General features: G+C 43.4%; 35 protein-coding genes and 1 pseudogene (1 of these 36 cut by a window edge). 16 read left to right on the forward strand and 20 right to left on the reverse strand.

All coding sequences use genetic code 11. The annotated features are described in order from the left end of the window. The 6 genes from RMY27_RS11595 to RMY27_RS11620 form a co-directional block, all read right to left on the reverse strand. Positions 1-390: the 5' portion of a PhoH family protein gene (locus RMY27_RS11595; protein ID WP_322663290.1), read on the reverse strand. It extends 564 nt beyond the left edge of the window; the window shows 390 of its 954 coding nt (coding positions 1-390); it begins with the start codon at positions 388-390; the stop codon falls past the left edge of the window. Positions 391-742: 352 nt separating this feature from the next. Next, entirely contained in the window at positions 743-1,174 is a 432-nt protein-coding gene (locus RMY27_RS11600; RefSeq protein WP_322663291.1) for a KH domain-containing protein, read from the reverse strand. Continuing rightward, on the reverse strand, positions 1,137-1,397 hold the full coding sequence (rpsP, locus tag RMY27_RS11605) for a 30S ribosomal protein S16 (protein WP_292783039.1): 261 nt from the start codon (positions 1,395-1,397) through the stop codon (positions 1,137-1,139). Before rpsP ends, RMY27_RS11600 begins: the two co-directional genes overlap by 38 nt. A gap of 223 nt (positions 1,398-1,620) precedes the next feature. Beyond that, a complete protein-coding gene (gene ffh, locus RMY27_RS11610; RefSeq protein ID WP_322663292.1) occupies positions 1,621-3,084 on the reverse strand; it encodes a signal recognition particle protein in 1,464 nt (487 codons plus the stop codon). Between the two features lie 410 nt (positions 3,085-3,494). Then, positions 3,495-4,169 carry a response regulator transcription factor gene (locus tag RMY27_RS11615; protein ID WP_322663293.1) on the reverse strand — a complete coding sequence of 225 codons (675 nt, stop codon included), beginning with the start codon at positions 4,167-4,169 and terminating at the stop codon, positions 3,495-3,497. Position 4,170: 1 nt separating this feature from the next. Continuing rightward, on the reverse strand, positions 4,171-5,274 hold the full coding sequence (locus RMY27_RS11620) for a HAMP domain-containing sensor histidine kinase (protein WP_322663294.1): 1,104 nt from the start codon (positions 5,272-5,274) through the stop codon (positions 4,171-4,173). A 379-nt stretch (positions 5,275-5,653) separates the two neighbouring features. Between RMY27_RS11620 and RMY27_RS11625 the strand changes: the two genes are divergently transcribed. From RMY27_RS11625 to RMY27_RS11650, 6 genes are all read left to right on the forward strand, one after another. Then, positions 5,654-5,935: a hypothetical protein gene (locus RMY27_RS11625; RefSeq protein ID WP_322663295.1), complete on the forward strand. Its 282-nt coding sequence runs from the start codon at positions 5,654-5,656 to the stop codon at positions 5,933-5,935. 27 nt (positions 5,936-5,962) lie between these two features. Next, positions 5,963-7,648 (forward strand): potassium-transporting ATPase subunit KdpA, encoded by a 1,686-nt coding sequence (gene kdpA, locus RMY27_RS11630; protein ID WP_322663296.1) that lies wholly within the window; start codon positions 5,963-5,965, stop codon positions 7,646-7,648. Positions 7,649-7,700: 52 nt separating this feature from the next. Continuing rightward, positions 7,701-9,770 (forward strand): potassium-transporting ATPase subunit KdpB, encoded by a 2,070-nt coding sequence (gene kdpB / locus RMY27_RS11635; RefSeq protein ID WP_322663297.1) that lies wholly within the window; start codon positions 7,701-7,703, stop codon positions 9,768-9,770. Between the two features lie 35 nt (positions 9,771-9,805). After that, positions 9,806-10,027, forward strand: coding sequence for a potassium-transporting ATPase subunit F (locus RMY27_RS11640; protein ID WP_322663298.1), 222 nt, complete (start codon positions 9,806-9,808; stop codon positions 10,025-10,027). Beyond that, the gene (gene kdpC / locus RMY27_RS11645) at positions 10,027-10,608 is read left to right on the forward strand and encodes a K(+)-transporting ATPase subunit C (RefSeq protein ID WP_322663299.1); all 582 of its coding nucleotides are present in this window, start codon (positions 10,027-10,029) and stop codon (positions 10,606-10,608) included. The genes RMY27_RS11640 and kdpC overlap by 1 nt, the downstream gene beginning before the upstream one ends. A gap of 140 nt (positions 10,609-10,748) precedes the next feature. Then, the gene (locus RMY27_RS11650; protein WP_322663300.1) at positions 10,749-11,870 is read left to right on the forward strand and encodes a universal stress protein; all 1,122 of its coding nucleotides are present in this window, start codon (positions 10,749-10,751) and stop codon (positions 11,868-11,870) included. A 232-nt stretch (positions 11,871-12,102) separates the two neighbouring features. Here RMY27_RS11650 and RMY27_RS11655 read toward each other — a convergent pair whose 3' ends face one another. The 8 genes from RMY27_RS11655 to RMY27_RS11690 form a co-directional block, all read right to left on the reverse strand. Continuing rightward, positions 12,103-15,306, reverse strand: a complete 3,204-nt coding sequence (locus tag RMY27_RS11655) for a GAF domain-containing protein (protein WP_322663301.1) — start codon at positions 15,304-15,306, stop codon at positions 12,103-12,105. Positions 15,307-16,310: 1,004 nt separating this feature from the next. Further along, on the reverse strand, positions 16,311-16,547 hold the full coding sequence (gene rpmB, locus RMY27_RS11660; protein WP_322663302.1) for a 50S ribosomal protein L28: 237 nt from the start codon (positions 16,545-16,547) through the stop codon (positions 16,311-16,313). 252 nt (positions 16,548-16,799) lie between these two features. Next, a complete protein-coding gene (htpG, locus tag RMY27_RS11665; protein WP_322663303.1) occupies positions 16,800-18,785 on the reverse strand; it encodes a molecular chaperone HtpG in 1,986 nt (661 codons plus the stop codon). Positions 18,786-19,007: 222 nt separating this feature from the next. Next, positions 19,008-19,649 carry a class I SAM-dependent methyltransferase gene (locus RMY27_RS11670; protein ID WP_322663304.1) on the reverse strand — a complete coding sequence of 214 codons (642 nt, stop codon included), beginning with the start codon at positions 19,647-19,649 and terminating at the stop codon, positions 19,008-19,010. Positions 19,650-20,410: 761 nt separating this feature from the next. Continuing rightward, positions 20,411-23,938, reverse strand: coding sequence for a methionine synthase (metH, locus tag RMY27_RS11675; protein WP_322663305.1), 3,528 nt, complete (start codon positions 23,936-23,938; stop codon positions 20,411-20,413). A gap of 694 nt (positions 23,939-24,632) precedes the next feature. Beyond that, the gene (locus RMY27_RS11680) at positions 24,633-25,070 is read right to left on the reverse strand and encodes a DUF6918 family protein (protein ID WP_322663306.1); all 438 of its coding nucleotides are present in this window, start codon (positions 25,068-25,070) and stop codon (positions 24,633-24,635) included. Between the two features lie 355 nt (positions 25,071-25,425). Continuing rightward, complete coding sequence (locus tag RMY27_RS11685; protein ID WP_322663308.1) at positions 25,426-28,737, reverse strand: efflux RND transporter permease subunit; 3,312 nt, start codon at positions 28,735-28,737, stop codon at positions 25,426-25,428. Between the two features lie 739 nt (positions 28,738-29,476). Then, complete coding sequence (locus tag RMY27_RS11690; protein ID WP_416212334.1) at positions 29,477-31,144, reverse strand: mechanosensitive ion channel family protein; 1,668 nt, start codon at positions 31,142-31,144, stop codon at positions 29,477-29,479. A gap of 387 nt (positions 31,145-31,531) precedes the next feature. Here RMY27_RS11690 and ahcY point away from each other — a divergent pair, with 387 nt between their 5' ends. Together ahcY and RMY27_RS11700 are read left to right on the forward strand one after the other, a co-directional pair. After that, entirely contained in the window at positions 31,532-32,809 is a 1,278-nt protein-coding gene (ahcY, locus tag RMY27_RS11695; protein WP_322663310.1) for an adenosylhomocysteinase, read from the forward strand. Positions 32,810-33,308: 499 nt separating this feature from the next. Then, entirely contained in the window at positions 33,309-35,021 is a 1,713-nt protein-coding gene (locus RMY27_RS11700) for an ankyrin repeat domain-containing protein (RefSeq protein ID WP_322663311.1), read from the forward strand. Positions 35,022-35,365: 344 nt separating this feature from the next. Here RMY27_RS11700 and RMY27_RS11705 read toward each other — a convergent pair whose 3' ends face one another. Together RMY27_RS11705 and RMY27_RS11710 are read right to left on the reverse strand one after the other, a co-directional pair. After that, positions 35,366-36,172, reverse strand: a complete 807-nt coding sequence (locus tag RMY27_RS11705) for a pentapeptide repeat-containing protein (protein WP_322663312.1) — start codon at positions 36,170-36,172, stop codon at positions 35,366-35,368. 10 nt (positions 36,173-36,182) lie between these two features. Beyond that, a complete protein-coding gene (locus RMY27_RS11710) occupies positions 36,183-36,824 on the reverse strand; it encodes a hypothetical protein (RefSeq protein ID WP_104908762.1) in 642 nt (213 codons plus the stop codon). 401 nt (positions 36,825-37,225) lie between these two features. Between RMY27_RS11710 and RMY27_RS11715 the strand changes: the two genes are divergently transcribed. The 4 genes and pseudogenes from RMY27_RS11715 to RMY27_RS11725 all read left to right on the forward strand — a co-directional run bounded on the left by RMY27_RS11715 (position 37,226) and on the right by RMY27_RS11725 (position 39,366). After that, on the forward strand, positions 37,226-37,435 hold the full coding sequence (locus tag RMY27_RS11715; RefSeq protein WP_322663315.1) for a hypothetical protein: 210 nt from the start codon (positions 37,226-37,228) through the stop codon (positions 37,433-37,435). Further along, positions 37,422-37,568, forward strand: a complete 147-nt coding sequence (locus tag RMY27_RS35495; RefSeq protein WP_416212335.1) for a hypothetical protein — start codon at positions 37,422-37,424, stop codon at positions 37,566-37,568. The genes RMY27_RS11715 and RMY27_RS35495 overlap by 14 nt, the downstream gene beginning before the upstream one ends. After that, positions 37,562-38,062 (forward strand): annotated as a pseudogene (locus RMY27_RS11720) (nitrogenase component 1); the annotation flags it as partial. The gene RMY27_RS35495 and the pseudogene RMY27_RS11720, both read left to right, overlap by 7 nt. Before the next feature lie 50 nt (positions 38,063-38,112). Continuing rightward, positions 38,113-39,366 (forward strand): glycoside hydrolase family 10 protein, encoded by a 1,254-nt coding sequence (locus RMY27_RS11725; protein ID WP_322663401.1) that lies wholly within the window; start codon positions 38,113-38,115, stop codon positions 39,364-39,366. A 63-nt stretch (positions 39,367-39,429) separates the two neighbouring features. Here the strand turns inward: RMY27_RS11725 and RMY27_RS11730 are convergent, their stop codons facing one another. Then, positions 39,430-40,911 carry a site-2 protease family protein gene (locus RMY27_RS11730; RefSeq protein ID WP_322663317.1) on the reverse strand — a complete coding sequence of 494 codons (1,482 nt, stop codon included), beginning with the start codon at positions 40,909-40,911 and terminating at the stop codon, positions 39,430-39,432. Positions 40,912-41,447: 536 nt separating this feature from the next. Here RMY27_RS11730 and RMY27_RS11735 point away from each other — a divergent pair. Continuing rightward, positions 41,448-41,684, forward strand: coding sequence for a hypothetical protein (locus tag RMY27_RS11735; RefSeq protein WP_322663319.1), 237 nt, complete (start codon positions 41,448-41,450; stop codon positions 41,682-41,684). Positions 41,685-42,148: 464 nt separating this feature from the next. Here the strand turns inward: RMY27_RS11735 and RMY27_RS11740 are convergent, their stop codons facing one another. Then, a complete protein-coding gene (locus RMY27_RS11740) occupies positions 42,149-44,866 on the reverse strand; it encodes a DUF3536 domain-containing protein (protein WP_322663321.1) in 2,718 nt (905 codons plus the stop codon). Between the two features lie 531 nt (positions 44,867-45,397). On the opposite strand from RMY27_RS11740, the gene cax reads away from it, so the two are divergent. Beyond that, complete coding sequence (cax, locus tag RMY27_RS11745) at positions 45,398-46,489, forward strand: calcium/proton exchanger (RefSeq protein WP_322663323.1); 1,092 nt, start codon at positions 45,398-45,400, stop codon at positions 46,487-46,489. Between the two features lie 726 nt (positions 46,490-47,215). Here the strand turns inward: cax and RMY27_RS11750 are convergent. Then, positions 47,216-48,181, reverse strand: coding sequence for an acyltransferase (locus tag RMY27_RS11750; RefSeq protein WP_322663325.1), 966 nt, complete (start codon positions 48,179-48,181; stop codon positions 47,216-47,218). A 59-nt stretch (positions 48,182-48,240) separates the two neighbouring features. Between RMY27_RS11750 and RMY27_RS11755 the strand changes: the two genes are divergently transcribed. Further along, on the forward strand, positions 48,241-48,396 hold the full coding sequence (locus tag RMY27_RS11755) for a hypothetical protein (protein ID WP_322663327.1): 156 nt from the start codon (positions 48,241-48,243) through the stop codon (positions 48,394-48,396). Between the two features lie 252 nt (positions 48,397-48,648). On the opposite strand, the gene RMY27_RS11760 is transcribed toward RMY27_RS11755, so the two are convergent. Next, a complete protein-coding gene (locus RMY27_RS11760) occupies positions 48,649-48,819 on the reverse strand; it encodes a hypothetical protein (protein WP_322663407.1) in 171 nt (56 codons plus the stop codon). Between RMY27_RS11760 and RMY27_RS11765 the strand changes: the two genes are divergently transcribed. Further along, the coding region (locus tag RMY27_RS11765) for a DUF4347 domain-containing protein (RefSeq protein ID WP_322663403.1) at positions 48,740-51,490 on the forward strand (2,751 nt) is incomplete at its 3' end. The two genes, RMY27_RS11760 and RMY27_RS11765, sit on opposite strands and share 80 nt — an antisense overlap.

A 51,490-nucleotide genomic window follows, 5' to 3' on the forward strand; every position in this document is an offset into this window, starting at 1 on the left:
GGTGAGATCGCGTTTACGGAGTGCGTCAATATATTGGCGCTGGCGGAAGGTTTTGGCACGGACTTCTTCACCCCGACGACTTTTGGCAAGGACATCTCGCTGTAAATCTTGCAGTTCCCCTTGGCGATCGCTATCTATAGCTTGACGGGCTGTTAAAATATCGGCACTGGAAATAGTATTGCCTTTAATCCAGAGGTCTTCAAGCGATCGCACTAATCGAGAAGCCAGATCAATTTGCTTTTCGGTACCAGAAATTACTAATTCCTGTCCACGTAGAACTAAAGCAGCTCCTGTTTGCCGAGATAGCATTTTGAGATTTTCTTCTCCATCTCCGGCTAGAGCGATCGCACTGGTAATATTCGGCAGCTGAATTGTTAAGGCACCTGCCATAGTATTTCTTAATTGGTGAGGATCTGTATTTGACAAAGGTTAATTTTTTCTCGCTAACGGCGAAATTATGCTTTTATTACCTACATTTTGAAAAATATTTGCAACAAATTAATCATCCGTAGGGGCGTACAGCTTGCCCTCATCCCCTAACCCCTTCTCGCTATTGGGAGAAGGGGAACTGGAAAATTTACTCCCCTCTCCCAAGATGGGAGAGGGGCTGGGGGTGAGGGTATAGCCCCTACTGGTGAAGAGTCCAAAAAAAGATTTAAAAATCTTTTTGCTACTTTCCATCGTTATAAAAATTCTGAGCGGAGGTAACAACAACCGCTCAGATTTGCTCTCTAGTTTCAACCTAACGGAGGCGCGGTTTAACAATGGGTTTAGGCCCATCATTTCGCGGTTCTCTCTTAGTCGGCGGTGGCGATCGATCTTCTGTGTCTTCATCAAAAGACATACCCTCGCGGCCCGGCGTGGTGCTGCCGTAGATATCCAGGTATGTTGATTGCCCAGCTGCGGCTGCGGCTGCGGCAATTACTGTCCGAATCGCCTGAATATTGCGTCCCCCTCGACCAAACACTTTTCCTTTATCTGTGCTTTCAAAGGCGATGCGAACCCAAACCCGGTTGAGGGCCTGAGAAATTTCGCAATCGACACTTAATGTCTCTGGAGATTCCAAAAACGGCTGCACCAAAAACCGAACCAGCTCAACATAGTTGGGGCTAGCTGTTGGGAGTTTTGTTCCGAAATTATGATGCGGCTGTTGCACTGACCTGCTCAAAAACATTAGCTTTTACTAGAATGCGACGAACGGTGTCAGTAGGTTGAGCGCCTTGTTGTAGTCGCTTGACGATGGCGGGAACGTCTAGTCGCACTTCATCAGTTCTGGGATTATAAAATCCCAATTCTTCTAAGGGACGACCATCGCGGCGAGCGAGGTTGTTAATGGCGACAATGCGGTAACTTGCTTCCCGCTTTTTACCGAATCGTTTCAAGCGCAGTTTGATCATGGTTGAAGAATCATTCTCCTGTTGTTAGATATTAGTTAGCAACTAATTGGTGAGGAAGTAACTTAAAATCTGGCTGCTGCCGAGAAATTGAAGGTTAGTTTCCTCTGCTGATAAATTCTGAGGTCGAAATGCTAATTTTAGCACTGCCTAGCATTTGCTGCTATTTGTCATTAGTCATTTGTCCTTTGTCATTGGTTAATGACCAATGACCAATGACTCTTGACTAAAGATTGCCAAAGCCTTTTTTCTTTTTATCTTTGGGTTTTTTCTTTTTTGTGGCTGGGACACCATCATAACCTCGCCATCCAGGGGCTGCGGGACGATTGCCTGCACCTGCGAAGGCGTTGCCCATGCCACCACCGCCGAACATTCCTGGCATTCCAGGGAAGCCGCCTTGACCCATTTGCTGCATGAGCGATCGCATTTTTTGGAAATCACCCACCAGTTTAGTCACATCTGACTCTCTATAGCCGGAGCCAGCAGCAATCCGCCGCCGCCGACTGGGAGAACTAGCTAATAAATCGGGGTCATGGCGTTCTTGGCGAGTCATGGAGTTAATCATCGCCTCACAGCGCTTTAGCTGGGTTTCTCCGTGCTTGAGTTGATCGTCTGAGAGCTTGTTCATCCCTGGAATCATCTTGATCAAGCCTCCCAGAGAACCCATATTCTTCAGCATCCGCAACTGCTTGAGAAAGTCAGTAAAGTCAAACTTCGCTGACAAAATTTTCTCCTGCATTTTCTCAGCATCAGCTAAGTCAAACTCTTCTTGGGCTTTTTCTACCAGGGTCAGCACATCGCCCATACCGAGAATCCGCGATGCCATGCGATCGGGATAAAACGGTTGCAGTGCCTCGACTTTCTCGCCTACGCCCACAAACTTAATCGGCGCTCCCGAAATCTTTCGCACCGAAAGCGCTGCACCACCACGGCTATCACCATCTAATTTGGTGAGAATTGCCCCAGTAATTCCGATCTGTTCGTGGAAGGTGCGGGTAAGATTTGCAGCCTCTTGACCAGTCATCGCGTCCACCACCAACAGAGTTTCATGGGGTTGGACTGTTGCTTTGATGCGGGCTAATTCCGCCATCATGTCTTCGTCAATTTGCAGACGACCAGCAGTATCAATAATTACTGTGTTGACACCTTCTGCCCTAGCGCGTTCTACACCTTGCCTTGCGATTTCTACGGGATCGGCGTCGCTTCCTAGTTCAAATACTGGTACTTCAATTTGCTTACCCAACGTTAGCAACTGGTCGATTGCTGCTGGGCGATATACGTCTGTCGCCACCAACAAACAGCTACGCTCTAATTTTCTCAGATGTAAGGCTAACTTAGCGGTAGCTGTGGTTTTACCAGTACCTTGCAACCCAGCCATCAGAATAATAGTAGGCTGTTCCTGGGCTTCTGCGATGGGAACATTCTCTTCTCCCATCACCTGTACCAGTTCATCGTGAACAATTTTGATGAACTGTTGGTCAGGCCGCACGCCGGCAATCACCTCGGCTCCCTGTGCTTTGGCTTCGACTTCGCTAATAAAATCTTTGACTACCTGGAGATTGACATCTGCCTCCAACAAGGCGCGGCGCACTTCGCGCAATGCATCTTGAATGTTGGATTGAGAAATTTTGTCCTGTCCCCGCAGTTTTTTCCAGGCGGATTCTAAACGGTCAGATAATGCATCAAACATAATGTAATTACAGGTAGTTCGCCAATGGGAAATTCTAAACCGCCGATGAATGCGTCGGCGTAGCCCGCCGCAGGCATCGCGAATTTCCGCTAAATTTTAAATGTGCTATCTACCAGCTTAATATTTTTCACCCCGACTGTAGCAACCAGATATCTCAATACGCTTAGGTTAAGCAAATTTATCTGTTAAGGCAGAGGGAGCCTGACTTTTCACGTTATGTGGAAAAGTCCACGAAAAACCTAACCCCCTAACCCCCTTCCCGACGCGGGAAGGGGGAAATTCAAAGTCTCTCTCCTTTTAGGAGAGAGATTTAGAGAGAGGTTTTCCAGATGCCGTGAAAAGTCAGAGAGGGAGCAGGGGGAGAGAAAAAAGCTTAACTGAACTGTATTGCCAGATACCTACATTTATTTCTACACAAGTCCCTTAATTAAACTTTTTTGTAGAGCAACAACAACAGCTTGAGCGCGATCGCGCACTTCTAATTTCTGCAAAATCGCATGAACATGAACCCTCACAGTCCCAGGTGTGATGTAAAGTGCCAGAGCAATTTCTTGATTAGTTTTTCCGGCTGCCAACAGTAACAAAATTTCTTGTTCGCGTTGGGTTAGGGGGTTGGAAAGTTTTGAGATATTTTCTGAGTTAGGTTCGCCAAGATCAGATGCAAAAGTAGAACGAATTTCTTTGGTTGCAGTTTCATCCCACCAAGATGCCCCAGCAGCGACAGAACGAAGTGCCAGCACTAATTTTTCTGCTGCCACTCCTTTGAGACAGTAGCCTTGAGCGCCTGCTTCAATTAATTGGGCAATTAGAGACTTTTGCGAGTGGGAAGTCAAAACTAAAACTGGTAACTGAGGATTTTGCTGCTTAATTTGACGACAGGCCTCTATTCCCCCAATTCCTGGCAATCCCACATCTAGTAGCACTACATCGAAAGATTTTTGGTTAATTAACTCAATAGCTGTTTCTCCATCTTCGGCCTCAGCGATAATCTCTAAGCCAGTTTCTTGTTGCAATCGCACGTGCAAACCTAAACGAAAAAGTTCATCATCTTCTACTAGGAGAATTTTGATTGGGGTAGATGGCATCTCACACAGTAAGAGAAGATTGAGATGGGTAAACGGGGAGCTTGAAAGCGAACATCGCACCAATAGGTACTCTGTTCTCTGCCCAAATTATACCGCCGTGGGCTGCAATAATTTGCCGAGATAGGTAAAGCCCTAATCCAGAACCTTTAGCTTGGCGTTGGCTATGTCCCTGGTAAAATCGTTCAAATAAATGGGAGAATTGTTCAGGTACAATACCTGCACCGGTATCTAAAATTTTCACTACTTGATAGGAAGCTTGCGGTTCTAATACCACTTCCACACGCTCACCGCGCCGAGAATGGTTGATAGCATTAACTAAAAGATTAGTCAAAACTCGTTGAAGTTGCAAAGCATCACCTTTAACCCATAGTGATCGCCGCCAATCAGAGTCACCATAGTTAAGTGAAAGATAAACGCGACGGCTAGCTGCTAACTCCGAGAGAGTACTAGCAGCTTCTTCTGCCAAAATAGCCAAATCTACAGGTGCTAAGTTGAGTTTTAAGCCTTCTGTATCATTGCGATAGATATCCAACAAAGTTTCTAGCAGTTGTAGGGAAGTTTGATGACTACGCGTCATTGTAGATAAAACTTTTTTCTGTGCCGATGAGACAGCACCAAATTTTTCTTGTTCAAAAGCTTTGAGAGTTTCAATTGCTCCCAGCAACGGAGTTTTGAGATCGTGGGTGAGAGTAGAAGCAAAATCTTCACGCACTCTAGACAGTTCCTCTTGAGCTTCTAGTTTGGCACGAGTCAGGGCGATCGCTTCTTCCGAACGACGTAGGCGATCGCTCAAAACACCTGTGACAATCAATGCGATCGCTGCGATCGCTCTACTGGCGATCATAGAAACCTTCATGACTTCACCACCTGGCATTACAAGATTCAGCATGGTTAGGCATACTGCAACGAAGGTAGCTTGAAAAGTGCCACGTCTCCCTAACCAGGAGTTTGCTAACAAAATGGGCCCTGTGTAGAGATAGCTAAACACATATTCAGTTGGTGTAGAGTAGTCCAGAATTAGTGCAACTACAAATAAACCCGCAATTAGCAAAGATTTGCCTAAAGGCGATTCTTTATGAAGTGATCTAACTTTCAAATCTACCATTTAGGGCATGATGGTTAATTTTTTTTATTATTTTAACTAAAAACCATATTTACCTAAATTAATTATACCAAATTATTAACCAATAAATGAAGTGTTTACCTAAAAATAAACGTTTTAAACATTTAATATATAGCGTTTACTAATCACATGAGGTACATCATATTCCCCTCCTCGCTTGCGGGGAGGGGGTTGGGGGTGGGGTTCTTGTACCTCACTCAACGGAGAACCGCTGTATATTGTTTCATAAACACTCTAAATAAAAAATAAACGCTGTTTTATACCTTTCTATTACTTGTTTTAGCTCATAAATTAGTTGATGATATTTAGTAACAACTAGAGAACATTTTTCCTATCGTTCTCTTAATTACAAAAATGCGTTATGGCATTAGCTTTAACAAGTGTAAAAATTGTGAGCAACAGCTGCCATTGTGGCAAAGCTTTAACTAGCTTATTATTGCCAAAAAATTGCATATTTCTCGGCATTGTTAGAAATAATCAAGTCATCCTAGCAAGTGCTGAACCCATCATCTGGCATGGAGATTATGTACTAGCTGTTGCTTTAAATTTAGCCTCAGTTCCCCTGCTAAATTTTGTCCTTAACAAAAAGCATCCAGTTCTCTATTCAGCTAAAGAGTGTTTCATCAAAAATTCGACAATATAAAAATGTATCAGGAGCTTTTTTAAATTCATGTTACAAGGATGGATGCAAATTGCTTTGACATTACTGATAGTCATAGCAACTACTCCCTTACTGGGGAAATATATAGCTCGTGTTTTCATGGGAGAAAAAACACTCCTTAATGCAGTAATGAATCCCCTAGAAAAAGCTATTTATGTCTTTAGTGGTATACGTCCCCAAGAAGAAATGACAGGTTGGCAGTATGCCAAAGCAGTACTGTATAGCAATCTCGTCATGGGGATTTTAGTTTATTTAATCCTGATGCTGCAAAGATGGTTGCCGCTGAATCCTACAAATTTAGGTGCGCCAAGTTGGGATTTAGCACTGCACACTACACTTTCCTTTCTCACCAACACAGACCAACAGCATTATTCTGGTGAGACAACCTTTAGCTATGCTAGTCAAACTTTCGCCCTTGGGTTCTTGATGTTTACTTCAGCGGCGACTGGTTTAGCAGTAGGAATTGCCTTTATTCGTGGTTTAACTGGTAGACCATTAGGCAACTTTTACAGCGATTTGATTAAGTCAATCACGCGAATTTTGTTACCCATATCTGTGATTGGTGGCTTGTTATTAATCTTGGCGGGTGTACCAGAAACTTTGGCAGGCCCAGCCACAGCAACCACCTTAGAAGGTGCAACTCAAGTAATTGCCCGTGGCCCAGTTGCCCATTTTGAAATTATTAAACAATTAGGAGAAAACGGTGGTGGCTTCTTTGGGATCAACTCAGCTCATCCTTTTGAAAATCCCAACGGCTTTACGAACTTATTAGAAATGTGGGCAATGATTTCTATTCCCACAGCACTGATTTACACTTACGGCATATTTGCTAATAACCGTAAACAAGCATGGCTAGTGTTTTGGATGGTCTTCGTCATCTTTGTATTTTTAATAGGTATTGCCGCAGTAGGTGAATTTCAAGGAAATCCCCTTGTTAACCCACTATTGGGAGGACAACAACCCAATTTAGAAGGCAAAGAAGTACGATTTGGATGGGCACAAACAGCATTATGGGCAGTCATTACTACAGCAACTATGTGTGGTGCTGTTAATGGTATGCATGATTCCTTAATGCCTACAGGTGGATTTGCAACTCTTTTTAATATGTTTTTGCAAATTATTTGGGGAGGTCAAGGAACTGGCACAGCTTACCTATTTATCTATCTAATTTTGGCGGTGTTCCTGACTGGGTTAATGGTGGGACGGACACCAGAATTTTTAGGACGCAAAATCGAGAAATCAGAAATTGTTCTAGCCAGCGTTGTCTTATTAGTTCACCCCTTTGCTATTCTCATTCCTTGGGCTATTACCTTCGGTTTTCCTGATACCCTTTCAGGTATTAGTAACCCAGGTTTTCATGGTGTTTCCCAGGTAGTTTACGAATACGCTTCCGCCGCAGCGAATAACGGTTCTGGCTTTGAAGGATTAAACGATAACACTCTGTGGTGGAACCTCAGCGCCAGTGTCAGTATGTTGGCAGGGCGTTATATCTCAATTATTGCACTGTTACTTTTGGCGGATAGTATGTCCCGCAAGCAACTTGTTCCTATGACCAGCGGTACTCTCAGAACTGACACTAGACTCTTCACAGGAGTTACAAGCGGAGTAATTTTAATTCTTGGCGCTCTTACCTTCCTTCCCGCACTTGTTTTAGGCCCCATAGCAGAAGCATTTCTGATTGCCAGAGGTGGATAAATATTCTCTTGTTTGCGCCTGTGCCTAATTTTTTTAAATTAATTAATCACCAATGACACCATCTACAAAACCGCGACAAGAACGCAAACATACAACCAAAGCCAAATCAGCCGGACTTTACAAGCGCGCATTTCAGCAAGCATTTGTTAAGCTGTATCCGCGTAATATGCTAAAAAATCCAGTGATGTTTGTAGTTTGGTTGGGTACGATTATCACAGCACTGGTAACAATTGCACCAAACTTATTTGGCCCAACACCTGGTGACAATCCCAGATTATTCAATGGTTTAATTACGCTGATTCTGTTCTTAACCGTTGTCTTTGCCAACTTTGCTGAAGCTGTAGCTGAAGGACGAGGCAAAGCTCAAGCAGATGCCTTGCGATCGGCAAAATCCGATGCTAAAGCCAAAAAACTCCTTGCTGATGGTTCCATCCAAGAGGTTAGTTCTACAGCCTTACGTCGTGGCGACCAAATCAAGGTAATTGCTGGGGATATTATTCCTGCTGATGGGGAGGTGATTAAAGGTGTTGCCTCTGTAGATGAATCTGCTATCACGGGAGAATCAGCGCCAGTATTGAAAGAACCAGGCTCAGATATTGCTAGTTCCGTGACTGGAGGAACGCGTATCACCTCCGATGAACTGATAATTCGGGTGACTGCTGACCCAGGTCAAGGCTTTCTTGACCGCATGATTAGTTTAGTAGAAGGAGCTTCTCGCAGCAAAACACCCAATGAAATCGCCTTGACGGTTTTGTTGGCAGTTCTCACTCAAGTGTTTTTGGTTGTGATTGCCACTTTACCTACAGTGTCAGTCTACATTAATTCGCCTATTAGTATTGCCGTACTCATAGCCTTACTTGTGGCACTGATTCCTACGACTATTGGCGGATTATTAAGTGCTATTGGGATTGCTGGGATGGATAGAGTTGCCCAGTTTAATGTAATTGCTACTTCTGGACGAGCGGTTGAAGCCTGCGGGGATATCAACACCTTGATATTGGACAAAACAGGTACGATTACTTTGGGAAATCGTTTGGCAGAGGAATTTATTCCCGTTAACGGTCATTCTATGGAGAAGGTAGCAAAGGTTGCTCTAGAATCAAGCATATTTGATGAAACTCCAGAAGGAAAATCCATCGTCAAACTGGCAGAAAAATTAGGGGCAAGATTAGATTTTGACCCCGAACAAGCAGAAGGCATCGAATTTTCTGCCAAAACGCGGATGAGTGGCACTGATTTACCCAACGAGGTGCAAATTCGTAAAGGTGCAGTGGACGCAATTAAAGGATTTGTGCGATCGCGTAATGGAAAATTAACTCCTGAACTTGATACCACCTTTGAACGAATTTCTCGATTAGGCGGTACTCCATTAGCACTTTGTAAAAATGATGTGATTTATGGTGTAATTTATCTCAAAGACATCATTAAACCGGGTATTCGAGAACGTTTTGATCAAATGCGGCGAATGGGAATTAAAACCATTATGCTGACCGGAGATAACCGTATTACTGCATCTGTGATTGCCGAAGAAGCAGGAGTTGATGACTTTATTGCCGAGGCTACACCTGAAGACAAAATTGAGGTAATTCGGACAGAACAAGCCCAAGGTAAACTCGTAGCCATGACTGGAGATGGTACTAATGATGCCCCAGCTTTAGCTCAAGCAAATGTAGGTGTAGCAATGAATACAGGTACTCAAGCAGCAAAAGAAGCTGCTAATATGGTAGACCTAGATTCTGATCCTACTAAGTTAATTGATATCGTCACTATTGGTAAACAATTACTGATTACCCGTGGCGCACTCACCACTTTTTCTCTTGCTAACGATATCGCCAAGTATTTTGCCATTCTTCCTGCAATATTTTCGGGCATTGGTGTTGGCACTCTCAATATTATGGGTTTGGCAAGTACCCAATCTGCGGTTTTATCAGCTTTGATTTACAACGCCTTAGTGATTCCAGCACTCATCCCCTTAGCACTCACTGGGGTTAAATTTCGACCATTAACCGCAGATAAACTTTTACAACGCAATATCTTTATTTATGGACTTGGTGGCGTTCTGATTCCCTTCTTTGCCATCAAAATAATTGATGTTTTGATTGTGTCCATAGGTCTAGCTTAGTCCAAAACTCTGCATTCCAATTCACTATTTTAATTATGAAGAATGTATTTGACTTTATTGGTGAAAAACCAAATCGTATTCCTTTATCTCTATTTTTACTGCTTTGCTTGAATGTACTTCTAGCACCAGCAGTACAAGCCGCAACACCGTTCGCAATATCACGTTCTGCATCTTATGCTATTGCCCTTTTAGGACTCATGACTTTGAGTGTGAGCATTTATTTGTTCGTAGTCATTTTTCAACCGGAGAAATTCTAATGAGCCAACTCAATAAAGCTGTTCGTTCTACTTTAGCTTTGTGGTTACTAACAGCCTTTCTCTATCCTTTATTCATGCTATTTTGTGGACAGATAGCATTGCCTTTTCAGGCTAACGGTAGCTTAATTACTAATAGTCAAGGTACAGTTGTAGGCTCTGCCTTAATAGGTCAACCCTTTAATAGCGATCGCTATTTCTGGAGCCGTCCCAGCACTGTAAAATACAGCATAGCCCCAGAAGTTGCAAAAACTGGGGTGTCAGGAGCTAGCAACCTCGCACCCAGCAATCCTGAACTCCTCAAACGCATTCAAGTGGAAGTAGCACGGCTGAAACAAGCCAATATACAACCAACTGCTGATTTAGTTTATACTTCCGGCTCCGGTTTAGATCCTCACATCAGTATTGCAGCAGCCCAAGCACAGGTGCGGCGTATTGCCAGCGCCCGTAATCTGAATCCAGCCCAAATTCAAACTCTAGTATCTCAAAACATCGATGGCAGATTCCTGGGAATTTTTGGTGAACCTGGAATCAATGTTTTGCAGCTAAATATAGCTTTGGATGCTTTACAGCCTGCAAGTTAAGTTCTTGAAGGAGTCAATCAAAAACGCGATTAATTGCTCTGATTACAGTCCCAATAAACGATTAACTCAAAAAAAGTAACCCTCTCATTTTCTCCCAGCTTTCTAAATTAACTATTGTCAATTTACCTAATATCTTGTTAATGATTCATTCTCATACCCCATCTCCTGATAGTTCTTATATTCGTCCTCACCGACGCGGGAAACATAAGATTTTTATTGGTATGGCTCCCGGTGTCGGCAAAACTTACAAAATGCTGGAAGAAGCACATCAACTCAAACAAGATGGAATTGATGTAGTTATCGGTGTCTTAGAAACTCATGGACGCAAAGATACGGCAATGAAAGCTGCTGGAATAGAGGTAGTTTCTCAAAAAGCCTGCATCCATCAGAACGTCACTCTACAGGAAATGGATACAGACGCAATTTTGCAACGCTCTCCCCAACTGGTTCTAGTGGATGAACTTGCTCATACTAACGTTCCTGGTTCTCAACGAGAAAAGCGTTATCAGAACGTGGAAGTAATTTTGTCCGCTGGAATTGATGTTTATTCCACTGTCAATATTCAGCATTTGGAAAGTTTAAATGACCTAGTTGCAAGAATTACAGGTGTGGTGGTGCGAGAGCGTATTCCTGATTATGTACTTGATGAAGCTGATGCTGTGGTTGTCATTGATGTTACTCCAGAAACTTTAGAAGAGCGCTTACAAGAAGGGAAAATTTATGCTCCTGAAAAAATCGAGCAATCCCTGAAAAACTTCTTTCAGCGTCGTAATCTTATTGCTTTAAGGGAACTAGCATTAAGAGAAGTAGCAGATACAGTTGAGGAAGAAGCAAATACTTCCAACTTAGTAGGACAAAGTTGCAATGTTCACGAACGAGTTTTAGTATGTGTATCTACTTATCCTGATTCCGTGCAGTTGCTACGTCGAGGCGCACGCATCGCCAATTATATGAATGCGCGACTGTATACTGTGTTCGTAGCAGATCCCGAACGTTTCCTTACCAAAGAAGAAAGTTTACATATCGATATCTGCGAGAAATTATGTCGAGAGTTTGGTGGCGAATTTTTACACTTCAAGAGCCAAAATATCGCCAAGAAAATTGCTCAAGTTGCAATAGATTATCACATTACTCAAATTATCATTGGTGAGAGCCAGCAGTCTTCATGGAAAAGATGGCTCAAAGGTTCTTTCACACAAAGATTGATGGAGTTAATTAGGCATCAAAAAATAGATTTACATATTATCGCTACCGATAAATGATTAAATATAAGATAGTTCGTCATTGCGTTGGAGTCAGCCTTCGCAAAGCGTCTCTAAGAGCTGCGATCGCAAAGACTGAGATTGCCACGCTTCACTTCCTTCCGCTCGTAATTACTACATCTTATATTTAATTGCGTCTACTTCCTTAATACTGCCGTGATCAAAACAGTGCTGAGGGCAAAGTGATAATTTTTCAGGTGAGTTGGCAAAAATCATCACTTTGCCTCTTTGCTTATTCTTGGTCTAATCCGTTGACTTTAGCTACTGATTTTCTAGCTGCAATCTGACGAATCGGCAACTCAATCACAAACTCTGTACCTTTACCAAGTTCAGATTGGCAGTATATCTTGCCGTTATGTTTTTCTGTAACTATCTGATAGCTGATAGACAATCCCAATCCTGTACCTTTACCGACAACCTTGGTAGTAAAAAATGGATCGAACAGTCGAGAAAGAACTTTTTCATCCATGCCGAGTCCGTTGTCGACGATGCGAATGACAATCCAATCTTTATTGAGCAGGGAGGTAGAAATTTTGATTTTGCTGGGGTTTTTTGCCAGTGCTTCAGAAGATTGCTGCGTGCTTCGTTCTTCTAATGCATCAATGGCATTGGACAGCAAATTCATAAATACCTGATTCAACTGCCCGGGATAGCATTCTATTAGAGGTAAAGTAGCATAATCTTTACTGACATGAATGGTAAAACTATCGGCTGAGGGCTTTAAGCGGTTTTGCAAAATCATCAATGTACTGTCGATGCCTTCGTGAATATTTGCTGGCTTGAAGTCAGCTTCATCTAGGCGTGAGAAGTTCCGCAAAGAGGTGACAATTTCGCAAATGCGCTCAGTACCAACCTGCATGGACTGAAATAATTTAGGTAAGTCCTCGAATAAATACTCTATTTCAGCTTTATTGAAAAACTCTTGGATCTCTGGTGCAGCATCGGGATAATGATGCCAAAAAAGCTCCACATAACGAAGTAATTCTTGCGTGTATTGGTGAGCGTGTTCTAAGTTGCCGTGGATGAAATTAATCGGGTTATTAATTTCATGGGCGACTCCCGCCACCAGTTGCCCCAAGCTAGCCATTTTTTCAGCATGGATAATTTGCATTTGGGCAGTACGCAGTTCATTCAGTGCCTGGGCGAGTTGATTCGCTTCTTCACGAGTTTGACCTAGCAAACTGGATTGTTGAAACAGGTTGGCTTGACGCAGCGCTACACTGAGTTGAGCCGCCACTTGGGTGACAAATTCCAATTCAGCTTCTTCCCAATGACGTGTATGGGTGCATTGATGAATGCACAACAACCCCCACAGTTCATCTCCTTCCATCAATGGCACAATAATCTGTGCTTTGACTTGGAATCGCTCAATCACATCCAGATGAGGTACTTTAGAGCCAACGCTGTTGACATCAGATATTACTTGGACTTGCCCTTGGCGATATTGCGGTGCGTATTGATCGCCAAAGCAATAGTCTTGCACCTTCACGGCGAGGGCAGAATCGAACTTGGGCAACACATCTTCAGCAATAAATTCACCACTGCAAAAACCAACATTAGGATCGAAGCGGAAAATGCCAACTCGATCTGTATTTAGCGATCGCCTCACTTCCTGTACTGTAGTCTTAAAGATCGTCTCCAAATCCAAAGATTCCCGAATTTTGACGACCAAATCAAATAAAATCCGGCGCTGTTCAGCCGATTGTTGCAGTTCATCAGCGCGAGTTTGAATTTGAGTCACCATTTGAGAACTTTGCAGTGCCACTCCTAGTTGGCTAGCAACCTGTCCTAAAAATTCCACTTCCACACTATCCCACTGGCGCGGTGCAGAATGTTGATAGGCTGCCAGCAATCCCCACAAATTCCGTCCTACAAAAATTGGAGTTAACGCGTAGGCGCGAATTTTGAACTGCTCCAAAATCTCTAGGTGACAGCGCGAGTGTCCAGCTTGGTAAATATCCTCTACGGCAAAATTTTCGTTGTTGCGGTAGCGTCCGCCTTTGGTTTCTTGGAGGTGAGTATCCTCCCAAACTAGATTTTTGCCAAAGGGATTGATGCTGTCCCATTGTGCCTCAACCATACCGAAATTACTGACGAATTCACCACTCCAGTCTTGATTGAAGCGATAAACGCCAACTCGCTCAACTCGCAGCAGTTTACATACTTCTTGGCAAGTAGTTTTTAGAATTAAATCAATATTTAAAGAGGAGCGAATTTTCCCAACCACTTCAGTTAATGCTCGTTGCCGAGCGATCGCATCTTGTAGGGCAGAAGCTTGTTGTTTCGACTGAGCCAAATTCTCGGCTTGCTGAATCGCGACTCCCAATTGTGCCCCTACTTGTCCCAGGAATTCTACTTCGTAATTTGCCCATTGACGCGGCCCGGAGTGTTGATAGGCTGCTATCAATCCCCACAGTTTTGGCCCGATGAAGATGGGCGCTAAGGTATATGCCCGAATCTTGAATTGCTCCAGAATATCGATGTGACAACGCGAGTGTCCGGCTTGGTAGATGTCGTTGACAACAAAACTTTCGTTATTGCGGTAGCGTCCACCTTTCGTTTCTTGGAGGTGGGTATCTTGCCAAACGAGATTTTTGCCAAAGGGATTGATTCTATCCCACTGCGCCTCTACCATACCGAATTGGCTGACAAATTCGCCGCTCCAGTCTTCATTAAAGCGGTAAATTGCTGACCGCTCTAGCTTCAGGAGTTTGCAGAGTTCTTGACAGGCAGTGTCTAGAATAATTTCGGTATTCACAGAGGAGCGAATATTTCCTACTACTTCCGTCAAAGCACGTTGCCGTGCGATCGCATCTTGCAGTTCTGCTGTGCGTTGTTTGGTTTGTTCTAGGGTTTCTGTCTGCTGCATTGCTAGACCAAGATGGCTGGCAGCTTGAGCGAAAAATTCAACTTCGTGAGGACACCATTGCCGAGGAGCGGAATGTTGATAGGCTGCCAGCATTCCCCACAATTTTGCACCAATAAAAATCGGTGCGATCGCATACGCCCGAATCTGAAACTGTTCTAATACTTCAATATGACAGCGAGCGTGCCCTGCATCGTAAATGTCAGCTACAGCAAACGGCTCATTTTTGCGATATCGTCCGCCTTGGGTTTCTTGCAAATGCGAATCTTGCCACACCAAGTCCTGTCCAAAGGCGGTCAATGCATCCCAAGGATGTTCTGCAAAGCCCAAGCGATCAATAAAACTACCGCTCCAATCTTCATTAAAGCGGTAGATTGCAACTCGCTCAATCTTCAATTGCCGACAAATATCTTGGCAAGAAGTCGAACATAGAGATTCGATGTTTACAGATGCACGAATCTTAGCCAGAATCCTCGCCAATATTTTTTGATATTGAACCGTTAGCTGTAGCTGTTTGTGACACTCTTGCAGGTCTAAGTGTTTTGATGCTTCATAACTGTTCGCTGTCATAAATTATAAATAAAATAGACTACCTGCTTTCAGTATTCCCTTGTTTATTTGTAATTGCTCAACTAGTCTTGGTTAGTGGAGAGTCTTGATTACTTGTAGTTTACTCTGCGGTTTTTAGTTTATGGATTTTATTTCATAGCTTTACTATCAAGGCTTATTTTGCCTAGTTCTATAGTCGTTTTAGGTCGGGTAGCTTTTCTATTTATTTAGGTAATCTCTATCTCAGCCTCTTGTTAATAGTGTTGAGCAATTACAAAATCAATTCATCATTAGTTTTGGGTATAGAGGGTCTAACTTTAATTATGAAAAATAGAAAACTGGTAAGTATTTTTATTTAGAGATACCGCGATTTACCCGTAGTGTAAAAATTACATAAATAACTCATATTGATTGCGTCAAAAAGCTCAGTATAATTCAAAGAGTCTTCTTTATTTTGCCTCTTGCCTGCTAAATCAACGTGAGTTCGATGAACCTCTCCCTCCCAACCTCCCTCTCCCACGGGGAAAGGGAGGAGCAAGGAGAAATTAGGGTTTTGGTTCCCCTCTCCGTGTCGGAGAGTTGGGGGAGAGGTCAAAAAAGGGCTTGTCGAACTCACGTTCAGTTAAGCTAATCCATACATATAGCCGTAGTCACATAGGTTAGGACAGTGTTGATTGCTCAAAGGCTTGAAACGACCGGGTTCTTACTCAGCACTCAGCACTCAGCACTCAGCACTTTGCTATAGCAAGCTTTTTGCGCTTTTCTATCCGTCGAACTCACGTTAATAAACATTAGGGGCGCACAGCTAGCTGTGCGCCCCTAAGAATCACCTATAGCGATTCCCAATTGCATAGAATACAAACCTAACCCCCAGCCCCTTCCCTACTAGCGTTGGCGAGTAAGATTCAAAGCCTCTCTCCTTTTAGGAGAGAGGTTTGGAGAGAGGTCAAAACTGTACTGTACCCAAGCAAGAACCGCTATATATTCCAACCTACAAAAGTTTCGGGCTATGAAATCTGGATTACTTAGTAATGATTCAGGTTAATCCCAGCTTCTTTTGCCATTGCTTCTAACCCATTAATTTGTAGGGTTTTAATTGCTTTAGTAGACAACTTTAATCTTACCCAGCGATTTCCGGCTTCCCACCAAACACGCTTGTCTTGCAGATTAGCCTGCTGAAGGCGTTTAGTACGGCGGTGGGAGTGGGAAACAGCAAAAGCGTTATTTGCCTTCTTACCAGTTAGTTCACAGCGACGGGACATAGCAACTATCTCCAGATTGTTATTTTATTAATACAGCCTTTCCATTTTAGGTCTTAGGCAGCAGAAGTGGGGAGATGAGGAGGGGGAGCAGAGGGGCAGAGGGGCAGAGGGGCAGGGGAGCAAGGGAGCAGGGGAGCAGGAGAGCAAGGGGGCAGGGGAGCAGGGGAGCAGGGGAAAAATAACTCCTAACTCCTAACTCCTAACTCCTAACTCCTAACTTCCTACTCAGCACTCAGCACTCAGCACTCAGCACTATTTACTCGCTTGTTCCGTCAGCTTGGTGAGTACCTCATTCGATCGCTCGACGAAGGATTTCATTCCTTCAGCGTCAAATCCTTTCTGAGACATCAGCGCTAAATCGTAAACGTGTTGACAAATCAAGTTGACTAACTGATCTGTAGATGATTCACCGTTACCTTGGATAATACTACCTTGGTTCAGATTAGCCAGATTTTGAATTAGCGGGTGAGCAGTATTCACCAGCAAAATGTGATCTTCGGGAAACTCTGCTGACTGCTGCTGCATCATGGCGTTCATTTCCCGCAGGCGGCGAAGAATCTCTGGTAAAAGCACGATCGCAGGTGGTGTACCTTGAGGATCGTCTGATTTCAACGCTTCGGTGCGGATGTTGAGTTTGGGTTTGTTGAGGGATTTCTCAAATAACTCTTTAATCGTCTCGCTCCGAGTTTTGTTCGTCTTGGGATCGACAATTTCCTTATCTTTATCTTGTTCCAGCAGAGTGTTATCTAAATCTGAGTCTACGCGCGTAAACTTGACATCCTGATATTCTCGCTCTAGGAAGTTGATAAAGTGGGTATCGATGAAGGAGTCCATAAACAGGACTTCCAAACCTTGATTTTTGTGCAATTCTATGTATGTAGCTTGGGTTGCTTCATCGGTGCTGTAGAAAACCCGGTTTTCGTTGCGTTCTTTGTTGCGTTCTAGATACTCTTTCAGCGTAGTATAGGGAGCGCTGGGTGCTGAGTCAGAACTGGGTGCAGGAGTGACATCTTGCCAAGCATCCCCGTCTGAAGATTGGACTTCAACCACTGGCGTTTCAGCAGCAACTTTTTCTGTTAACTTGGCAGTGGTGCGGAAGACGATGATATCTTCGATTTGTTTTTTGAATTTCTCGTCGTTGAGAACGCCGAATTTTACGAAAGTGCCGAGGTCTTTCCAGGCGCTAATGTATTGTTCACGATTATCGCGGAAAAGTTCTTTGAGGCGATCGCCTACTTTTTTGGCAATATAATCACCAATTCTGCGCACGGTGCGATCGCCTTGCAAGGCACTACGCGATACGTTTAGGGGAATATCGGTACTATCAATCACACCCCGCATCGGCATCAGAAATTGCGGGATAATTTCTTCGCAGTTGTCACTAACAAAAACTTGATTGCAAAATAGCTTGATCTGCCCTTTGGTAACATCTACATCCGGTCGCATTTTCGGGAAATACAGAATCCCGTTGATGATAAAGGGATAGTCTGTATTTAGATGTACCCATAACAAAGGTTCTTCTTGAAAAGGATACAGGTAGCGGTAAAACTCTAAATAATCTTCTTGAGTCAGATTACTCGGAGACTCTCGCCACGGTGCTTTTTGCTTATTTATTACTTCGCCATCTAGTTTAATTGGGACTGGCAAAAAGTCGCAGTATGTCTTGACAAGATTCTTAATTCGTGCAGATTCGAGAAATTCCTCTTCTTCCCCTTGCAGGCTGAGAATAATAGTAGTACCGCGAGTTGTTCGGGAAGATTCTTCGAGAGTGAAAGCTGGGGAACCATCACAAGTCCAGTGAACCGCCTGCGCCCCTTCTTGATAGGAAAGGGTATCAATTTCTACCTTTTGCGCCACCATGAAGGAAGAGTAGAAACCAAGACCGAAGTGGCCGATTATCGGTTGATCTGATTTGCCTTCATATTTATGAATAAATTCTTCAGCACTAGAGAAGGCAACTTGATTGATATATTTCTTAACTTCATCTGCGGTCATTCCGATGCCGTTATCGGAGATGGATAGAGTTTTTTTATCTTTGTCAATGGCAATTTCAATTTCTGGTTCGCCGATATCTCCAGCATAATCGCCGGCGCGGGATACCATTTTTAGCTTTTGGATGGCGTCTACAGCGTTGGATACCAGTTCCCGCAAGAAGATTTGGTGATCTGAGTAAAGCGACTTCTTGATGATCGGGAAAATATTCTCAGTATGAATACTGATAGTGCCTTGTTCTAGCATAATTGGTAATTTTCGATGTTAGTATCTGAAACGATGATAGTAGGTAATACAACCTAGCCCTCTGTTTTCCAGGATAAACCCGGAGAACACAGAAGGGCATGATACCAATTAGGATTTTAAAAGCATAGCTTAGGCGATCGCACGTTTTTTGAGCATTGTTTGCCGCCATTTTCTGATTCGGATTCCCCTACTTCCGACTCTCCACTCCCTACAGATTGCTGTTTAAGTATTACTAGAATTCTTCTCCAACACCAAAAAATAATGGTAGGGATAACTGGGATCGATAAATTCTTGCTTAACAGTTAACCCAGCTTTGGCAACAGAGTTTAAAATCCGCGTTTTCGGATATCCTTTCAAACCCATTTCCCAGCAGTGTTCGTCACATACTGGCGTTGTACTCCAGAATTTTGGCACATTGAATAGTAAATGCCTTGGTCTGCCTGAGAAAGAGGTTTTCACCTGAAACGAGAGGTATTGAGTGCAATAGGGAATCGAAATCACCAAAAATTTCTTGGTTGCAATAGCAAGTTTTCTCAATGCTTCTTCTGACTGAGGGTAGGGAAAGTGTTCCAGAACTTGAAACAGGACAATCGCATCAAATTTATCTTTTGGTAAGGAAAAATCTGTAGTCAAATCCAAAATTATTTCTGGTTTGAGGCTGGGGTCAACATCAGCAGTGGAAACGTTGTATCCATTATTCTTCAAGATATCTGTTAATAGAGAATTAAAAATCCCAATTTCCAGAACGTTTTTTACCTGATTACCCAGCGAAAAAATTAGACGCAACTGGTGATGATAACTGATGAGGCGATTTTTGGATAAATATTCTGAATTTCTAATATCTAACGAGCTGATGAGTTGCATAAATAAGCCTACCTAAGCTGAGAGATTAACAAAATTGGTGGGTATACAACTACAGGATTCCCGGAACAATCTTCAAAGTAACAGTACCTTGTTTCGTTTGTATACACTACATCTCCTAGAAGGCTACGGTGTACACACATCTTGGTAATGAAGCCCAAACTCTGGATTTACCCCCCTTGTAAAGGCTACGGTGTACACACAAGTCTGAAATAGCTGAAAAACCCAAGTTTTTACCCCACCCTAACCCTCCCCGTATGTATTGGGGAGGGAAATAGATTTTCCGGCATCCCCCCAATGCATCGCAGGGCTGTTTCATTCGTTCAGATCGCGATTTTGTCAACAGTATCAGCCAAAAATTTGAGTAAGTTGGTAATCGAAAAATTACGGCTTCAACCGATAAATTTAAGTGCGATCGCCTGGTTTTTGTCTGAATTGGATTGTTAACAACCTGATTTTTTTGACTGATACGCTTGTAAATTAAGGACTTTTAGGGAATGAAACAGCCCTGCCAATGCATCGGGGGGATTGAGGGGGGTCATTTGACTTGTGTGTACACGGTAGCTTGTAAAGGGGGGAAATATCCGGTTCTCCCCTTTGGTAAAGGGGGAAATATCCGGTTCTCCCCCTTAGCAAGGGGGAGTTAGAGGGGGTGAGAAGGACTTGTATACACACCGTAGCCTAGAAGAAGAGAGGCTTTGAAAGGGGATTTTCCAGGGCGAAATATCACTAACACCGAGGCTATTGCTTTAACGAGTAAGATTCTACGCGCTAAAGTATTTGGCTAACGGGTGATAGGTAATAATCGCAGTGGTAGACTGTTCTGGATAAAGTTGTTCGCTTTCATCCATATACAAGTTAATCCTGTCAGTCTGCAATAACTCCAGTTGCTTGTACTGATCCTGAATATTTGGACAAGCTGGATACCCAAAACTATACCGCGAGCCACGATAGCGTTGTGCTAATATATCCCGAATATTGTCGGGTTCCTCAGCAGCAAAACCTAACTCTCGGCGTATTCTAGCGTGTGTCCATTCAGCTATAGCTTCCGCCACCTGCACCGCCATACCGTGGAAATACAGATAATCGGTGTATTGATTGTCTGCAAACAGCTTTTGAGCGAATTCTGTGGCAATTTCCCCTACAGTCACCGCTTGCATTGGGAAGACATCAATAATTCCCGACTCCTTTGGTGCAAAGAAATCTGCTATGCACAGCCGTCTTAAAGACTTTTGTCTGGGAAACTCGAAAGTTGCAATCTGTTGTGATTGGTTTTCTGAGTCATATATATGTAGAGAATTTCCCTCGGCTTGACAAGGGAAATACCCATAAATCACCTGGGGATGCAACAGATTCTCGTCAATAATTCGCTGTTTCCAACTTTCTAAAACTGGGTAGACTTTCTCAGCCAAGAAAGCCTGATATTCTTCCTTAGATTGTTCCTTTGGTTTGCGGAATTGCCACTGTCCAGCAATTAAAGCTTGCAAATCTAAATGCCAGAATATTTCCTCGATGGGAATATCACTAGGCTGCAATAACTTCGTTCCCCAGAAAGGCGGCGTTGGACGTTCAATATCTACAGCTACGGCTTCGGAACGTCTTGTATCTACTTCTTTTAGTTCAGCAGACGTTTCTTCAGCAGTTGTAGCTTTTGGTTCTTTGTTACCATTTGTTAAAACTTCAGCCGTTTCCACTTCATTCAAAAATCCTTGCAAATCTTCCCAGTTATTAGTTGCCTTTGCTGGCATTAATTTATCCATGAAGTGCAAGTCAGAAAAGGCATCTTTGCCATAAACGACTTTACCTTTATAGGTATTTTGGCAATCTTCATACACAAATTTGGGAGTCAGCGCCGCACCTCCTAAAATTACAGGGACACTAATTCCCTTCTCGTTAAATACCTCCAAATTCTCTTTCATGAAAGCAGTGGATTTTACCAGCAAACCACTCATGGCTATACAATCAGCTTTATGCTGTTCGTAAGCGTTGATGATATTTTCCACTGGCTGCTTAATTCCCAGGTTAATCACCTTGTAGCCGTTGTTGGACAAGATGATATCTACCAAGTTTTTACCAATATCGTGGACATCGCCTTTAACTGTGGCAATGATAAAGGTTCCCTTAGCATTGTTGCCTGATTCTGATTTTTCCATGAACGGTTCTAGAAACGCTACCGCCGCTTTCATGGTTTCCGCAGATTGCAAAACGAAGGGTAACTGCATTTGTCCAGAACCGAATAATTCCCCGACAACTTTCATGCCATCTAGCAGGAAGGTGTTGATAATTTCTAAGGGGGGATATTCTTCTAAGGCTTTTTTCAGATGTTCTTCTAAGCCAATGCGTTCGCCGTCGATGATATGGCGTTTGAGACGTTCTGGGATGGGGAGACTTTCATCTAAGGAGCGATCGCGCTTAGTTGTCACCCCGGCAAACGCTGTGGTAAGCTCTCCCAAGGGATCGTAAACGCAAACATCACCCTCAAATTTCCGTTCATCATAAATCAACTGACGACAAATTTCTTGATGGCGGGTGTCAATCTTCGATAACGGTAAAATTTTGTTAGCGCTGACAATGGCTGCATCCATTCCCGCCGTTGTAGCTTCGTGCAAAAATACCGAGTTCAGCACCATCCGCGAGGCTGGAGTTAAACCAAAGGAAATATTGGAAACACCCAGAATTACATGGCATCCAGGCAATTCTTCACGTATGCGCCGGATGGCTTCAATTGTGGCTTTACCGTTTTCTCGATCTTCTTCAATCCCGGTGGAAATTGGTAAAGCTAGGGTATCAAAGAATATTTCTGTGGGTGGTATGCCGTATTCTACAGCTTGGCGATATGCACGTTGGGCGATCGCAAACTTTTTGTCTGCTGTCCGCGCCATCCCATCTTCATCGATAGTACCAATAACTACACCAGCACCGTACTTTTTCGCTAACTCCAGCACTTTCAAAAAGCGCGGTTCCCCATCTTCGTAGTTGGTGGAGTTCAGCAAACACTTACCACCGGCAACCTTTAAACCCGCCTCCATTTTTTCCCATTCGGTGGAGTCAAGCATTAAAGGTAATGTCACATTATTAACAATGCGCGAAACTAATTCGTGCATATCACGCACACCGTCACGTCCCACATAATCGACGTTGACATCGAGGATGTGTGCGCCTTCTTTAACTTGCGCCCTCGCCATTGAAACGAGTCCATCCCAATCTTCGGCGTTTAGCAAATCGCGGCATTTCTTGGAACCACTGGCGTTGAGACGTTCGCCAACTATCAAGAAGGAATTATCTTGATCGTAGGGCTGAGTGGTGTAAATTGATGCTGCTGCTGGTTCTAAACTTGGTTGTCTAACTTTTGGCTTCAGACCTTTAGCTACTTCTGCCAATTGTTGAATGTGTTCTGGACGCGTCCCACAGCAACCCCCGATCACTTGGACACCCAAATCTTCAACAAAATGCATCAGCGACATCCGTAATTCTAACGGTGTCAGGCGGTAGTGCGCTTGACCGCCAACGTTTTCAGGTAAACCTGCGTTGGGTATACAGGAAACGATGAAAGGTGAATGTTCTGACAGATACTTGATATGTGGTTTCATCAAGTCTGGGCCTGTGGCGCAGTTTAGACCGAGAATATCTATTGGGTAAGGTTCCAGAATTGTTAGCACAGCACTGATTTCTGAACCAACCAACATTGTGCCCATGCTTTCCATTGTCACAGACACCATCAACGGTCTGCGATCGCCTTTTTTGGCAAACACTTCTTCAATGGCATTCAGCGCCGCCTTAATTTGCAGCACATCTTGGCAAGTTTCCACTAAAAATAAATCGACACCACCATCCCACAGTGCCTCTGCTTGTTCAGCAAAGGTAGCTTTCATGGTGTCAAAGTCAATATGTCCCAAGGTTGGAAGTTTCGTTGTCGGGCCGATGGAACCTGCCACAAACCGGGGTTTTTCTGGTGTGGAAAATTCCGCCGCCACACGCTTCGCCAATTCTGCGGCTGTCTTGCTGAGGTAGTAGGCTTGGTCTGCCAAGTCATATTCTGCCAGCACCAGAGACGTACTGCCAAAGGTATCCGTTTCAATTACATCTGCACCAGCAGCAAGAAAGTCGCGGTGAACCTTAGCGACTGCTTCGGGTTTCGTGTGGACTAAGTATTCGTTACAACCTTCATACTGTGGGCCGCCGAAGTCTTCAGCAGTCAGGTTTTGGGTTTGTAAGTTGGTTCCCATCGCCCCATCGAAGACGAGGACTGGGCTATCTGGACTACGCAGGCGTTCAAGGAAAGGATGAGTCATATTTTCCTAGAAGAAATGAGGAAATCAAGTGAGTCATGTGATACTCGACTTACTTTATTATTTTCCAAGATTGTGATATTTTCGGCATCTTTTAATAAAGTCTGTTTTGCTAAAACTCACTATTCGCTCATTTTGACCTGATTTCTGAAGATTGGCGACGACAGAATTATGCAAAAGCGCCCTCAGATCATGTCCGCTTGATCCGCATGTGAGTTTGAGCGATCGCCATCTCTGCAACGATATCAAGTAAGAGTCAAGCGATCGGACTTCTAGAATTATCTTAGCCGATGGCTACGGCAGTAAAATACGCTTTTTTTGCACAATTGTACACATTCTATAGATGTGTACAATAAAATTGCCGTGCAAAACAGAACGAAAATAATGCGTCGCCGGATTAACATCACCTTGTCAGATGAGACAATTGAACTAATCGATTGAGTTATTGAAAAAGGCGATTCTCTGGACAAGACGCTAGGCGATCGCAGTCGATTCATTAACTAAGCTGTGCAATATTATACTACTCAAAAAGCCTGAATCAATCTCAGAGAACAGTTAAAAGAAGAAGGCATCCAACGGGCAGGACTTAATTTGGAGTTGGTGAAGTTTTGAGGCAATATCTGGTGAAAAGCTACTTTGCATCTGCGCTTCCCACGTTTCTAGAAGACGCGATTAATCGCGTCTTTACTCGTTTTGCTCAGGACTTAGTGTAATTATTGATTACTTTGGCTAAATCTGGCACTGCTTCTTCTACGTGCTTTTTGGCTGAACCGCGAAGTTTTTCATAGGTTCCTCGCACGATTTGGCGGTTTGAGTTCTTGACTCTCGCATCGGTAACACCCAGTAGTGCGTCTGCTGTATCAGAGCGATTCACACTCAGATATTCAACTGGATCGCCTTTCTCTACGCCTTGACTCCAAATGGGATCAAGTGCCGTGAAGCATTGCGGCAAAATCTGCTCAACCACATAGGGAATATACCCTGGCTTAACCCCCTTCAGGGCGGCAAAGGCAGTTTTCAAAGCGATGCCGCTCATGCCTGACTTGGATGCAAGCTGTCCTTCGATCATGTTGCAACAGTCCTCTATGACCATAGCCTTTTTGGTCGGGTTCAAAAGTCCGTCGCTAAGTCCCATTTCACTCTTCCTTATCTAAGTACTTAATTTTATTCGACTAATTTTTTTAGCAAGCAGGAAATTACAGAAAATGGTATCAGAGTTAGAGGATGTTGTGGATAAGCTGATACGCTTTTAGGCTGCATAGTTGAGAATAGGCAGAGGGGCAGAGGGGCAGAGGGGCAGAGGGGCAGGGGAAAAAGACCTCTTATCTGCTGCCGTGAATCAGGGCGGAACATGGGGCTAAGTCCATCCACTTCTTAATAAGTGGTTCTTCGTACCCTACGGGAAACTAGCGCAACAGTGAGGTTAAGTTTATATCCCCCCTGCTCCCCTGCCCCCTTGCCCCTCTGCTCCCCTGCCTCCTTGCCCAAACTTAGGTTATCCCATCCTCCTGAGACCTAAGTTGCGTCTCTGGCTGACTTGAGCCAGCAGGTATAGCTTCATCTCTAGTTCCCGAAGTTCCTGGAGAATTTGGAGGATTTGAACCTCCTCGCTTCCGAGGTAATATAGCTTGAGCCAAGGTTTTAACCAAAATATAGAGAATTGGCACTAAGAACAAACTCAAGAACGTCGAAAGCATCAACCCCCCAAACAGCGCTGTTCCTAAAGACCAACGGCTGCTGGCTCCAGCTCCTTCAGAGATTACCAAGGGCAAAAATCCTAACAACGCTGCAAAGGATGTCATTAAAATCGGTCGCAGACGTTCTTCCCCAGCTTTCACTGCCGCCCGCGTGTAGCTCATGCCCTGCTCATGCAGTTGATTGGCAAATTCTACGACTAAAATCGCGTTTTTCGCAGCTAGACCAATCAAAGTCACCAAACCTACCTGGCAATAAATATCATCCACCACTTTGGGGAAGAGGCTATCTGTCATGAAAATATTGGAACGCAGCCAAATCGCTGTCATTGCTCCCAAAACTGCTAGGGGAACTGTCAGCAAAATAATAATTGGGTCAATATAACTTTCATACTGAGCTGCCAGCACCAGAAAGACAATAACGATCGCTAAGGCAAAAATCAAGCCTGTAGCTCCCCCAGATGTCTTCTCCTGGAGATAAGTCCCTGTCCACTCATAACCAAACCCTTGAGGTAAGTTTTCTGCTGCTAGTTGCTCCATCGCCTTAATCGCCTGTCCAGAGCTAGCACCGGGAGCCGGAGCGCCCTGTACTTTGATTGACCTGTACAAGTTGTAATGGGCGATGGTTTTCGGCCCTACGAAGGGAGTAATTTTCACCAAACTGCTCAACGGAATCATTGCCCCACTGGCAGAGCGAACATACAGCTTACCAATATCATCTGGATTAGAACGGAACACTCCATCTGCTTGGACATATACCCGATACTGTCGCTGTCCCTGCACGAAGTTATTCACATATTGCGACCCCAGATAAGTTTGCAACGCCCCAAAGATGTCGTTAATTTCGACATTGAGAGCTTTGGCTTGGTTGCGGTTTACCTGAATGTCAAATTGGGGAGTATCTGCGGTGAACTGAGTGAAGACTCCTTGGAGAACAGGGCTTTTACGTGCCGCCCCGATCAATTTTTGAGCAGTCTCAATTAGGGTTTCAATCGGCGCACTGCCAGTTTTGTCTTGAATGATAAATTCAAAACCACCCGTAGTACTTAATCCTCTCACTGGAGGAGCATTTACTGCGATCGCTCTGGCTTCTGTAATTGTAGAGAGCTTTTTGTTTAGTCTTTGAAGTATGCCATAAACAGATTGAGATTCTTCAGTTCTCTCTTTCCAGGGTTTCAGGTTAGCAAAGGCAATACCTAAATTGGAAGCATTACCATCGAAACCAAAGCCACTGATCATAAAACTAGCTCTAACTTCGGGAGCCGATGTGACTTCTTTGACTACCTTGTCCATCACAGATTCGGTATATTTCAAAGAAACCCCGTCAGGCCCTTGGACAATGACAAAGAAGTAACCCTGATCTTCTTCTGGAATAAATCCGGTAGGTACTGCTCTGTACATCAAAACTGTTGCTAATAAACCAGTGACAAAAACCCCAATTACAATCGGCTTGACATGGGTAAGGTAGCTGACAAACCCGACATATCGCCGCGTGAACCAGCTAAATCCCCGATTAAACTGTGTAAAAAACCACCCCAAAGGACCCCGTGGAGTCTGAGCAGGGCGCATGAGAATGGCTGCCATACTCGGAGAGAAGGTTAAGGCATTGAAGGTGGAGATGCCAATAGAGCAAGCAACGGTTAAGGCAAATTGTTTGTAAACAATCCCAGTAGTACCCGGAATGAAGGCAACTGGAATGAATACCGCCATGAGTACAAGTGAAGTGGCAATGATTGCCCCAGTTAACTCCTTCATGGCTTCGACAGCGGCCTCAAAGGGCCTCATACCCTGCTCTAGTTTGACTGCAACTGCCTCAACCACAATAATGGCATCATCCACGACGATCCCGATCGCGAGAACGAAACCAAATAAGGTCAGTGTATTAATCTGAAATCCTAAAACCAACAGAGCCGCACACGTCCCAATCAAGGAAACGGGGATCGCCACAGTCGGAATGATCGTGGTACGCCAGTCTTGTAAAAAAACAAAAATTACCAAGACCACTAGGACAATTGCCTCAACCAGAGTGTGCAAAACTTCTTCTAAAGAAATTTCTACAAACGGAGTGGTATCAAATGCCAACTGGGCTTTGAGTCCAGGTGGAAAACTCTTTTCTAGTATCTTGATTTGTTCTTCAACAGCATGAGCAACCTTCAGGGCATTACTACCGGGAAGTTGATATATCCCCAAACCCACGGCTGCCTTGGGAGCATTTCCTGGAATAGTGAATTTGGCATCAGCCAGATAGTTCTCTGCTCCTAGTTCAACTCGACCGACATCTCTGACTTTAACTAGGGTGCTATTAGTGGGGTTATTAGTAGTACTACTAGTGCCAGCTGGACTTACCTTTAGCACCATATCCTCAAATTCAGCCGCATCTTTAAATCGACTGGTTGCCCGTAAAGCAAATTCAAAGCTTTGATTATCTGGTGCTGGTTCCTTACCAATTGCCCCTGCACCCACTTGAATATTTTGTTGTTGCAGGGCAGCTGTCACATCTTGCGGAGTTAGTCGATGTTGGGCAAGCTTGTTGGGATCGAGCCAGAGACGCATGGCATATTTGCGTTCTCCAAAAACCCTGGCACTTCCTACACCAGGAAGCCGTTTGATCTGATCAAAAATATACAGATCGACATAGTTACTGATAAAAATGTTGTCATACTCATTATTTTCTGAGTAAAACCCATAGACAAGTAGCAAACTGCTCGATGCCGTTTCAACGGTGACACCTGTTCGTTGAACAGTATCTGGCAATTGAGGTGAAGCCAGTGCTTCTTTATTTTGAACGTTTACTTGAGCAATATCGCTATTGACATTAGTTGGAAAGGAGACAGTTATATTGCTCGAACCATCATTACCCGTATTAGAAGATATATAAGATACATCTTTAACACCATTGATTTGTCGCTCAATAATATTGGTGACAGTATTTTCTGTTGTTTGAGCATCCGCACCAATATTGTTGGAGCTAACTGTAATTTGTACTGGGGCAAGGTCTGGTAGCTGAGAAATAGGAAGAATCGGTATACAGATGCTTCCCAGGAGCAAGATGATGAACGTGCAGACCGTCGTCAGCACTGGTCGTCTGATGAAGGTATTGACAAACATAAATCAAGGAATACAGGAAAAGTTTCAGACTGTTAGGAACCTAGTAGCTTTTTATTAATATAAGGATTTATTAAGGCTTAATGTTAGATATTTTTTTTTTCCTATAGTCCGTATGGGAATGCATACATTTATGCTGATGACTCACACAAGCTGATTAACTGAGGTTTTAGCGTTGGTTTTACCCCACCCTAACCCTCCCCTTTATAAGGGGAGGGAACTAGATTTATTGTTTCCCCTCTTAACAAGGGGGGATTAAGGGCAGGGCTGTTTCATTCCCTAAAAGTCCTTAATTTACAAGCGTATCAGTCAAAAAAATCAGGTTGTTAACAATCCAATTCAGACAAAAACCAGGCGATCGCACTTAAATTTATCGGTTGAAGCCGTAATTTTTCGATTACCAACTTACTCAAATTTTTGGCTGATACTGTTGACAAAATCGCGATCTGAACGAATGAAACAGCCCTGGGATTAAGGGGGGTAATTTGACTTGTGTGTACACCGTAGCCGATGCTTGGGGGAGGGGAGCGTTTGCTCTACTCAAATGCGGGGTGGGGTTCTTTATTTTTGATTTATGCAAGAGACTCCATGAGCTGCGCTCACAAGGAACAATGAAAATAATCTGGGAATGATTTTGCGTTGTTTCAGCCTCTATTTTTAAGGCAGGTTTAATGTAGCTCGATTGGGGGAGAGTTAGAATTTGGTCTAATCAACTGAAAAATGTGGTAATGAATCCAAATTTTTAATTATCTTTGCCATTATTGGAAAAATTTAACAATTGATCGTCATTGACCCAAATTGCTTGTTGAGGTACAGAGATGGAAATTCCAGCTTCGTCTAAGGCAACTTTTAGGCGGCGGCGAAACTCGCGTGCTACATCCCATTGCTTGAGGGGCAGTGTTTTAATCCAGACACGAATAATCAAACCGCGATCGCCAAATTGATCTATTCCCAAAACTTGCGGCGGTTCCAAAATTTGACTCTGCCATTGCATTTCTTGATTCATCTGATCGGCAATAGTTGCAATCAAGTTCAAAGCCTTTTCTGTATCGGCTTGGTAGGCGATGGGAATTGTTAAATCGGCTCGCGACCAACGACTAGAAAGATTGGCAACAACTTTAATTTCACTATTGGGAATTGTGATTAAGCGTCCTTCAGAATCCCGCAGTTGGGTCATCCGCAGATTCAGATTTTCTACTAAGCCTCCCACGTTTCCCACATTAATCACATCGCCTAAAGCATACTGGTCTTCTAAAATGATCAAAAAACCGTTAATCGCATCTTTAATTAAGTTTTGTGATGCCAAAGACAATGCAACACCAACTAAACTGGCACCCGCTAGTAAAGGAACGATATCTATCCCCAAGGATACCAGCGCGATCAAGAAACCTACTCCTACCCAGATAACAGTAGTGATACTTTTAGTTACACCAGAAAATGTGGAAACTCGCAGCTGCAATCGTGCAGAACTTTCTGGGGTGAGGAAAGCACCACTGCTAATCAGTGTGGAGGCGAAGCGGTCAATCAGGGCGTAGGTCAAACGAATTGCTACATAGGTTGCCAGGCATACCACACCTAATCGCAAAGGAAATTGGGCAGCTGTGAGAATTGCTACCTGCAAACCTCGTGTATAGGGAAATAAACCCAAAATAAAGAAGCTTCCACCTCCCCAAATTCCGGCTTGACTGAGCTGAAACAATCGTCTTTTGGCTTCTTGGAGATGTTGCTGTTGTCGTTGATTTAGTTGTGTTGTAATTGCTTGATCTGCTGGTTTTGGGTAGTTGAAGAGTTCCCTCTGGGGTTGAGAGGCAATGGAGTTTTCTAAATTCTTTTGGGAACGCCGCTGCCAGCTATATACTCCCCAACTCATGACAATCATTGCTAGTCCGATACCGCCAGCAATTTTACCTTGGTCGATTAAAGATTGAATTTGCCTTTCTTGTTTTGCTTGTTGCAAGTCTTCTTGTAATGATTCGGCGACTTGATTTGCCGATGTCGATATATCTACTTGTCGCAATTCCGCATCTTCCGAAGTAACGGTCATCAGATATTGACCATTGACATAAATTACTGGTAATTCGTTGACTTTGCGAACTTCTACCTTGACTGGTGTGTTTGCTGGCGATTGAAAGTAATTTTGACCAATTTTCTGCAACTTCTTTTGAATATCTTCTGAACGCTCAGGAAAATTAGTTCTTGTTGCCGCTATTTGAAATAACCGACGACCATCTAAATAAATCCAGCCCGAAACAACTCTGTTATCTGAATCATTACTAATACTGCTGGGAGCTTGCAGTTGCGGTACAAAAGGTATCTGGGCTGTGGCTTTTGGCACAGATACAACGCCTATGGCCATTGAACTGGCGATGCCTACAGCGGGCAAAGCCAACGCCAAAAATTGAAAGCGCACTCAAACACCTCCTTGAGTAAAATCTATTAATTACTACTTTAACTATCCTGCTTAATTCCTTTGGGTAGATGTACCTATCTAAAGTTGAGGTTTTCCTTTTAAACAATGAAATTTTGATGTTTTTTTGTTTTTTTCTATCTTTAGAGAGATGACAAGGGACTGAGAATTATCAGTAAGGCTGATTAGAGTCTTACTCTTACCAAAGATAAAACAAAAAGGAAGAAGCTGGAGAGGAAGTTGACATTCCGGCGATCAAGCGTCAAGCTAGTTTTGAGGATTCTTGACTAGCGATTTGCTTTCATACAAGCAAAAATCGCCAGTAGTAGAATAACCTAGTAGAGTGCGTAAAACTTACGTAGCTTTTTTAATTTTTTGAGGTAACTTTTGATGACCGCAACTTCTCCCCGATTAAAGCACGAGGTTAAAGACCTCGGCCTAGCTGCCTTGGGAAGACAGCGCATTGAATGGGCTGGACGAGAAATGCCAGTTTTGAAGCAAATCCGCGATCGCTTTGCAACCGAAAAGCCCTTCGCTGGTTTACGCCTTGTAGCTTGTGCCCACATTACAACCGAAACAGCACATTTGGCGATCGCTCTGAAAGCCGGTGGTGCAGACGCGCTTTTAATTGCTAGCAATCCCTTATCAACTCAAGATGACGTAGCAGCTAGCCTCGTCGTCGATCATGAAATTCCCGTCTTTGCTCAAAAAGGCGAAGATAACGCAACTTATAACCGCCACGTCCAAATAGCTTTAGATCATCGCCCCAACATTATTGTTGATGACGGTAGTGATGTAGTTGCAACTTTGGTACAAGAACGCCAACACCAAATTGCTGATTTGATTGGTAGCACCGAAGAAACCACAACTGGGATCGTTCGGTTACGCGCCATGTTTAGAGAAGGCGTTCTCACCTTCCCCGCAGTCAACGTCAACGATGCGGACACCAAGCACTTCTTTGATAATCGCTATGGTACTGGGCAATCAACCCTAGATGGCATTATCCGCGCCACAAACATTTTGTTGGCTGGGAAGAACGTTGTCGTCGTCGGTTATGGCTGGTGTGGTAAAGGTACAGCCCTCCGCGCCCGTGGCATGGGTGCTAACGTCATCGTCACCGAAATCGACCCCATCAAGGCAATTGAAGCCGTAATGGATGGCTTCCGCGTCCTGCCAATGGCAGAAGCTGCACCCCAAGGTGATATCTTTATCACTGTGACAGGTAACAAGCACGTCGTTCGCGGCGAACACTTCGATGTCATGAAAGACGGTGCGATCGTTTGTAACTCCGGTCACTTTGACTTGGAACTTGATTTGAAATACTTGGCTGCACAAGCTAAGGAAATCAAAGAAGTTCGTCCTTTCACCGAAGAGTACAAGTTGAAAAATGGTAAATCAGTTGTCGTTCTCGGACAAGGACGCTTGATTAACCTAGCTGCGGCTGAAGGACACCCCAGCGCTGTAATGGATATGAGTTTTGCCAACCAAGCTTTGGCTTGTGAATTCCTGGTGAAGAATAAAGGTAAGTTGCAACCTGGTTTGCACTCAATTCCTCTTGAAGTCGATCAAGAAATTGCTCGGTTGAAGTTGCAGGCTATTGGTATCACGATTGATAGTTTAACAGCCGATCAAATTGAGTACATCAATTCTTGGACTTCAGGAACTTGATACATTAATTAATTGATTTTTTAGGGATAGGCTTTAGGCTTATCCCTTTTTTTTGGGTTTTGCACCACGCATAAATCCGCAGTGTATAGAAAGTGCTGAGTGCTGAGTGCTAAGTGCTGAGTATAAACCCAGTTGCTTCAAGACTTTGAGCAATCAACACTGTCCTAACCTATACTTCGATTGCTGTAAATGCCAAGAGCGTAAAGTGCAATAGCTTATACCATTTCACGAAAAATATGATACAGATGTAAACCCTAAAAGCTTTGGTGTATCTAAGTTTTGTAATTGCGAATTGCGTTAGCAAAGCGGGGCGTTAGCCCATTGCGAATTGCAAATTGGTATTAGACTTATTGGCATTGTGGGGTAAAGGACAAGGGGTAAAGGGTAAACGTATGGAATTTTCCCTTATCCTTTAATCTTTCCTCAACATCTTGCAAAAGTTACTTTTGCAAAATATCTAACGCCGATAATTTATATCAGAATTTAACTCAGAAAATTTATGCAAAAAATTCATATTTATGTACAACAGGGCAATATGGCAGGAATCGCACGTAAACTAGCCAATGGTGTTGATATTGATTGCATAGAAAAGGATTCGTTGCAAACACCATTAATGTATGCGGTTAGTAGCCCTACAGTAGGTATGGATATGATTCACTTCCTATTAGAACATGGCGCAAATGTGAATGCTGTTGTAGAGCAAAACACCGTACTTGGTTTGGCAGTGCAGTCAGGAAATCTGGATAAAATTCAATTGATTCTAGATGCTGGAGCAGATATTAATTATCAAAGCCCAGACGGATATGATGTCTTAATTAATGCTATGCATGGTCGAGATATCTTGCAGGATAAAAACTTAATATCAACTTTAAATTTACTCATCTCTAGAGGTGCTCCTGTCAATGGCGTTAGTCGCTATGGTGAATCTGCAATCAAAGTAGCTGCTCATATTGGCAGATTTGATGCTGTCAAATTATTATTGAACGCCGGTGCTAACCCAGAGCAACTGGGATGGACAGAATTAATGCACGCTATAGTTTTTGGCAGCTTAGAGCAAGTAAAGTTATTGCTAGAGCAAGGAGCAGATCGAGATGTGCGTGATTGTTGGTATAGAACCCCGTGGTTATTGAGTATTCAGGTAGGTGAACTAGCTAAAGCCAAATTACTCCTAGCTGCGGGAGCAAATCACAACGATACGGGAAGTTGCGGAAAAACGCCGTTAATGTATGCAATAGAAGACAATAGGCTGGAAATCCTAGAGTGGCTAATTGCAGAGGGATTGGATATTGAAGCCACTGATGATTTTGGTAACACTGCGTTAATAATCGCAGCAGAGTATGGTGCTACTGATTGCGTCAGAATTTTACTAGAAGCTGGCGCAAACCCCAGCATAATCAATCATTGCAATGACAAAGCCATTAAGATAACGACAAACAAGGAAATCGTCAAAATGTTAATTGCAGCTGGTGAAGATGTGAGCGATATTAACAATGATATGCGGCGATCGCTCACCGGAATTGCCAACAGCAAATTTTCACTATCAGAATTATCACCAGAGCAATATTTTGCTGGCAAACATCCGCGTTTTGGCAAAACCAATCCAGAATTGATGAAAATACCTTTTTGGCAGATGATGATTTATGAAGGTTGTTCTGCTTATGACGCACAAAATACTTTTAAAGATACAGAAAATCGGCAATATAAAGTATGGTGCTATGACAGATTTGGCAGAACAATTACACAATTACCAGATGGCAGAATTATAGAAATTGCTGGCGAACATGAAGACTACTACGACTCTAATTTTTATATATATAACGATGTTGTAGTTTATCAAGGTGATGGTAATTTTCAGATTTTTGGTTATCCCCAATATATTTTCCCACCAACTGATTTTCATTCAGCTACATTAGTTGGAGAATATATATATATCATTGGCAGTTTAGGATATGGCGGTACAAGAATCTATAATGAAACCCCAGTTTATAGATTACATATCCACACATTTGAAATAGAAAAGGTAGAAACAACTGGTGAAAAGCCAGGATGGATCAGTAGACACAAAGCTTACTACCAAGAATCAGCTAAAATTTATATTACTGGCGGTAAATTGTGTATAATTGATGATGAAAAATCAGAAGATTATATAGATAACTCTGTGGATTACGTCTTAGATTTAATCGACCTAAGTTGGAGTCGCGCTACTGTTTAAATATATAGCAGATTGCAACTTAGTGAGTAGGGAACATGCTTATTGGGGTCAACTTAACGTGAAAGAACTATTCAGCTGGTATTATAGCAAAGTGCTGAGTGCTGAGTGCTGTTAGCGGTAGCGGGGCGTTTAGCCCGTGCTGAACAAAAACCCAGTCGTTTCAAGCCTTTGAGCAATCAACATTGTCCTAACCTATGTGACTACGGCTATACAGCTATTTTCAGGTAAATAGACCACGCGGTAGGGGCGCAAGGCCTTGCGCCCCTACGTTCGCAAAGCGTCCCACAGGGATGGAATATTTTTTTACTGGAAGTCCCTAAACGTCAATTCCTTGTTCTTGTAAACTAATATTTTGTTAAAGTGTTAGGCATAATTGTTTCTTGAAAATTTACGCCGCTGAGGTTAGCTCCCCGAATGTCGGCTCCTCTAAGGTTAGTTCCTCTAAGATTCGCCCCTGCCAAATTCGCGTCTTTCAGGTTAGTCCAACTCAAGTCAGCTTGACTCAAATCAGCTTCACTTAGGTTAGCCCGCAACAAGTATGCACCACTTAGGTGAGCCTTGGTCAGATTAGCTTTATATAGATCAGCTTTGTAAAGATAAGCCCCTAAAACTTCTGCTTCGTACAAACTCGCCTCGCTGAGGTCAGCCGCAATCAAGTTAGCTTCAATGAGGTTGGCAAAAGAGAGGTTAGCCCGCATCAACTTTGCTGCACCTAAATCGGCATCTCTCAAGTTAGCGCCTTTTAAGTCAGTACCAATTAGATTAGCAGATGCGATCGCAGCACCCCTAAGATCCGCTTGACTTAAGTCAGATCCAATCAAATTGGCATGACTCAAATCTGCCTGAGTAAGTATAGCGCCACTCAAGTTAGCAACACTAAAGTTAGCCGCACTCAGGTTAGCTTCATTCAGGAGGGCTTTGTAGAGGTTGGCACTACTGAGGTCAGCACCACTAAGATTTGCTCGCACGAGTAAAGCATTACCCAAATCGACTCTTCTCAGGTTTACCCCCTGGAGGTTTGCACCTCTAAGGTTATCGCCATGTAGATTCGCAGCGCTGAGGTCTGGTTCAATCTGGGGATTTTTCTTTCTCCACTCAATCCATTTAACTGCACCTGCTTTGAGTAAAGTTAGATGCTCTCGATTTGCCATTTTCTCTCCTTTACTCCTGACGCCCACCCAGAGAATTTACCCGACCAGCGACACTTTCAATAGCCGTTAATGCTCCCGCTGCTCCTGCTAGAATATCCTGTTCTTGTCCACCTAAGTAAAGTCGTCCAAAACTACCTACAGCTTGAACTTCTAAAATGTTAATCCTCGCTGCTTTCTCCGCTTCATTGGCAGCCAGTGCGGCGTAAGCAGCAGGCTCCACTTCTAATACATACAGCGTTTGACCTGCTAGTAGTAGCTGTCCCCGGCGCGTGCGATTAATCAGTTGTGTTTGATAAGCATCGATGTTGCGGATAATCTGACTAGAAATAACACGCGGTTTCAGACATTCCTCTCTTTTGACTCCCAGTGCCGCCAAAATAGCTTGACCAGCAGCTCTGGTTTCGCCTTGGGAGCTAGAATGAACTTCCAATAGTCCGTATAGTCGTTCAACTACCTGTACTCCCGGACGGACAGAGGCAGATTTCAGGGCTATATCTGTAATCTTATTAATTTCGATACCAGGAGAGATTTCAATCCACAGTGATGTATCTCCTGGTAATGGTAAGAAGCCTTGGGCTACTGTTCCCATATATGCTGCATGTTGAGGTTGCAGGTTGTCGAGAAATACGAAACTGCGTAATTCTATGCCCAAGATTTTGCTCTCCAGTCGCGAGGGTAAAAGTTATCTATATGCAAGATATAAGCGCCTAACTTGACAATATAGGGTACAAAGGAGCGCAAAATCCGTCTAACGGATCTACACCCGTGTGTCAAATGGCAATTATAGAAGCTAATGCTTATTTAAAAGACCATTGTCGTTCTACTTTGATCGGACGACATAATTTTTGTTTAACACGGCTGCTTTGTAAACATCTTGACCCTTTTACATTACCCCAGTTTTACTCCAAAATATTTCCCCAACATCTCCCAACCGGAACCGCAAGGATTAGATCCCAATGAATATGGCTCTTTCTAGCTCAAGTTGTTTTTATTTTCATTCCTATCCTTCCAATCAGGTAAATAAGCAGATATAAAGCACTTAAACAGCTTGCCGTGGTTTGGGATTTCGGCGCGATCGCCAATATTCACGCCGAAGGGCGATCGCGATTTTTCTGCTATATCTATCAGGTATTGGGTAAGTCCCCTTCAGGTAAGACATTATCGATGCTGAGTACCCACGGTATACCTTTGTCAATAGGAGAACTGACAGTAATTTTAGCTCTATTGGCAAATTGTTTTAAGCGATCTAATGGCGATTATTAGCGTTACGAATACATCAATTGCAGTTAATCCCCTAAAGCAAAGCCAAACTGTAGGTGCGGTTTTAGCCTTTGGACTTGTACCTATTTTTGTACCTGACCTTTCTGGCGTACTAGATGGTTCTATAGAGCAGTAGATAAATTCTTGCAAGCATTAGCAGATATCAGTGGTGTCAGCGTACCGGATAAATACCGCCATCAACGCCGTCAGTTAAAACATGTGATCTTGGAAAATCACTTTTACTTTGGTTGCAAGCGAGTTTCTTTGGCGCTAGAACCAGATTTGCTTTGGTCAACAGTTTCTTTTTTGCGATCGCTAGGTGTGCAGATTCACTCAGCGGTGACAACAACACGCTTTCCTCTACTAGAAAAACTCCCGATTCATAGCGTCACCATCGGCGATTTGGAAGACTTTGAGCAATTGGCGGTTGGGTCTGATTTACTAATTACCAACTCTCATGGAGTGGCGATCGCTCAACGCTTAAAAATTCCTCTCTACCGCCAAGGGATTCCCATTTTTGACCGCTTAGACTATGGTCAGTTCACTAAGGTTGGCTATGGAGGTACTATGCAACTTTTATTTGATATTGGCAATCTGTTTTTAGAGCAGGAAACAAAGGTTAAGCATTAATATTAGTTATCCCAATGTTTCCTTCACTGACACAGACATTTTAAATAATGATGAAAAGGTTTGTAGAGTGGTGTGTTGAGTTTTCTTCTTGGTGGAATATTCGCCAAAGTAGAAAATCTCTTTTGTTTATCGTTATGCTGACCTTAAGCGCGATCGCTACAATGATGTTGTCGTTCCCCTTGAACGCTCAAATTAATCTGCCGTCAACGCCAAAATCTGAGTTAAGGGGGGTGTGGTTAACCAATATTGATAGTGATGTGTTATTTGAGCGCGATCGCCTCAAGGGATCTTTGCAACGCCTTGACGAACTCAATTTTAACACTATATATCCGGCGGTTTGGAATTGGGGATATACATTGTATCCTAGCAAAGTTGCCCAAAAAGTTATCGGGCGATCGCTCGATCCTACTCCCGGACTCAAAGGGCGAGATATCCTGAAAGAAATTGTCGATGTGGGACATCAAAAAGGATTAACAGTGATTCCCTGGTTTGAATTTGGCTTCATGGCACCAGCGGATTCTCTATTAGCTAAAAATCGTCCCCAATGGCTCACCAGTCGCAGTAATGGGACTCAAATTGTCAAAGAAGGGACACATAATCGCGTTTGGCTAAATCCCTTTCGTCCAGAAGTACAACAGTTTATCCAAGATTTAATCGTTGAAATTGTTAGAAACTACAATATCGATGGTATTCAATTTGATGACCATTTTGGCTTACCATCAGAATTAGGATACGATGCTTATACGGTGGCACTTTACAAGAAAGAACACCGTGGTAAAGCTCCTTCCAAAAACTTTAAAGATCCAGAATGGGTGCGCTGGAGAGCTAACAAAATCACCGAGTTTATGAAGCGGGTATTTACAGCCATTAAAGCTACTAAAAAAAATTGCCTGGTTTCTGTTGCTCCTAATCCTCAACGTTTTTCTTATGACTTTTTTTTAGCAGACTGGCAGAAGTGGGAACGAATGGGAATTATTGAAGACTTAGTTTTGCAGATATATCGCGATGATTTGAATGTTTTTATCAGCGAATTAGAGTACCCAGAAGTGAAAGCGGCAAAGAGGCATATTCCAGTGAGTGTGGGCATTTTGGCTGGGTTGAAAAATAGATCCGTGCCGATGCAGCAGATTCAGACACAAGTGCAAAAAGTACGCGATCGCAATTTTGCTGGAGTCTCTTTCTTTTTCTATGAAACCCTCTGGAACATGAGTAAAGAAAAGCCTCAAGAGCGTCAAACTGCCTTTCAGAAAATTTTCCCTACACCAACGGCTTACCCAAATTTGCTAGCAGGCTGGAAACCGTAGAAATGTAGGGAGTGAGGAGATAGACAAAGTTCTTTAAACTCCTAACTCCTCACTCAGCACTCTCTATCCTATTCCCAAGCGCCCAGCCAAACCGGGAGTTAGGGGTAGAAGCGTGGTAATCATCAAGAATAGAGCCAAAAGACCCAAAGCGGCTCTAGCATCATCAGGTTCAGTGACTTCATTCAAGCTAGGGCGTTCTTGATCTCGCTGCAAAAAGAAAATCACGATCGCCCAGTACATGGCAAGAGTATTACCAAGAGATACTAATACCAGTAAAATTAAGGTTGCGATCGTTGCTCGTCCTGCTGTTTTACGTCCATAAATCGCCTGGACAATGCGCCCACCATCGAGTTGTCCGGCTGGCATTAAGTTCAAAGCATTAATTACTAACCCCAGCCAACCAATTATCACTAAGGGATGAACACTTACCAACGACGACTGCAAAGCCGAACCAAGGACAACTCGCGCCAAACTTCCCACCAAAATCGACCCTTGGAAAAACTGATTTGGCAATTGAAATAAACTACCTGGGACAGAAAGCACCAAGCCTGTCACCAGCATTAACAAAGAAACAATCCCACCTGCGGCTGGCCCTGCCAAGGCGATATCAAATAATACCTTGCGGTTGGGCAATAGAGACTCAAAGCGGGTAATTGCACCGAAAGAACCAATTTGCACAGCCGGCAGAAAGAAAGGCCAGCTAAGACGGATTTGGTGACGCCGAGCAAGTAACCAATGACCGATTTCGTGAGCTACTAAAATCGCAAATATCCCAGCGCCTATGGGCAAAGCTTCTTGAAACCGCCCTGGATTGCCAAAGAAATCAAAATTCAGCAGTAATCCCGCAGCTTCTAAACTTGTGGCAATGGTCGCTATCAACAGAATACCTGCAAAAGCTTTTTGCGATAACAACATCGGCCGGGGATCGTTGCGACTCGGCAGGACAATTACCACTGGTTTACCGTCTGTATTTTCCACTAAAAACAGACGATATTGATCGCCAAGGCGTTGTCGTAAACTTGCAGTTAGACGGTTGTGAGTCTCTTCTGGTTCTCCCCGCAAATTGCCTTTGAAAATGGCTCCATCTTGGTAAGCGATCGTTTCTGTAGCAAAAAATGTATCGATACCGAAAATACCTTTAACTAAATTCAAGTCATCTTCCGGTATCGGTGGGATCTCCGGTTTCAGTTCTGCTGCTGTTGGTTGTGGGGAATTTGCTTCAAGTGAGGAAGCCGCAGCGAGTCTTTCTGTGGCGCGTTGCTTGAGGATGGTATCTTGCCCAGCTGCGCGTAACTGTCTGCCCAAATAAACGTACAATCCGGCCGATGTCACCACTAAGAACAATATACCCGCTATATTGATGTAAATCCCTGCGGCAAACAATCCAAAAAACAGGAGCCAGGGAGTCATCAACACCACCGACTGTAACCAGGCTAAGATTCCCAGTTTACCAAAAGGTCTGGCGCGATAAAAGCCCCAGCCCAAAATGCCTAAAGCTACCAGTAGGATTGCCGCCAGGATAGAAGTTTCTGATAAAGTAAACATCTCCAAACCTTTGCTATTGAGACTAAGCCAGAACAAGTCCGGTATTGCAGATACACTTATTAATGTATAACGTTGCCTGTCCTCTGCTCAAATTATCTCGCTTTAAGTGGGCGTAGTCCAACCCAGATATCGTGTAAGTAAAGTCTCAAACCTTAATTAAATTAAAGTCTCAGAATCTTGCTTTCATTATTGTTTCTTGAAAGTGACAAAATACCCTAAAAGATAGCAAATATCACTTGCATGAATCTAGTTCGATAGCTTCCAGATAAATTCATGATTGTATCTCAGGGTAAGAGCATCTCAATCAGGCTTAACATAAGGAATCAGAAGAATCTAATGTATTGTCAATAAAACAACTGAGAACCTGAATCATATAATTATTAGACCTGCCTTGAAAATAAGGCAGAAGGCAGGAGGTAGGAGGCAGGAGTAAAAGACATTTTCATTGTTCCTTGTGAGCGTAGCTCATGGAGTCTCTTGCAAAAATATATTTTTGCACTCTTAGGGAAAAGGGTGCATGTTAAAGGGAAAGGATTTTGAGTTTCTTTACCCTTTTCCCCTTCCCCTTTACCCCGACTTTTGCAAGAAGTCTATTATCCATAGCTAAATTAGATGAGCTGCAAATTTGGGCAACTTTGCTATTTTATGCTGTTTTAATTGATGTGGCTGATACAGTTGCTAATGAATTCGAGATTGAAGCTGAAAAAATTTCGATTGAGATGTTATTTTGCTCGTTTTCTTACTTTAATCACGCCTATAATCAAGACCTTTGAAACGATCTTATTACTTATCTTACTTCTTCCAAAAATCAAGATTTGGGCGTTGTTAAATATCAACCCAAATCTCAACAGCAAGACACTTTGGACTTATCTCCACACCCCATTTGACATTTTGGCGTAGGCGTAGCCCATCGTAGACATCGCTTTCATCTGTCACCAATAGTCTTTAGCCGGGAACGAGGTTTTTTAAGTTGATACTAATGTATCACTGTCAATACGGTTCGGATAAGCATTTTTCACTTTCCTTGTGGTCTGGGGAAAGGGTAAAGGATGTATTCAAAACCTTTCCCCTTTCCCCTTTCCCCTTTAACCGAACCGTATTGGTATCACTGTGAGTTCCTACATCTATCCCAATACTTTTCAGGTTTTGGGGGAAAGAGGAAAGGGTTTGAATTTACCTTTCCCCATTGCCCAGACAAAAAGAGAGATTATTGGGTTTATCCGAAAAGTATTGACATCTATCTCAACTGATTTGAGATCGAGCTAACATCAACGGCTAATTTTTTACCCAACTTGAGCAACTGAAGACACTGATTATCTGCTTCCTTACCAAGGCTAGTGATACATACTGGCGCTATCTGACTGTGCAGACAACTAAAATATAGTTCCTGCGATCGCTGTAGGGAAATATCAATATTTAATTGATCCCCGACATCAATCAATCGTTCCAATAGTTGGATATCTGCATTAAAACTACCATTGGCATCATGCAACAATTGCCAGAGCGATCGCGCAATTAACTGTTCTAACATCTGCTTTCCGTCGGGAATATTCAGTCGACAACGCAGATGTTTTGCTTCAGTAGCGATCGCCTCTAATTCCAAGATGTGATTCCAACTCTTTTGGGGATCGGCAATATCTTGCTCAAGCGATCGCAATGTCATCAAACAGCGATGCCCTAAAGCAATATCTGCTGCCACCTGCAATTCTTGCGGTACTGCAATTTCATCGCGATGAAACGCCATTAGCACACCGTAATTATCACGGTAAGCTTGAGTATACAACTGTCCTAAACGTGCCAGTGTTTCCTGACTCAACAGCCGCATAATCCGGTGGCGTTCTTCAGCAAATAGATTTTGCAAGTTAAAAGCTTCTTCCCCAAATAGCTGTGTCATTGCCAAGATCGTATGAGCCGCACTTGCTTGTTTTAGCGCCCCAAACAGCTTTTCTTTTAATTTGCTGTAGTCACGCCGCCCAGTAAATTGTTGAATGCAGCAGTGGAAATCCCAGCCTCCCAAATGTAGAACCGCAAATACCAAATGCTCACTTTCCCAAGTAATCTCTGATACCAGCTTTAAATTTCCCACAGCCAGAGTTAGCGATCCCATCCGTTGCAGTTGGTAATCTAGCTCATTGGCACCATAGCAATAAACCCGCTTCTGGTAACGCTGAGACTGTTTGTCAGCAGCATCTTTTCTCGGTAGAGAATTGTGCGTTTCTGCTGGTTTCTGATTGGTAAACAGGGAAGTAATAGCGTAATGGGCTGCTACTTGCTTAAAGCCAAGTTGAGCAGTTAAGACGAGTTGCCGATAAATTTCTGCACCGTGTTTGAACTGATCGACATTACTGGGGGCTAAACCAAGATGTTTGACAAAGCCTTTTTCCAGTTGCACGCCAGCCACTTCCCCTGCCAATTCCAAAGCACGGGCGGCATAGCGCAGAATTTGTGTCCCCTCTGGACGAGAAATTTCTTCAAAAAACCAACCGCAACTAGTGAACATCAACAAAGCGTGACGCTGCATTTCCAATAGGCGTAGGGCGTCTACTTGTTCGGCTGCGGTTAGTTTGTGGGTTTGATGACGGGCGAGGAAACGGTTGACATTGGTAGCAGAGCGATCGCGCATTACTTGGATATATTCATCTCGCGCTAGCCAGGGATCGCGAAATAACTGTCTACCATGTTCTGCATACACTTCAGTTAGCTGATCCCGCAGCCAATTTAGGGCATCCCGCAGTGGACGACGCCATTTCTGATGCCAAACTGAGCCTTCCCCACCGCAACCGCAGTCATCCTCCCATCTGCCGACACCGTGGGCGCAACTCCAGGCTGTGACTGACTTTAATTCCACTTCCCAACTGGGAGAATTTAAGCTGAGGTAGTGGGCAAAGTTCGTTACCGTCCAACCCTGTTGCGGAAACTCTTTGGTAAAGGCGTAGGCTAAAGTTTTCTCTGTTCCCTTTTTGTGGTGTCCAAAGGTTTCCCCATCTGTCGCCACAGAAATTAACTGTGCCAGACGATGATCCCCACGCACTGCTGAACCGATACGTCCGGCAAAGTGACTGGAATTATAAACGACATCACTAAAACCCATGTCCCGCGATATCGGCCCATCATAGAAGAAGATATCAATGTAGGGTAATTCTTCTGTACTAGCATCGTTGGGGCTAGTGGCGATCGCACTTAGAGGTGAAGATGAAGTGTCTAGTGTGGGCTTCAAATAACAACGATAGGGACGGGTAGAGTCAATCTGACTACCGCCAACTTCGATCCATTCAGGATGGGGACGATCTGGAGTCGGAAGGGGACGGCAACGCAATGCTTGAGACGGTGCCAGGACAATGAAGCGAATACCTTCAGCCACAAGAGCTTCTAAGGTTGCGTAGTCTACAGCAGTTTCTGCTAGCCACATCCCTTCGGGATCGCGGCCAAAGCGGGAGCGGAAGTCTTCTTTACCCCAGCGAATTTGGGTATATTTGTCGCGTTCATTCGCCAGAGGCATGATGATGTGATTGTATACTTGCGCGATCGCATTACCGTGACCATGCAAGCGTTGGCTACTCTTGGCATCCGCCTCTAAAATGCGCTGATAAACTTCCACATCGTAGCGTTCTAGCCACGACATCAGCGTTGGGCCAATATTAAAACTGAAATACTCATAATTATTGACGATCCCCACCACTTCGCCTTGGTCATTTAAGACTCTGGCAAAGGCGTTTGGACGATAGCATTCCCAATGAATCCGCTCATTCCAGTCATGGAAAGGTGCAGCGCTCGGTTGGCGTTCAATTGCGTCCAGATAAGGGTTTTCCCTTGGTGGCTGGTAAAAATGACCATGCACCGTCACATAAACACCATTAGCCTTTCTCAGGGGATCAGTTTCTTTGGTGTTATTGGGATCTGAATGTAATGTTAACGTTGAGCCAGAGCTAGCTGGCATTTCAGCAGCAGAAGTCATGTATATTTATCCAAAACAAAAAACTTGCAGTTGCACCGAAAATATTGTGCGTAAACCTTTCTACAATAGTTTGCACACAAAATCCGGTATAAACAACAACTATGAAACCCAACCAAATTTTTGACAAAGCGGTCTTATTGTAGTGGGAAATCTGCGTTATCGCACAGCCCTTTCCCTGAAGGCTTAAAATAATTAGCCATTGAACAAAGCCTCAGTTAGGGGTTTTTTCTTCTTTAGCGCCAATCAAAATTTTAATTGTCTTTTAATATATTAAACCCCATTTTTGATGTAATATTTTGGCTCAAATTCATAGTTTTGCAACAAAAGATTACAAGAACTCATTATATCGCAATTTTACTTTACACAACATCCGCAGCGTTGAATAGAAAACAGTACAATTTCTGAATTGCTCTACAGGCGGTTGAGAGTATCCTATGGGTGTGCTGAGTGAAAGTAATTGTTAATTCAACACTCCAAATTTGAAACTTAGGATTGCTCGCTGTGAATGATACCCTCAACTTAAGACAACAAATGTCAACCAAAAACATTATTCTTTTCGCTTTACTACTGTTTATCCCGGTTTCTGTAGCAGCTCACTTTCTGGAATGGGGAGAATTGACAGTTTTCATTACAGCTGGATTAGCAATTCTGCCCTTAGCAGCTTGGATGGGTACAGCGACAGAAGAAATTGCCGTGGTGGTTGGGCCATCGCTGGGGGGCTTGTTAAACGCCACCTTTGGCAATGCTACAGAATTAATCATCGCCCTAGTAGCGTTGAACGCTGGGTTAGTAGATGTAGTCAAAGCTAGTATCACGGGATCGATTATTAGCAACTTACTACTGGTGATGGGTTTTTCCATGCTTTTGGGAGGACTGCGCTACAAAGAACAGACATTTCAGCCAATCGTGGCGCGAGTGAATGCTGCTTCGATGAATTTGGCAGTGATTGCCATTTTGATGCCAACAGCAATGAATTATACTTCTCAAGGAATTAACGAACAAACACTGCAAAATCTTTCTATTGCTGTTGCCGTAGTTTTAATTTTGGTTTATGCCCTAACGCTACTATTTTCGATGAAAACCCACTCCTATTTGTATGATGTGGGTGTAGCGGAGACAGAAGAAGAGGAAACCCCTCACGCGAAACCAAATATGATTTTGTGGGTTGGCGTGTTGCTAGTATGTACTTTACTAGTGGCAATTGAGTCAGAAATGCTAGTAGATTCTCTAGAAGTGGCCACATCTCAGCTAGGTTTGACGGCGCTGTTTACAGGGGTGATATTGGTTCCCATCGTCGGTAACGCGGCTGAACACGCTACAGCAGTCACCGTGGCAATGAAAAATAAGATGGATCTTTCCCTTTCGGTAGCTGTGGGATCAAGTATGCAGATTGCCCTATTTGTTGCACCTGTGTTGGTGATAGCAGGGCGGGTATTAGGTAAACCAATGGATTTGGATTTCAAACCTTTTGAATTAGTAGCTGTGGTTGTGTCAGTGCTGATTGCAAACAGTATCAGTTCTGATGGTAAGTCCAATTGGCTCGAAGGCACTTTGTTATTAGCTGCCTATACAGTATTGGGGTTCGCCTTCTTCTTCCATCCAGTTATGGAAGGTATGGGGTAGTTTAGCAGTGTGACACCGAATAGCCCGTCGTAGCGATCGCACTTGATGATTTTAGATTTTAGGGATTGCTGAGAATTGCACATTGAAAACAAGCGATCGCTTTTTCTAAATTGTTCTCAGCTACTTGGATAATATAGCCGTAGTCACACAGATTAGGACAGTGTTGATTGCTCAAAGTCTTGAAAAAACTGGATTTTTACTCAGCACTCAGCACTCAGAACTCAGCACTTAGCTATACCTAAATTCTTATGTGCATACTCATATTTATGTTGAATTGTCAATGCCTGTTTTTAAACTAGAACAGCTTGGTTAGTTTGTCCTTAATTGTTCGTAATTACCCCCAACTGATACCAAGCAGGATATTGTTGGGCGATCGCTTCTGTAAATTGTAGTTGTTTTTCTAAAGCTAATGCTTACTGGTAAAGCTTTTCTGCAAGGGAAATGAGGTGGATTTTGCTCTTTTATTCCCGCTTGTCATACTAGATCAAGAACCTGTATTTTTACTGTTAATTATAAATCCTCTTTGTATATTTTTATACAAGTTAATTGCCTACCTTGTTGAAAATATATGGCAATAAGCATTAACAATCTCAGTAATTCATCCTCTAATAATCCTGTACAATCCCAATCAGTATCAACTGATGAGAGTGAACCTAATTAGTAATAAAAAATTATCCTTTACTAGATAGGTATAATCAAAAGAAGTTTTCCGTCTATCAACATCCTTTAATTGTGTTGTTTTCTAATTTTTTTACGTAAAGCAATTACTGGCTTCTCAAAACAAAAAAAACCTATTCCTGAAAGAAATATAGAAGTTAATAGCATTACCAATATCCACTGAAAATTCCAGCGTATCTCTAATTGCTCAAACTCAAAAATAACTAAATAATGAGATAAAAATAATCCGTAAGATAGATTACCAAAAAAATCATCTAAATATGTTCTTTTAGTTTTTATTAACAGATGTATAAACATAATTCCTAATATTAATCCTGTTAAAACTTCTCTATTAAAGGGTAATATCAAACGGGAATCTAAAAAAGTTGCTGCTAATAATAAGCAAGAAAAAATTAATGTAAACTTGACTGGCTGATTTGTATTAATATTATTGTTTTTATATAAAAAGCTACCGCAAATAAAGATAAATATTGTTCCAAATATTAATCTATAACCAAAATAATCTGTGTGAATAATTCCCAAATAAGCCATAAAAAAAATTATATAGGATAACCAAAAAAAAATTTTTTCTAGCTTATATATTAATATAAATGGAATTAATATATAAAAACATCCTTCAAGACCTAGCGACCATGCTGGAGGAATAATCATAAATTTCTCTCCTACCCAAGGAATCATATAAAATCCCATAGGTATTATCAAAAGATTTTGTAATAATCCAATTTGTGAAGGTTGACTGAGATAATGTGAGTTTAATCCAAAATTATAATAAATAATTAAAACTGTTATTATGTTAAATAAATACTGCGGATAGATTCTAAAAATCCTATCAAGATAGAACCAAGCAATTTTTTTAGGATCAAAATAATTTTTATATATCAAGGCTGTCATTACATATCCACTTATAATCAAGAATGATATTACAGCTATCACTCCGGGGTTTAAGCCGTTTATAAGCACTCCTGCATGACTTATGGCAACAAAGATTGATAACAAGAAACGATAGATTCCCATTGTTATTCCTTTTATTTGAGAAAATATGACGGTAAAGCTGGTTTCCGTTCTTTATTACTGTGTATATCTGCGTAGATGCGAAGCGGCTTGCCGTTCGCGTAGCGTCTCGTAGAGAAGGCATCGCTTCTTCAATTGCCTCTTTTGGGATAGCTGTTTCTAAGGCTTTGAGTACCGTACCTGATTTAACTACAGGTGAGATCAATGAGAATTCTTGAAGTTGCATTCAAGCTCAGTGTACTTGAGTAATAACCCTCAGTTTATCTGGTTTTTGCTTTAACCGAACCTTATTGCTGTATTAAGTCTGGCTACGCTTACGCATCATCTTAATACACATCATTATTCTTACCCCATATATTCAGTATACTAGTTAAATTTATACTTATATATAATAAGCATAATTATTTAAGCGTAATCACTGCTATATGAAAGTAATATTATTTTAATTTTACACGGTTATTATCTGTGTATTATGTAGTTATGATGTTGTCTTCTGTTTTCTTCCTGGAAATAAACACAATGTCTTTTGAGCTTCCCCAGTTGGGTACGTCTTCTACGGATGTGCTGTCTAAAAACTGCCTTGCGCCTGTCTTGGACGAAGGCAGTTTGACAACTTCTTTAACGGGACTGGGACGATCCAACCAATCTCTCTTGTTTGTCGATAAGTCAGTGACGGACTATGAGCAGTTGCTGGCGGGTGTGACTACGGGCACAGAGATCCATGTGCTTGAACCGGGGCAGGATGCTGTTACCCAGATTACCAACACCCTGCTGGGGCGGCAAAACATCGCCAGTTTGCATATCGTTTCCCACGGGGAAGCGGGGGGAGTGGATTTTGGTAGCAGCGCCCTTAACCTGACCGATCTGCCTCAGTACGCAGATCAGCTAAAGACCTGGAGCAAAGCACTGACAAACGATGCGGATATTTTGTTTTATGGCTGTAACGTTGCCCAAGGCCAACTCGGTCAGACGTTTGTCCAAAACATCAGTCAGATTACAGGAACCGATGTTGCCGCCTCCGATGACCTGACGGGCAATAGTTCTCTAGGCGGCGACTGGAATTTGGAAGTTGCAACAGGAACAATTGAAAGCTCCCCAATTTTCAGTGCTGATGTTCTAAACAACTATCAAGGAACCCTGAAATATACTCTCACTGTTTCTGACACCAGCAGCTATACAGAGAATGCTACCGCTGGCTTGGTTGCCCCTAACTTGACCGTGACTGACCCTGACAGTGAAAATCTCGACGGAGCTAGTGTCTCGATTGGCACTAACTTTGATATAAACGATCGACTTGGCATTGCAGGACAAAGCGCTACCAGTGGCACGATCAATGACTTGACTTGGAGTTACAATACCACTACGGGCATTCTGTCCTTCACGGGTGTCGCATCGGCTGCGATTTACCAGGAGGCACTACGACAAGTAACCTACAGCAATATTAGTGAAAATCCCACAGTGGGCGATCGCACCATCCAGTTTGCCTTGGGCAAAAACCTGGCAAACCCCGATAATGGTCACTTCTACGAATTCGTCAATGCCGACAGCTCCATTTCCTGGACAGCGGCTAGCGATGCAGCCGCAACTCGCAACTATTTTGGACTCCAGGGCTATTTAGTGACTGTTACATCTGCGGCTGAAAGCAGCTTTGTCTCTAGCAAGCTTCAAGGGCAGGGCTGGTTGGGAGCCAGCGACACGGCGGTAGAAGACCAATGGCGCTGGGTCACGGGTCCTGAATCTGGTCAGCAATTCTGGCAGGGACTCGGCAACGGTGGTTCTCCAGTGGGTGGAGGGTATAACAATTGGAATTCTCTAGAACCAAACAATTCAGGCGATGAAGATTATGGTCAATTCCTGCTAAACGGGAAGTGGAATGACCTACCGAACAACCCTGGTTCCATTTCCGGTTATGTTGTTGAATATGGTGGGCTTGAAAGCGATCCAGCCCTGCAACTGACTGGCAATGCCACTGTCACCGTTACCGCAGTTAACGATGCCCCAACGATCGCCGCTCCCGCTAGCGTCACCGTCGTAGAAGACAGCACCACTGCCATCACAGACATCACCTTTGCCGATGTCGATGCCGATTCTGGCAGTGTCACTGCCACCTTTAGCGCGGCAACAGGCACTCTGGGTGCCATTGAGAGCAGCGGAATCACTGTAGGTGGCACATCCAGTAACCTCACCCTGAGCGGTACGATCGCCAACCTCAACGCCTTCATTGCAGCCAGCAAACTCACCTACCAAACAGTGTTGAACTCCAACACCGCCGTTGCTCTGGGAGTCAGTATCAACGATAACGGCAACACACCTGCGCCCGGCCTCACTGCCACGAAGAACATCGCGATCAACATCACTCCTGTCAACGATGCCCCTAGCTTGACTGGCAATGCAACACTGGCAGCCGTGACACAAAACACCACCAACCCCAGCGGTAGCACCATCACCAGCTTATTTAGCAGTCTGTTTACTGACCCTGATACGGGTGCCAGTCTGAGTGGTGTGGCGATTGTTGGCAACACTGCCGACAGCAACACACAAGGTCGATGGCAATACTCAATTGACGGCACTACCTGGGCAAACGTCGGTGTAGTTACCGATGGTGCCACCGCCCTGGCGCTCTCTGCTAGCACACTGGTGCGTTTTGTCCCAGCAATTGGTTATAAGGGCACTCCCTCTGGCTTAACAGTACGCGCCCTTGAGAACTCCTATAGTGGTGGATTTACGAATAGCACCACACTAGTTACCGTCAACACGACGACCAATGGTGGCACAACGGCGATCGCTGCTACAACCGTTGCTCTCAACACCAGTGTGACCCAGAGCTTGCCCAATCTACTGTGGCGCAACAAGGCAACCGGGCAGAATACCATCTGGGAAATGAATGGCTTCTCTGTGCAAAGCAACAACTTGATTACCCAGGTGGCTGATCAAAACTGGCAGATTGCAGGTACAGGCGACTTCAACGGCGACGGCAAATCTGATATCGTCTGGCGCAACAAGGCAACCGGGCAGAATACCATCTGGGAAATAAATGGCTTCTCTGTGCAAAGCAACAACTTGATTACCCAGGTGGCTGATCAAAACTGGCAGATTGCAGGTACAGGCGACTTCAACGGCGACGGCAAATCTGATATCGTCTGGCGCAACAAGGCAACCGGGCAAAATACCATCTGGGAAATGAATGGCTTCTCTGTGCAAAGCAACAACTTGATTACCCAGGTGGCTGATCAAAACTGGCAGATTGCAGGTACAGGCGACTTCAACGGCGACGGCAAATCTGATATCGTCTGGCGCAACAAGGCAACCGGG

Source organism: Nostoc sp. DedQUE09, from assembly GCF_034530915.1.
Classification (GTDB): domain Bacteria; phylum Cyanobacteriota; class Cyanobacteriia; order Cyanobacteriales; family Nostocaceae; genus Nostoc.

What these genes read in the sequence shown, in the direction of transcription:
- rpmB (WP_322663302.1), bottom strand. Translation starts at nt 16,547, where the DNA reads ATGTCCCGTCGCTGTGAACTAACTGGTAAGAAGGCAAATAACGCTTTT.
- RMY27_RS11750 (WP_322663325.1), bottom strand. Translation starts at nt 48,181, where the DNA reads ATGGGAATCTATCGTTTCTTGTTATCAATCTTTGTTGCCATAAGTCAT.
- kdpA (WP_322663296.1), top strand. Translation starts at nt 5,963, where the DNA reads ATGTTACAAGGATGGATGCAAATTGCTTTGACATTACTGATAGTCATA.
- RMY27_RS11640 (WP_322663298.1), top strand. Translation starts at nt 9,806, where the DNA reads ATGAAGAATGTATTTGACTTTATTGGTGAAAAACCAAATCGTATTCCT.
- ffh (WP_322663292.1), bottom strand. Translation starts at nt 3,084, where the DNA reads ATGTTTGATGCATTATCTGACCGTTTAGAATCCGCCTGGAAAAAACTG.
- metH (WP_322663305.1), bottom strand. Translation starts at nt 23,938, where the DNA reads ATGACTCATCCTTTCCTTGAACGCCTGCGTAGTCCAGATAGCCCAGTC.
- RMY27_RS35495 (WP_416212335.1), top strand. Translation starts at nt 37,422, where the DNA reads ATGGCGATTATTAGCGTTACGAATACATCAATTGCAGTTAATCCCCTA.
- RMY27_RS11740 (WP_322663321.1), bottom strand. Translation starts at nt 44,866, where the DNA reads ATGACTTCTGCTGCTGAAATGCCAGCTAGCTCTGGCTCAACGTTAACA.
- kdpB (WP_322663297.1), top strand. Translation starts at nt 7,701, where the DNA reads ATGACACCATCTACAAAACCGCGACAAGAACGCAAACATACAACCAAA.
- RMY27_RS11700 (WP_322663311.1), top strand. Translation starts at nt 33,309, where the DNA reads ATGCAAAAAATTCATATTTATGTACAACAGGGCAATATGGCAGGAATC.
- RMY27_RS11725 (WP_322663401.1), top strand. Translation starts at nt 38,113, where the DNA reads ATGAAAAGGTTTGTAGAGTGGTGTGTTGAGTTTTCTTCTTGGTGGAAT.
- kdpC (WP_322663299.1), top strand. Translation starts at nt 10,027, where the DNA reads ATGAGCCAACTCAATAAAGCTGTTCGTTCTACTTTAGCTTTGTGGTTA.
- RMY27_RS11620 (WP_322663294.1), bottom strand. Translation starts at nt 5,274, where the DNA reads ATGGTAGATTTGAAAGTTAGATCACTTCATAAAGAATCGCCTTTAGGC.
- htpG (WP_322663303.1), bottom strand. Translation starts at nt 18,785, where the DNA reads ATGCTAGAACAAGGCACTATCAGTATTCATACTGAGAATATTTTCCCG.
- RMY27_RS11680 (WP_322663306.1), bottom strand. Translation starts at nt 25,070, where the DNA reads ATGGGACTTAGCGACGGACTTTTGAACCCGACCAAAAAGGCTATGGTC.
- RMY27_RS11600 (WP_322663291.1), bottom strand. Translation starts at nt 1,174, where the DNA reads ATGTTTTTGAGCAGGTCAGTGCAACAGCCGCATCATAATTTCGGAACA.
- RMY27_RS11655 (WP_322663301.1), bottom strand. Translation starts at nt 15,306, where the DNA reads ATGACAGCGAACAGTTATGAAGCATCAAAACACTTAGACCTGCAAGAG.
- RMY27_RS11615 (WP_322663293.1), bottom strand. Translation starts at nt 4,169, where the DNA reads ATGCCATCTACCCCAATCAAAATTCTCCTAGTAGAAGATGATGAACTT.
- RMY27_RS11705 (WP_322663312.1), bottom strand. Translation starts at nt 36,172, where the DNA reads ATGGCAAATCGAGAGCATCTAACTTTACTCAAAGCAGGTGCAGTTAAA.
- RMY27_RS11650 (WP_322663300.1), top strand. Translation starts at nt 10,749, where the DNA reads ATGATTCATTCTCATACCCCATCTCCTGATAGTTCTTATATTCGTCCT.
- RMY27_RS11670 (WP_322663304.1), bottom strand. Translation starts at nt 19,649, where the DNA reads ATGCAACTCATCAGCTCGTTAGATATTAGAAATTCAGAATATTTATCC.
- cax (WP_322663323.1), top strand. Translation starts at nt 45,398, where the DNA reads ATGTCAACCAAAAACATTATTCTTTTCGCTTTACTACTGTTTATCCCG.
- ahcY (WP_322663310.1), top strand. Translation starts at nt 31,532, where the DNA reads ATGACCGCAACTTCTCCCCGATTAAAGCACGAGGTTAAAGACCTCGGC.
- RMY27_RS11625 (WP_322663295.1), top strand. Translation starts at nt 5,654, where the DNA reads ATGGCATTAGCTTTAACAAGTGTAAAAATTGTGAGCAACAGCTGCCAT.
- RMY27_RS11685 (WP_322663308.1), bottom strand. Translation starts at nt 28,737, where the DNA reads ATGTTTGTCAATACCTTCATCAGACGACCAGTGCTGACGACGGTCTGC.
- RMY27_RS11730 (WP_322663317.1), bottom strand. Translation starts at nt 40,911, where the DNA reads ATGTTTACTTTATCAGAAACTTCTATCCTGGCGGCAATCCTACTGGTA.
- rpsP (WP_292783039.1), bottom strand. Translation starts at nt 1,397, where the DNA reads ATGATCAAACTGCGCTTGAAACGATTCGGTAAAAAGCGGGAAGCAAGT.